61 protein-coding genes (1 of these 61 cut by a window edge) are annotated in these 54,862 nt (G+C 65.7%); 23 read left to right on the forward strand and 38 right to left on the reverse strand.

Annotation, left to right across the window (positions count from 1 at the left end):
* Positions 1–211: 211 nt before the first annotated feature.
* Entirely contained in the window at positions 212–433 is a 222-nt protein-coding gene (locus CJ028_RS10575; RefSeq protein WP_276309382.1) for a DDE-type integrase/transposase/recombinase, read from the forward strand.
* Positions 434–461: 28 nt separating this feature from the next.
* Positions 462–755, forward strand: a complete 294-nt coding sequence (locus tag CJ028_RS10580; protein ID WP_105035223.1) for a hypothetical protein — start codon at positions 462–464, stop codon at positions 753–755.
* Between the two features lie 145 nt (positions 756–900).
* Here the strand turns inward: CJ028_RS10580 and CJ028_RS10585 are convergent, their stop codons facing one another.
* From CJ028_RS10585 to CJ028_RS10605, 5 genes are read right to left on the reverse strand one after another with little or no spacing between them, the layout of a single operon-like run.
* Positions 901–1,899 (reverse strand): ABC transporter substrate-binding protein, encoded by a 999-nt coding sequence (locus tag CJ028_RS10585; RefSeq protein WP_105035224.1) that lies wholly within the window; start codon positions 1,897–1,899, stop codon positions 901–903.
* Positions 1,896–2,759, reverse strand: a complete 864-nt coding sequence (locus CJ028_RS10590) for an ABC transporter permease (RefSeq protein ID WP_105035225.1) — start codon at positions 2,757–2,759, stop codon at positions 1,896–1,898. Before CJ028_RS10590 ends, CJ028_RS10585 begins: the two co-directional genes overlap by 4 nt.
* Positions 2,756–3,544, reverse strand: a complete 789-nt coding sequence (locus tag CJ028_RS10595; protein WP_105035226.1) for an ABC transporter ATP-binding protein — start codon at positions 3,542–3,544, stop codon at positions 2,756–2,758. Before CJ028_RS10595 ends, CJ028_RS10590 begins: the two co-directional genes overlap by 4 nt.
* A gap of 32 nt (positions 3,545–3,576) precedes the next feature.
* Positions 3,577–4,413, reverse strand: coding sequence for an NAD-dependent epimerase/dehydratase family protein (locus CJ028_RS10600; protein WP_105035227.1), 837 nt, complete (start codon positions 4,411–4,413; stop codon positions 3,577–3,579).
* A complete protein-coding gene (locus CJ028_RS10605) occupies positions 4,410–5,663 on the reverse strand; it encodes an FAD-dependent oxidoreductase (protein ID WP_105035228.1) in 1,254 nt (417 codons plus the stop codon). Before CJ028_RS10605 ends, CJ028_RS10600 begins: the two co-directional genes overlap by 4 nt.
* Before the next feature lie 122 nt (positions 5,664–5,785).
* Between CJ028_RS10605 and CJ028_RS10610 the strand changes: the two genes are divergently transcribed.
* The gene (locus CJ028_RS10610) at positions 5,786–6,682 is read left to right on the forward strand and encodes a LysR family transcriptional regulator (protein WP_105035229.1); all 897 of its coding nucleotides are present in this window, start codon (positions 5,786–5,788) and stop codon (positions 6,680–6,682) included.
* 4 nt (positions 6,683–6,686) lie between these two features.
* On the opposite strand, the gene CJ028_RS10615 is transcribed toward CJ028_RS10610, so the two are convergent.
* From CJ028_RS10615 to CJ028_RS10640, 7 genes are all read right to left on the reverse strand, one after another.
* Complete coding sequence (locus CJ028_RS10615; RefSeq protein WP_105035230.1) at positions 6,687–6,905, reverse strand: hypothetical protein; 219 nt, start codon at positions 6,903–6,905, stop codon at positions 6,687–6,689.
* A gap of 74 nt (positions 6,906–6,979) precedes the next feature.
* A complete protein-coding gene (locus CJ028_RS10620; RefSeq protein ID WP_105035231.1) occupies positions 6,980–8,056 on the reverse strand; it encodes an ABC transporter ATP-binding protein in 1,077 nt (358 codons plus the stop codon).
* 20 nt (positions 8,057–8,076) lie between these two features.
* The gene (locus tag CJ028_RS10625; protein WP_205684003.1) at positions 8,077–9,768 is read right to left on the reverse strand and encodes an ABC transporter permease; all 1,692 of its coding nucleotides are present in this window, start codon (positions 9,766–9,768) and stop codon (positions 8,077–8,079) included.
* Entirely contained in the window at positions 9,752–10,768 is a 1,017-nt protein-coding gene (locus CJ028_RS10630; RefSeq protein ID WP_105035232.1) for an ABC transporter substrate-binding protein, read from the reverse strand. Before CJ028_RS10630 ends, CJ028_RS10625 begins: the two co-directional genes overlap by 17 nt.
* Positions 10,769–10,778: 10 nt before the next feature.
* Entirely contained in the window at positions 10,779–11,585 is an 807-nt protein-coding gene (locus CJ028_RS10635) for a metallophosphoesterase family protein (RefSeq protein ID WP_105035233.1), read from the reverse strand.
* Positions 11,582–11,731 carry a hypothetical protein gene (locus CJ028_RS20960; RefSeq protein ID WP_161498959.1) on the reverse strand — a complete coding sequence of 50 codons (150 nt, stop codon included), beginning with the start codon at positions 11,729–11,731 and terminating at the stop codon, positions 11,582–11,584. The genes CJ028_RS10635 and CJ028_RS20960 overlap by 4 nt, the downstream gene beginning before the upstream one ends.
* A 142-nt stretch (positions 11,732–11,873) precedes the next feature.
* Positions 11,874–12,716: a MurR/RpiR family transcriptional regulator gene (locus CJ028_RS10640; protein WP_105035234.1), complete on the reverse strand. Its 843-nt coding sequence runs from the start codon at positions 12,714–12,716 to the stop codon at positions 11,874–11,876.
* A 149-nt stretch (positions 12,717–12,865) separates the two neighbouring features.
* Between CJ028_RS10640 and CJ028_RS10645 the strand changes: the two genes are divergently transcribed.
* Complete coding sequence (locus tag CJ028_RS10645) at positions 12,866–13,636, forward strand: hypothetical protein (protein ID WP_105035235.1); 771 nt, start codon at positions 12,866–12,868, stop codon at positions 13,634–13,636.
* Here the strand turns inward: CJ028_RS10645 and CJ028_RS10650 are convergent.
* Positions 13,629–14,648: a heparan-alpha-glucosaminide N-acetyltransferase domain-containing protein gene (locus tag CJ028_RS10650; RefSeq protein ID WP_105035236.1), complete on the reverse strand. Its 1,020-nt coding sequence runs from the start codon at positions 14,646–14,648 to the stop codon at positions 13,629–13,631. The two genes, CJ028_RS10645 and CJ028_RS10650, sit on opposite strands and share 8 nt — an antisense overlap.
* Positions 14,649–14,897: 249 nt before the next feature.
* Here CJ028_RS10650 and CJ028_RS10655 point away from each other — a divergent pair, with 249 nt between their 5' ends.
* A complete protein-coding gene (locus CJ028_RS10655; protein ID WP_105035237.1) occupies positions 14,898–15,242 on the forward strand; it encodes an HPF/RaiA family ribosome-associated protein in 345 nt (114 codons plus the stop codon).
* Between the two features lie 99 nt (positions 15,243–15,341).
* On the opposite strand, the gene CJ028_RS10660 is transcribed toward CJ028_RS10655, so the two are convergent.
* The 4 genes from CJ028_RS10660 to CJ028_RS10675 all read right to left on the reverse strand — a co-directional run bounded on the left by CJ028_RS10660 (position 15,342) and on the right by CJ028_RS10675 (position 18,454).
* Positions 15,342–16,562, reverse strand: a complete 1,221-nt coding sequence (locus tag CJ028_RS10660; protein ID WP_105035238.1) for a Dyp-type peroxidase — start codon at positions 16,560–16,562, stop codon at positions 15,342–15,344.
* On the reverse strand, positions 16,562–17,086 hold the full coding sequence (locus CJ028_RS10665) for a copper chaperone PCu(A)C (RefSeq protein ID WP_105035239.1): 525 nt from the start codon (positions 17,084–17,086) through the stop codon (positions 16,562–16,564). The genes CJ028_RS10660 and CJ028_RS10665 overlap by 1 nt, the downstream gene beginning before the upstream one ends.
* A gap of 7 nt (positions 17,087–17,093) precedes the next feature.
* Positions 17,094–17,708 carry a copper resistance CopC family protein gene (locus CJ028_RS10670; RefSeq protein WP_105035240.1) on the reverse strand — a complete coding sequence of 205 codons (615 nt, stop codon included), beginning with the start codon at positions 17,706–17,708 and terminating at the stop codon, positions 17,094–17,096.
* A gap of 152 nt (positions 17,709–17,860) precedes the next feature.
* Positions 17,861–18,454 (reverse strand): hypothetical protein, encoded by a 594-nt coding sequence (locus CJ028_RS10675; RefSeq protein WP_105035241.1) that lies wholly within the window; start codon positions 18,452–18,454, stop codon positions 17,861–17,863.
* 195 nt (positions 18,455–18,649) lie between these two features.
* On the opposite strand from CJ028_RS10675, the gene CJ028_RS10680 reads away from it, so the two are divergent.
* The 3 genes from CJ028_RS10680 to CJ028_RS10690 all read left to right on the forward strand — a co-directional run bounded on the left by CJ028_RS10680 (position 18,650) and on the right by CJ028_RS10690 (position 22,281).
* Positions 18,650–21,007, forward strand: coding sequence for a trehalase-like domain-containing protein (locus tag CJ028_RS10680; RefSeq protein ID WP_105035242.1), 2,358 nt, complete (start codon positions 18,650–18,652; stop codon positions 21,005–21,007).
* A gap of 90 nt (positions 21,008–21,097) precedes the next feature.
* Positions 21,098–21,751 (forward strand): TetR/AcrR family transcriptional regulator, encoded by a 654-nt coding sequence (locus CJ028_RS10685; protein ID WP_105035243.1) that lies wholly within the window; start codon positions 21,098–21,100, stop codon positions 21,749–21,751.
* An 11-nt stretch (positions 21,752–21,762) separates the two neighbouring features.
* Complete coding sequence (locus tag CJ028_RS10690; RefSeq protein ID WP_092107039.1) at positions 21,763–22,281, forward strand: CarD family transcriptional regulator; 519 nt, start codon at positions 21,763–21,765, stop codon at positions 22,279–22,281.
* Between the two features lie 171 nt (positions 22,282–22,452).
* Here the strand turns inward: CJ028_RS10690 and CJ028_RS10695 are convergent, their stop codons facing one another.
* Positions 22,453–23,730: a hypothetical protein gene (locus CJ028_RS10695; RefSeq protein ID WP_105035244.1), complete on the reverse strand. Its 1,278-nt coding sequence runs from the start codon at positions 23,728–23,730 to the stop codon at positions 22,453–22,455.
* A 416-nt stretch (positions 23,731–24,146) separates the two neighbouring features.
* Here CJ028_RS10695 and CJ028_RS10700 point away from each other — a divergent pair, with 416 nt between their 5' ends.
* On the forward strand, positions 24,147–30,602 hold the full coding sequence (locus tag CJ028_RS10700; protein WP_105035245.1) for a DUF2339 domain-containing protein: 6,456 nt from the start codon (positions 24,147–24,149) through the stop codon (positions 30,600–30,602).
* An 87-nt stretch (positions 30,603–30,689) separates the two neighbouring features.
* Here CJ028_RS10700 and CJ028_RS10705 read toward each other — a convergent pair whose 3' ends face one another.
* The 10 genes from CJ028_RS10705 to CJ028_RS10750 form a co-directional block, all read right to left on the reverse strand.
* Positions 30,690–31,748 (reverse strand): YihY/virulence factor BrkB family protein, encoded by a 1,059-nt coding sequence (locus tag CJ028_RS10705; RefSeq protein WP_105035246.1) that lies wholly within the window; start codon positions 31,746–31,748, stop codon positions 30,690–30,692.
* An 83-nt stretch (positions 31,749–31,831) separates the two neighbouring features.
* On the reverse strand, positions 31,832–32,455 hold the full coding sequence (locus CJ028_RS10710; RefSeq protein ID WP_105035247.1) for a DUF3618 domain-containing protein: 624 nt from the start codon (positions 32,453–32,455) through the stop codon (positions 31,832–31,834).
* Positions 32,452–32,868: a phage holin family protein gene (locus CJ028_RS10715; protein ID WP_105035248.1), complete on the reverse strand. Its 417-nt coding sequence runs from the start codon at positions 32,866–32,868 to the stop codon at positions 32,452–32,454. The genes CJ028_RS10710 and CJ028_RS10715 overlap by 4 nt, the downstream gene beginning before the upstream one ends.
* Complete coding sequence (locus tag CJ028_RS10720; protein WP_129590464.1) at positions 32,865–33,641, reverse strand: hypothetical protein; 777 nt, start codon at positions 33,639–33,641, stop codon at positions 32,865–32,867. The genes CJ028_RS10715 and CJ028_RS10720 overlap by 4 nt, the downstream gene beginning before the upstream one ends.
* Before the next feature lie 75 nt (positions 33,642–33,716).
* Complete coding sequence (locus tag CJ028_RS10725; RefSeq protein WP_105035250.1) at positions 33,717–33,890, reverse strand: CsbD family protein; 174 nt, start codon at positions 33,888–33,890, stop codon at positions 33,717–33,719.
* On the reverse strand, positions 33,887–34,576 hold the full coding sequence (locus CJ028_RS10730) for a hypothetical protein (RefSeq protein ID WP_105035251.1): 690 nt from the start codon (positions 34,574–34,576) through the stop codon (positions 33,887–33,889). The genes CJ028_RS10725 and CJ028_RS10730 overlap by 4 nt, the downstream gene beginning before the upstream one ends.
* Complete coding sequence (locus CJ028_RS10735; RefSeq protein ID WP_105035252.1) at positions 34,573–35,157, reverse strand: DUF6286 domain-containing protein; 585 nt, start codon at positions 35,155–35,157, stop codon at positions 34,573–34,575. Before CJ028_RS10735 ends, CJ028_RS10730 begins: the two co-directional genes overlap by 4 nt.
* On the reverse strand, positions 35,154–35,600 hold the full coding sequence (locus tag CJ028_RS10740) for a hypothetical protein (RefSeq protein ID WP_129590465.1): 447 nt from the start codon (positions 35,598–35,600) through the stop codon (positions 35,154–35,156). The genes CJ028_RS10735 and CJ028_RS10740 overlap by 4 nt, the downstream gene beginning before the upstream one ends.
* Positions 35,601–35,602: 2 nt before the next feature.
* Positions 35,603–35,797 (reverse strand): DUF2273 domain-containing protein, encoded by a 195-nt coding sequence (locus CJ028_RS10745; RefSeq protein ID WP_105035254.1) that lies wholly within the window; start codon positions 35,795–35,797, stop codon positions 35,603–35,605.
* Positions 35,794–36,276 carry an Asp23/Gls24 family envelope stress response protein gene (locus CJ028_RS10750; RefSeq protein ID WP_105035255.1) on the reverse strand — a complete coding sequence of 161 codons (483 nt, stop codon included), beginning with the start codon at positions 36,274–36,276 and terminating at the stop codon, positions 35,794–35,796. Before CJ028_RS10750 ends, CJ028_RS10745 begins: the two co-directional genes overlap by 4 nt.
* 187 nt (positions 36,277–36,463) lie before the next feature.
* On the opposite strand from CJ028_RS10750, the gene CJ028_RS10755 reads away from it, so the two are divergent.
* From CJ028_RS10755 to CJ028_RS10765, 3 genes are read left to right on the forward strand one after another with little or no spacing between them, the layout of a single operon-like run.
* The gene (locus CJ028_RS10755; RefSeq protein ID WP_105035313.1) at positions 36,464–36,982 is read left to right on the forward strand and encodes an RNA polymerase sigma factor; all 519 of its coding nucleotides are present in this window, start codon (positions 36,464–36,466) and stop codon (positions 36,980–36,982) included.
* Positions 36,979–37,626 carry an Asp23/Gls24 family envelope stress response protein gene (locus CJ028_RS10760; protein WP_129590466.1) on the forward strand — a complete coding sequence of 216 codons (648 nt, stop codon included), beginning with the start codon at positions 36,979–36,981 and terminating at the stop codon, positions 37,624–37,626. Before CJ028_RS10755 ends, CJ028_RS10760 begins: the two co-directional genes overlap by 4 nt.
* Entirely contained in the window at positions 37,626–37,955 is a 330-nt protein-coding gene (locus tag CJ028_RS10765) for a hypothetical protein (RefSeq protein WP_105035257.1), read from the forward strand. Before CJ028_RS10760 ends, CJ028_RS10765 begins: the two co-directional genes overlap by 1 nt.
* A gap of 4 nt (positions 37,956–37,959) precedes the next feature.
* On the opposite strand, the gene CJ028_RS21385 is transcribed toward CJ028_RS10765, so the two are convergent.
* Positions 37,960–38,316 (reverse strand): hypothetical protein, encoded by a 357-nt coding sequence (locus CJ028_RS21385; RefSeq protein ID WP_240607196.1) that lies wholly within the window; start codon positions 38,314–38,316, stop codon positions 37,960–37,962.
* A gap of 113 nt (positions 38,317–38,429) precedes the next feature.
* Here CJ028_RS21385 and CJ028_RS21390 point away from each other — a divergent pair, with 113 nt between their 5' ends.
* Positions 38,430–38,576 (forward strand): hypothetical protein, encoded by a 147-nt coding sequence (locus CJ028_RS21390; RefSeq protein WP_240607197.1) that lies wholly within the window; start codon positions 38,430–38,432, stop codon positions 38,574–38,576.
* 7 nt (positions 38,577–38,583) lie between these two features.
* Here the strand turns inward: CJ028_RS21390 and CJ028_RS10775 are convergent, their stop codons facing one another.
* Positions 38,584–39,069 (reverse strand): Lrp/AsnC family transcriptional regulator, encoded by a 486-nt coding sequence (locus CJ028_RS10775; RefSeq protein WP_105035258.1) that lies wholly within the window; start codon positions 39,067–39,069, stop codon positions 38,584–38,586.
* Positions 39,070–39,216: 147 nt separating this feature from the next.
* Here CJ028_RS10775 and ald point away from each other — a divergent pair, with 147 nt between their 5' ends.
* The gene (gene ald / locus CJ028_RS10780; protein ID WP_105035259.1) at positions 39,217–40,332 is read left to right on the forward strand and encodes an alanine dehydrogenase; all 1,116 of its coding nucleotides are present in this window, start codon (positions 39,217–39,219) and stop codon (positions 40,330–40,332) included.
* A 59-nt stretch (positions 40,333–40,391) separates the two neighbouring features.
* Here the strand turns inward: ald and CJ028_RS10785 are convergent, their stop codons facing one another.
* Positions 40,392–40,994, reverse strand: a complete 603-nt coding sequence (locus tag CJ028_RS10785; protein ID WP_105035260.1) for an NAD(P)-dependent oxidoreductase — start codon at positions 40,992–40,994, stop codon at positions 40,392–40,394.
* 87 nt (positions 40,995–41,081) lie between these two features.
* On the opposite strand from CJ028_RS10785, the gene CJ028_RS10790 reads away from it, so the two are divergent.
* Positions 41,082–41,450 (forward strand): winged helix-turn-helix transcriptional regulator, encoded by a 369-nt coding sequence (locus CJ028_RS10790; protein ID WP_105035261.1) that lies wholly within the window; start codon positions 41,082–41,084, stop codon positions 41,448–41,450.
* A 54-nt stretch (positions 41,451–41,504) separates the two neighbouring features.
* Here CJ028_RS10790 and CJ028_RS10795 read toward each other — a convergent pair whose 3' ends face one another.
* Positions 41,505–41,945, reverse strand: a complete 441-nt coding sequence (locus CJ028_RS10795) for a MarR family winged helix-turn-helix transcriptional regulator (protein ID WP_105035262.1) — start codon at positions 41,943–41,945, stop codon at positions 41,505–41,507.
* A 58-nt stretch (positions 41,946–42,003) separates the two neighbouring features.
* Between CJ028_RS10795 and CJ028_RS10800 the strand changes: the two genes are divergently transcribed.
* The 6 genes from CJ028_RS10800 (at position 42,004) to CJ028_RS10825 (ending at position 47,981) form a co-directional block, all read left to right on the forward strand.
* Entirely contained in the window at positions 42,004–42,246 is a 243-nt protein-coding gene (locus tag CJ028_RS10800; protein ID WP_105035314.1) for a hypothetical protein, read from the forward strand.
* 37 nt (positions 42,247–42,283) lie between these two features.
* Positions 42,284–44,008 (forward strand): aldehyde dehydrogenase family protein, encoded by a 1,725-nt coding sequence (locus tag CJ028_RS10805; RefSeq protein WP_105035263.1) that lies wholly within the window; start codon positions 42,284–42,286, stop codon positions 44,006–44,008.
* 61 nt (positions 44,009–44,069) lie between these two features.
* Positions 44,070–45,356: an ATP-binding protein gene (locus CJ028_RS10810; RefSeq protein WP_105035264.1), complete on the forward strand. Its 1,287-nt coding sequence runs from the start codon at positions 44,070–44,072 to the stop codon at positions 45,354–45,356.
* Between the two features lie 165 nt (positions 45,357–45,521).
* Entirely contained in the window at positions 45,522–46,592 is a 1,071-nt protein-coding gene (locus CJ028_RS10815) for an ATP-binding cassette domain-containing protein (RefSeq protein ID WP_105035315.1), read from the forward strand.
* Positions 46,593–46,723: 131 nt separating this feature from the next.
* On the forward strand, positions 46,724–47,551 hold the full coding sequence (locus tag CJ028_RS10820) for an ABC transporter permease (protein ID WP_439099038.1): 828 nt from the start codon (positions 46,724–46,726) through the stop codon (positions 47,549–47,551).
* A gap of 31 nt (positions 47,552–47,582) precedes the next feature.
* A complete protein-coding gene (locus CJ028_RS10825; protein ID WP_105035266.1) occupies positions 47,583–47,981 on the forward strand; it encodes a VOC family protein in 399 nt (132 codons plus the stop codon).
* A gap of 4 nt (positions 47,982–47,985) precedes the next feature.
* Here CJ028_RS10825 and CJ028_RS10830 read toward each other — a convergent pair whose 3' ends face one another.
* Positions 47,986–48,843 (reverse strand): LysR family substrate-binding domain-containing protein, encoded by an 858-nt coding sequence (locus tag CJ028_RS10830; protein ID WP_161498960.1) that lies wholly within the window; start codon positions 48,841–48,843, stop codon positions 47,986–47,988.
* A 73-nt stretch (positions 48,844–48,916) separates the two neighbouring features.
* Between CJ028_RS10830 and CJ028_RS10835 the strand changes: the two genes are divergently transcribed.
* The gene (locus CJ028_RS10835) at positions 48,917–49,357 is read left to right on the forward strand and encodes a DUF5997 family protein (protein ID WP_105035316.1); all 441 of its coding nucleotides are present in this window, start codon (positions 48,917–48,919) and stop codon (positions 49,355–49,357) included.
* 181 nt (positions 49,358–49,538) lie between these two features.
* Here CJ028_RS10835 and CJ028_RS10840 read toward each other — a convergent pair whose 3' ends face one another.
* Positions 49,539–50,201: an alpha/beta hydrolase gene (locus tag CJ028_RS10840; RefSeq protein WP_105035268.1), complete on the reverse strand. Its 663-nt coding sequence runs from the start codon at positions 50,199–50,201 to the stop codon at positions 49,539–49,541.
* 106 nt (positions 50,202–50,307) lie between these two features.
* On the opposite strand from CJ028_RS10840, the gene CJ028_RS10845 reads away from it, so the two are divergent.
* Positions 50,308–50,892, forward strand: coding sequence for an NUDIX hydrolase family protein (locus CJ028_RS10845; RefSeq protein ID WP_105035269.1), 585 nt, complete (start codon positions 50,308–50,310; stop codon positions 50,890–50,892).
* 50 nt (positions 50,893–50,942) lie between these two features.
* On the opposite strand, the gene CJ028_RS10850 is transcribed toward CJ028_RS10845, so the two are convergent.
* The 4 genes from CJ028_RS10850 to CJ028_RS10865 form a co-directional block, all read right to left on the reverse strand.
* Positions 50,943–51,938 carry a nucleoside hydrolase gene (locus CJ028_RS10850; RefSeq protein ID WP_105035270.1) on the reverse strand — a complete coding sequence of 332 codons (996 nt, stop codon included), beginning with the start codon at positions 51,936–51,938 and terminating at the stop codon, positions 50,943–50,945.
* 100 nt (positions 51,939–52,038) lie between these two features.
* Entirely contained in the window at positions 52,039–52,530 is a 492-nt protein-coding gene (locus tag CJ028_RS10855; protein WP_105035271.1) for a GNAT family N-acetyltransferase, read from the reverse strand.
* Positions 52,531–52,626: 96 nt separating this feature from the next.
* On the reverse strand, positions 52,627–54,198 hold the full coding sequence (locus tag CJ028_RS10860) for a DEAD/DEAH box helicase (RefSeq protein WP_240607198.1): 1,572 nt from the start codon (positions 54,196–54,198) through the stop codon (positions 52,627–52,629).
* Between the two features lie 256 nt (positions 54,199–54,454).
* Positions 54,455–54,862: the 3' portion of a DUF1684 domain-containing protein gene (locus tag CJ028_RS10865; protein ID WP_105035317.1), read on the reverse strand. The gene runs 231 nt beyond the window's last position; only the last 408 of its 639 coding nucleotides appear in the window; its start codon lies off the right edge, out of view; the stop codon is at positions 54,455–54,457.

Here is a 54,862-nt window from a genome sequence, read left to right on the forward strand (position 1 = left end):
CCCACCGACGCCATTCTTGCGTTCCTGGCCGCGCTGTGATTATGCCGACTTTTTTGCCCCAGCCACCGCCCGCAGACTGGCATCGGAGACCAACATCGGCATAATCACAATGTCGGCATAACACGACTTATGCCGACGTCGGCATAAGTGCTGGGACATTACCGACCTCCGCACACCGTGGCGTTGAAAGGCGTTCAAGGCCTACTCGATCATCGATATCTGGTCACGCAAAATCGTCGGCTTCCGGGTTGAGGAGCGGGAGAGCGACCATCTCGCGGTGGACATGTTTGAGACCGCGTTCCGCGAGCACGGCATCCCGAAGTTCGTCCACGCCGACTCCGGCCCGTCGATGCGCTCCGATGCGGTGGCCGACCTCCTCAGCGGACTGAACGTCACCAAGACCCCACAGCCGGCCCTACGTATCAAACGATAATCCGTACTCAGAATCTGAGTTCCGCACGATGAAATACCGACCGAATTACCCGGGTATGTTCGAGAACCTTGAGGCCGCACGTGAACATTTGGACGAGTACGTGCCTTGGTATAACACCAGCCACAAACACTCCGGAATTGCGTTGTTCTCGCCGCAGCAGGTCCACGACGGCTCTTGGCGACAGGTCCATCGCAAGCGCGACCTCACTTTGCAGAAGTACCACAGCAAGCATCCGGACCGATTCCGCGAGAGACCAACAACACCGGCACCGGCCGGCGTCGTCGGGATCAATCACACCTCACACGCAATCAAAACAAACTAACCCAAGTGACTCCACACAGCTTGACATCGCGCGCCGCTACGGTAACGGGCGTAGCGGCTGCCCATATCGGGCGCGCTCATGCGGCCCAGGCCCCATCAGACAGCCCGGGGCGCCCGATCGGGCTGGGCGACCCCGGGGAAGGCGTCTAGGAGTTCTGTGCGAACGTGGCGTCCACGTAGTCGGACTCGGGAATCGCGTCGGTGTAGACGATCGCCCCGAGTTCCATCCACATGCGTTCCATCGCGGCGAGCTGCTCCGGCAGCGGCGCGAGATCCGGCAGCCAGCGGTACAGCGGTACCGCCGCCACCTGCTCGGCGGTCTGGCCGGTTGCGGCACCGATAATGCCGAGGTTCTCGTCGGTGTACCGGTCATCGCCCTGCAGGTCCTGCGCGCCACGGGTCAGTGCGGTGAAGAACTTCTGCGCGAGATCCGATCCGGCGAAGTCGCCGCCGTAGATGACCCCGGTACCGGATGTCCCGGTGGGCGTGGTCCACAGGCTCACCGCGGTTCCGTCTTCAACGGGCATGTTCCAGAACGGTGCCGACGCGAATGCAGCGTCGATGCTGCCGTTGGCCAGTGCGGTGGGCATGTCGGGGTTACCAAGGGTGACCAGTTCCACATCGGTGATCGAGAGTCCGGCTTCTTCGAGCGCCATCCCCACGTAGAATGCGCCGGTTCCGCCGGCGCCGCCGGCGACCGCGACCTTGCGTCCTTCGAGGTCGGCGACGTCCGTGATGGTGCCGTCATCGACGAGCTTCTTGGCGGCGATGAGTGCCGAGGGCGGTTCCTCTTCGTCTCCGGCCGAGACGCCCATGGAGCCGACAACCTTCACGTCGAGGCCGGTTTCGACCGCGCTGAACAGGCCGGCCGAGAAGCCGGAGACGACGACGTCGAGCTTGCCGCTCGCGGCGAGCGGAACGGCATCCTGCCCCGACTTGATCGCCTCGAGCTTCAGCTCGATGCCCTCGTCTTCAAAATAGCCCTTGGCATCAGCAACATAGAGTGGCGAGAAGATGGCGAGCTGAACGTGACCCACGTTCACCGTTTGCAGTTCGCCCGACGCGGCGGGGGCATCCGCTGCTGCGCAGCCCGACAAAGCCAGCCCGACCAGCGACACCGCTGCGACGATTTTCAGTTTCTTCACTTTTTCGATTCCTTTTTCTTGGGGCTGTTCGAGTGACGCCATGGCAGGAGCACCCGTTCCAGCACGATAATGAGCCCGGTGACGAGCGCGCCGATGACCGAGACGACGATCAGACCAACGAACATCGTGGCCGGCTGAAACAGCTGCCACGAGTTCCAGATGAGGTAGCCGAGGCCATTGTTGGAGGCCACGAATTCCACCGCGGTGACGACGATCACCGACATGCCGGCGGCGACGCGCAGCCCGGTCATGATGGCCGGTGCGGCGGCGGGCAGCAGCACGTTCACAAACAAGCGGATGCCGGTGGCCTTGTAGGCGCGCGCCGATTCCAGAATGCGAGCATCGATCTGCATGATGCCGGCCAGGGTGTTGATCTGCACGACGAAGAACACCGAGATGGCCACGGCGAGAATCTTCGGCGTTTCGGTGAGGCCGAAGATGAGCAGCAGCAGCGGCAGGATGGCGATCTTCGGCAGCGCGTACAGCGCGGTGAAGGTGGGGCTGAGGGCCGCGCGAATCGGCCGCACGACACCCATGATGAGCCCGGCGAACACACCGAGAATGGAGCCGGCGATGAAGCCGAAGGCGAGGCGACCGACCGTGGCCCAGATGTGCACGAAGAGGGAACCGTCCGCCACCATCTCCGCGCCACGTTCGCCGATCGCACTGGGCGGACTGAACAGGCGTGCGTCGAGCACTCCCGTGGCGGCGGCGAGTTCCCACAGGCCGAGCAGCACGATCGGCGTGAGAATGGCCAGGCCGAGGTCGCGGGCGCGCAGCCGCTGTTCCCGTTTGAATTCCTGATCGATCGCCTGGTCGAGCTCGGTGACGCGGCGGGCAACGCCCTCAGCGACGGTCATTTGAAGCTCATCGAGGCTTGAACTTCATCGCGCAGCGATTCCCAAATGTCCTGTTTCATTCGTGCAAACTCCGGGCTCGCTTCCATGGCGACGCTGCGCGGGCGACCGAACGGTACGTCGATGATCTCTTTTACTCGACCCGGCCGGGCCGACATCACGACGATCTGGTCGCCGAGCAGCAGTGCTTCTTCAATCGAATGGGTGACGAGCACCACGGTTTTACGTTCAACCTCCCACAGCCGCACGAGCTGTTCCTGCATCAGGATGCGGGTTTGGGCGTCGAGAGCACCGAGCGGCTCGTCCATCAGCAGTGACGGGGATCCGGTCGCGAATGCCCGAGCGATGGCGATGCGCTGGCGCATCCCGCCGGAGAGCTGGTGCGGGTAGGCGTCTTCAAAGCCGGTCAGGCCGACCTCGGCGATCCAGTTGCGGGCTTCGCTCTCGCGTTCCCTTTTCGACACCGACGCCATCTTCTGGCCGAACGCCACATTCTCGAGCACGTTGAACCAGGGAAAGACTCCGTGTTCCTGAAAAACGAAGGCCGAGCGCGGCACCCGGGTCTGCTCGAAGTTGATCTGCACATCACCCGAGGTAGCCGTCTCGAGATCACCCAGAATGCGCAACAGGGTGGACTTGCCGCATCCGCTTGGCCCGACAATGCAGGTGAACGAGCCCTTTTTCAGGTGGAGGTTGATATCACTCAGGGCGTGCACCTGCCCGGCACCACCGAAGACTTTGGAGAGGTGGCGTACGACAAAGGCATCTGTGCCCGCGGTGTCGGTCATTGCTGTTCCTGTCTGTGTGACGAATCCCGAGGTTAGGAGCGTGGAGAATGGCCGCCGAAGCGTGGTGGTTGCGGCGAGCTGAAAATGCCGCCGATGTAGGCGCGATCCCAGTCGGAAGCCAGGAGCGACGGGTCTGTGTCACTGGCAGCGAACATCCGTTCGGCGAAACGTTCTGAATCATCCTCGGGCCTAAAGCCTATTGCAGCGCCGCCCTCGGCGCTGAGATACCCCCGGGTGTTCGCCGAAACACCCCAAATGGTGCGAAAACCCGGGCTGGAAACCTGCAGACAGGCGTCGAACAGGCGCACAGCGTCGGCCGGGGAAAGCCAAGTGCTAAGCGTGCGTTCACCGGTCGGTTCGGCGAAACGGGATGCGATCCGCAGGCAGATCACATCGAGCCCGAACCGGTCGTGATACAGGCTGCCGAGCGCTTCGACGGCAGCTTTCGAGACACCGTAGAAGGTGTTCGGGCGAACCCGCACGTCGTCGGGCACGAGCGAGCCGTCGGTGGGCACCGGCACGAAACCAACAGAGTGGATGCTGCTGGCCAGCACGACCCGCCTGATTCCGAGATGCTCGGCCACCTCCAGAACCGCTTGAGTGCCATCGATATTCGCCCGCAGGATGTCGGCCCACTCGGCCTCCAGCGGAATTCCGGCCAGGTGAATGACGGCGTCGCAGCCGCGCAGCGCCGCCAGCAGCGCGGCGCGGTCGTTGACCTGGCACTCCACAAACTCGCAGCCGAACGATTCCACGGGCGCACGCTGGTCGATGCCCACGATCGTATGGCCGCGGGCCAGCAGCCCCGGAATAATATCGGCCGCGAGCGACCCGGCCGCTCCGGTGAGTCCGATTCGTCGAAGGGTCATGAGATCAGGGCTCCTTGTTCGTCGAGCAGAGTGCGGGTGCGGGCGTAATCGTGGGCATTGCCGGCGGCATACACGGCGGCGGCGACTCCGCAGGCATGCCCGGTTGCAAACGAGGTGCCCATCACTCGCAACGAGGCGTAGGCGCGGTTGTCGCTGCTCACCAGACGGCCGCCGGCCCACAGGTTCTCCGTGGTATCGGAACAGATGGCCCCGTACGGCACGTGATACCACCCCTTGTCGGCAATGCCGCCGTACTCGGTGACGCCGACGGTGACGTGTTCCTCCATCGGCCAGCCGCCCCTGGCGATCGGGTCGAGCGCGTTCTTTCGACCGGTCGACACGTCATCGGCGCTCACCGACTGTCGGCCGCGCAGCCGGCGGGTCTCCCGGATGCCCAGTTGCGGTCCGGTCGACGCGAGAAAACTGTTTTCCCAGCCGGCCAGCGACTGCTGGAACGCGGCGAGGTACTGCCAGCTCAGGCGACGTGACTGCACCTCGGCGGCGGTGAGGTCCGTCACGTCGAGGGCGTCGCCGTGGTGGTCGGCGATGAGCAGCATGATCTCCCGGGAGAGCGGCATGCGCACGGCGATGCCGTTCGAACGCACCAGAGGCATCTCGGAACGGGGGCGGTAGGCATCCACTGCCCTGGTCATTCCGGCCATCGAGAGGTCGGCGTCTTCGCTCACCGCGCCGACCCGCATCACGAGCGTGCTGGCTTGCCGTTCGGCGGGAACCGACACGATTGCGCCCGCGCCAGCCGCGGCGATGAGGGCGCCGTCGCCGCTGCAGTCCACGAAGGCGCGGCCGGTGATAGTTTCGATGCCGCCGCGGTGCACGACGTCGACCGAGCTGATGGCGCCGTCGATCACCGTCGCCGAAATTAGCTGGCTGTGCAGCAGCAGGCGCACGCCGGCGGCGGTGATGAGATCGTCGTAGACGCTCTTGGTGGTTTCCAGATCGAGCAGCACGATGGTGTTGCCCGTCTCCGGCATCGTCTGCGTTTGATAAATATCGCGGCGGCGCAGCTGGTCGAGCACCTGCTGGCCAACGCCGGCCACGACCTGGTTCTTGTTCTGGTCGAAGAATCCGCACAGCGCGAGCACCGAACTGGTCGTCGCAGCACCGCCGAGAAAACCGTACTTTTCAACCAGACACACGGATGCCCCGGCGTGGGCTGCCCCGACGGCCGCCGCAATCCCCGCGGATCCGCCGCCGATGACGACCACATCGAATTGGGTTTCACCTGTCAATCGAATACACCAGCACCTTCACGTTCACGTCGTTGTGACGGAAGTTGCCGCCGGTCCCAGTCTGATCGAACGCTCACTATAGGTAAAATGCCTAGAAAGCTCGGGTGCGATACCCTGAGGTTATGGAGCTGCGCCACCTCACCTACTTTGCCAAGGTCGCCGAGCTCGGCTCGGTGAGCCGGGCTGCCACAGCGCTGAATATCACGCAGCCCGCCCTCAGCCGCCAGATCAAAGATCTGGAGCGCTCGCTCGGCTACATTCTGTTCGATCGCGGCCCACGCGGGGTAACCCTGACGGCCGCCGGCTCCGGACTATTTCGACACTGTGAGACCGTGTTCGCGCAGGTTGATCGCATTCCCGAGGTGTTGCGCACGGCCGCCCAGAACCGCCAGATGCTGCACGTCGGCGTGCCGCAGGGCCTGCCGTACGACTGGTTTCTGGCCCTGCTGCTGGCCGTCGATGCTGAGGTTCCCACCATTGCGTTGACCCTGCACGAGGCTACGACCGACGAGCAGTGGCAGATGTTGCAGAGCAAGCTCGTCGACGTTGCGCTGATTCACCGCGAGGCGCCAGAGGCCGGCGGGTCGATGCTGCTCATGAAACAGGCCATCGGAGTGGCCGTCGTGGCAGAGTCGCCGCTTGCGGGCGTGGGCGAAGTGGGCTTTGCCGAACTCGACGGCCTCTCGGTGATGGCACACGCGGTTGGCGAAATCGCCGCAGAGGAGATTCGACTGCGTGCCGCAGCGGCGGCGGCCGGTGTCTCGATGCAGTGGGTATTCCGCCGGTTCAGTGAACACAGCGGGCTGATCGCGGTGACCGCCAAAGTGGATGCCGTGCTGCTCACCCAGGCGTCGGCCGCCCGTCACCTGCCGGACTGGGTGTGGATTCCGGTGCGGGCTGAAAGCGACCCGAGCTTTGACCTGGCCATTCGCACCTGGGCCACCTGGAACGAACCATCCACCGCGCACGTTCGGGCACTGCTCTCGGTTATGCGCGCGGAGGCGCGCCCGTTCGGATAGGGCGTCAGGTGGGTTCTTCCTCGTTGGCGACCGTCTCGATCCAGTCGACGTCGTCGTCCGACAGGTAGACGCCGGATTGCTCGCTCTCACTATCGGTGGCGACCTCGCCGCCGGCCCTGGTGATCTCGGCCACGAGTTCCGGCGGCACGGCGTCGCCGTTGTTCTGCATCAGCCACTCCCGCGTCGACGGAGTCAGCTTGGGCCACCACAGCTCGATATCCATAGGCCGCAGTCTGCCACGACAGCCGCTGCTGCGCGAGAGCTGGCGGGCATCCGCTCCTGGGTGTCCGCGCGCGGTTAGCCCGGGGCGGGTTCCCGCACGGCTAGGGACCCACTCGGGTAGAACAGGGCACGTCCGATGGTGACGGTCATCCGTTCGCCGACGAGCGGTCGGCGACCGGTCACGCGGCAGCGCACCGGCACGCCGGCCCAATTCACGATTACATCATTGCCGCTGCGACCAAACAGTGAGGAGGTGACGACGGCCGCGCCATCGACGTCGGCGTGGAGCCGCACGTCCTCCGGAAGAACGGCGAGGGTTCCGGCCTTGCCGGCCCCCGACCGCGTGTCCAGCACGTCGTATCCGACCGCGCAGGGATGGCCGGAGGCCTGGAAACCGGCCGACTTTATCGTGCCCTCGAAGAGAGTTGCGTCGGCCATGAACCGGGCGACGAGAGCGCTTGCTGGGTGTGACACCAGTTCGGGCGGTGACGCGATCTGCTGGATGCGCCCCTGGTCGAGCACGACCACCCGATCGGCGAGGGCGAGCGCTTCATCACGGTCATGCGTGACATGCACCACGGTCAACCCGATGGATCGGGTCAGTGACTGCAGTTCCAGGCGCAAAGCATCGCGAAGGGGTTCGTCGAGAGCTGAGAGCGCTTCGTCGAGCAGCAATACCTGCGGGTCGCCGACCAGCGCTCGGGCGAGCGCCACCCTTTGGCGTTGGCCTCCGGAAAGGGTTGTCGGATTTCGGGCGGCGAAACCTTCCAACCCGACCAGCTTCATGACCGCGGCGACCCGGTCCTGGCGCTCGGCCCTGGGTACCTTCGCGAGCTTCAGCGGGTATTCGATGTTTCGGCCAACGTTCCAGTGCGGCCACACCGCGTGCTGTTGAAAAACCATGCCGAGCTGTCGCCGTTCCGGCGGAACGTTGGTCACGGCATCCGCCACGACAGAGTCGCCGATGCGGATCAGACCCGTCGTCGGAGCCAGAAAGCCGGCGATCGTGCGGAGTAGGGTTGTCTTGCCCGAACCGGACGGCCCGACGAGGGCGACGAATTCACCGTCAGCGATGCGCAGGTCGACGGAGTCGAGACCGACGGTGCCGTTGGGATAGGTCAAGCCGACCGAGTGCAGATCTACGGATGACATGGTGCGCCCTTTCTTTGGGACTAGCGACGGGATTGCCGAGCAGTGAGCCCGAGACCAGCGAGGCCGAGCACGGTGACGACGAGGGAGAGAGCGGATGCGGCGTTGTACGAACCGGCCTGCTGCAGATTGAAGATGGTCACGCCGAGGGTCTGGGCCCCTGGTGCCAGCAGCAACACGGAAATTGTCAGCTCCCGAACAGCCGTCAAAACCACCAGTGTGCCGCCGGCAATCGCGGCAGGAATGGCCATGCGCCAGGAGATATCCAGAAGAGCGCGCAGTCGGCTCGCCCCCGACGCACGCGCGGCTTCCTCCGCAGCCAGCGGCGTCGAGCGCAGCGGCGCACTCACCGACTGCACGACGAGGGCGATAAATGCCATGACGTAGGCGCACAGAATCAGCCACGGAGTATTAAACAGTCCAATTCGTGGGGCGATAATGAGCCAACTCACGGCGATGACGAGCCCCGGCAGTGCCTGCGGCAACATGGCTACCGCGCGCAGCATCCCGTTCGAGCGTGCCCGAGTTCGCGTCACGAGGGTGCCGATGGCGAGACCGAGAACCGTGCAGATCACGCCCGCAAACACCGACAGCATGACGGAGTTGCCGGCTCCCGCGAGAGCGCTGGGCGAAGTCGTCGCTCGCTTCAGGTTGTCGAGTGTCAGGTTCTGCCAGGTCAGCGGAATGCCCGGTGCCGGCAGCAGTGCTTGGCTGACCAACGCCAGCAGGGGGAGCACAGTCAGCGCCAGCAAACCGCCCCAGGTGATCGCCGTCGTGGCCACTCTCCAGCGCCCGAGTTGCAGAAGCTGTGTTGGTGAAGCGGATGCGTCCAACTCCCAGTTGCTGCGCGCGGCGAGAACATCCACAATCATCGCAACCACCGCGCCGAGCATCAGTATGGCACCGACGGTCGCGACCACCTGAAGCGGATCAGCCACGGTTCCGGACTGGATGTACCGATACACGAGGGTGGACAGAGTCACGTAGCGTTCGGGCAGCCCGATGATCGCTGGAATACCAAAATCAGCCAGATTCGAGACGGCGATCAGGGTGAAGGCCGACAGAAAGGCCGGGCGCAGCAATGGCACAGTGATGTGACGCACAGCACGACCGGCCGAGGCCCCGCCGATACGGGCGGCCTGCTCCAGATCAGAGGGCACACGCCGCAGGGCCGCCGCGATGATGATGTAGGCGACCGGATAGGAATGCACGGTGAGGAGAAAGACGACACCGTCGCCGCCGTAAATGTTCCACAGGGGGGAGCCGAACCAGTGGGTCCACAGCGCGTTGACCGGGGCTGCCGGGCCGATGATTCCGATCCAGGCGATTGCTCCCACAAACGGCGGGACGAGTAGCGGGGAAAGGGCGAACAACCGAAGTACCCGCCGGCCCGGCAGGTCGCTGCGATCGAGCAGCAGGGCGATGGCGGTGCCGATGACGACGGCGAATAGAGCTGACACGGAGGCGGAAACGACGCTGTTCAGTCCGGCCTGCGCGACATCGCCGGTCAGGAGCAAGGGAAGTCGGTTTTGGCTGAACGCCAGCACGAGGAGAGCGCCGAGGGGCAGCAGGATGACGGCGGTGACCACGCACCACAATGCCACCCGTACCGCGTCGACGCCGTCCACCCGCACGCCCCGAGACGGTCGGGCAGCGCGACGGGCCCGGTCGATTTCGACCGGGCCCTGGTGGAGCAATTTACTGGAAGAGCTCATTGAATCGGGCGACCGCTGCAGCCTGGATCTCGCTGATGACCGTGAGGTCGGGAGTGATGATCGTGATGTCGTCCATCGACGGCGCTCCATCCGGGGTGCCGACGTCGCTGCGCACCGGCAGGTACGACTGGCTGACGGCCAGCGTCTGGCCGGCTTCGCTCACTAGAAAGTCAACGAACGCTTCGGACGCGGCCTGTTCGTCGGTGCTCGCGAAGATGCCGACCGGCTGGGAGACGTACGGCACGCCCTCACTCGGGTAGACGAGGTCGATGGGGGAACCGGCGGACTTCAGCTCGCGGGCCAGGTAATCCACGACGATACCGACCGAGCTGGTTCCGGATGCGACGGCCTGGGAAACCGGCCCGTTGCTTTCCGCAATGATCGGCTGGTTGGCGGCGAGTTCCTGCAACCAGGTGTCACCGAGCTCGGCGGAATCCGACCAGACGGCGGCGTTGTATGCTGCGGCGCCGGAAACGTCGGGGTTGGGCATGGTGATCGTGCCGGCATAGCTCGCGTCGGTGAGGTCCTGCCAGGACGTGGGGGGAGCCGTCACGAGGTTGGTGTTGTACGCGATCACGGTGGGAATGATGCGGGTACCAACGTAGAAGCCGTCGGGATCGACGACGTCCTGGTCGAGGGACTCAACGTCGGCGGGCGAATAGGCGAGGAGAAGGTCATCCGTTTTATACCGTTCGAACGTTCCGGCGTCGGCGGCGAGAAGGATGTCGGCCTGCACGTCGCCGCTGACGCGTTCGGATTCGATGCGGGCGGTGAGATCGCCGGTGCCGGCGCGGAACACCTCGACGGTGATTTCGGGGTGGTCGACGTTGAACGCGCTGACGACAGCGTCGATCTTCTCCTGCGGCTCCGAGGTGTACAGGGTGATGGTCGCCTCGTTGGCGATCGCGGTCGATGCGTCAGCGGCGGCGCCGCATCCGGTGAGAGCGATCCCGATCAGGGCGAATGCGGCGACGGGAGCGAGAGATTTTCTCAAGGACATGTCTTTTCCTTTAGTCGATTGCTGTGGCGTACTGCGGGGCGGGAGAGGTGAAGAGTGGGGAGTCTGGATACAGGCTGACCGGGGCCGTGCTGACGAGCCCGTCGGTGAGCTGCACGAGCGAGAACATAGCCAGGTTGTGGCCGCTGACCGAGTCTGGTCCGGCGTTCATGACCTGGTGGTAGGCCAATGACGGTCCCACGGAGACCGGTATTCCGGCGACGGTGGCCGACATGGGGTGATGGTAATGGCCAGCGAGAACGATGCGAACGTCGGAATCGGCGATGGCTTCGGCGAAATCCGACGCGTCGCGGAGCCCGGTGCGCGAGAGCGTGGGTAGCGGCGACGCAACCGGAGGGTGGTGCAGGGCGATAATCGTTCCTGACCCGCTCGGCGTCTCCAGTTCGCCTTTCAGCCAGCGCAGCTGCTTCGCCCCGAGTGCGCCGCCGCTGGAATCGAGCAGCAGGAAGCGTGCCTCACCGATCGTGACGCTGCGGTAATGGCCACCCTCGTGACCGGCGAGAGCGCGAGCATCCGTTGGAGAATCGTGATTGCCGAGCACGGTGAGCACGGGCGCCCCGACTCGATCGCCGAGGCGCTGCAGGGCACGTTTTACCTCGGGGTAAACGCCGGAGTGTCCCCGCTCGGCGAGGTCGCCCGTCACCAGCACGACTTCGGGTGTCATTCCCGCCGACAGAACGTAGTCGCCGACTTGGCGCACCCGGGCCAGACCGTCGATCTGCCCATAGAGGAGATTGCCCTGGGTGGCATGGATGTCGCTCAGGTGCAGGATGCTGAAGACCCCTGACTCGTGGCTCACCGCCGCACCGCCCCGGAATCGGCCAGACGAGTATTCAATTGGGCGAGCTGCGCGTCGGTCAGGCCGTCGAGCGCGGCGCTGCGAAACACTCCGGCGGGGCCAGACCTGCGCACGTTAGACGCTCCGTCGAGAGTGACGTTCGCCATAGTCCGATGCCCTCCCTTCACCATTTCACGGAGCGTGAAACGGGGTTACAAGGGTCAAACTAGAGCGGTCAACTAAACGGGAGGCAAACGGCAGACGCAGGCTGGGAAGACAGAAGACAGACGTCCCGCGCCGCAGACAGGGTCAGTGTTCCTCCTCCAGCGTGTCGACGACGACGTTACGCATGGTGATGGAGTTCGTGCGGCTGCGCGCGAACAGCTCGGCGTGCAGGGTGTGCAGCACGAGCTGATGGCTCAAGCGGCTCAGGTAGGGGTCGATGACATGGGCCCGCGAGAGCGGGCTGGTTACGAGTACGATGTCGGCGATCTGGGTCAGCGGCGACCGACCGAAACTGGTGACGGCAATGATGGTCGCGCCGCCCTCCTTGGCCGCCCGGCAGGCGTGCAGGGTATGCGTGTTGGCTCCGGAGTAGCTCACCGTGAGGCAAACGTCACCGATGCTGAGCGAGGTGGCAGCGAATTGCTGGGCCAGGACATCGCTGGGAGCTTCTACTGACCGGCCCACCGTCGCAAACCGCATGGCGGCATCCTGAAGCGGAGGGGCTGAAAATCCGGATCCGACCAGCACCAGCCGATTTGCTGAGAGAAGGGCTGTGACCGCCGCCTCCACGCAGACCAGGTCGAGACTTTCGCGGCCTAGAGCGATTGCGTCCGCCGCGTCGATGAAGATTTGATCGAGGGCATGCCGGTGGGGCGACGGGGCGAGCGGAGCCGATCGCGCTACCTCCAGTCGAAGGTGCTGAAAGCCGCGAAACCCCATCGATTGGCAGGCTCGACTCACCGTAGCCGTTGAGGTGCCGGCCGCCTGCGCCAGCTCCGCAGTCGACCAGTCGACCACTGTGACCGGAGCCGCCAGAACCGCCTCGGCAACGCGGCGTTCGCTCGGCCCGAGCAGCAGCAAGGAAGCGCGAAGTCGGGTGAGGACGAGGCTCGTACCCGGTTCACAGTCAGGTACGTCGGAATTCATCGATGTCTCTTTCGTCAGCTGCGCTTGCCGAGAGTGTAGCGAGGTCGGGTTAAGGAGAAACACGCGGGTGCGTGCTGGCAGGGCGCGGGCAGCGGATGCGACGCCCCTGACCGGCGATGACGCTCGCTTCCGGTCGGTAAACTTTGGCTATGTCAGACCAGCACTTCGAGCAGGATGAAACCCTGCGCCTGCCGACCGTTCAGTTTCGCGTTGTTCTTGATCTCGGCCCCCGGCTCGCCGCGGCGATCATCCTGCCGACGGAGCTGGCGCATCCCGATCTGTTCGCCGACCGCGACGATGAAGGTGGGGCGCTCAACCTGTCGATCGACTACGATAGTGGCCAGCTGCACGTGCTGCTCGACGAAGCCGGTCCGAGTTTTCACTTTCACGGCACGATCGACCCGATGGAGAGTCCGTGGCCGGCCGATCAGACCCAGATTCTGCTGGAATGGGCGCTCATTTTGGTGCAGGAGGTCGACGCCCTCGACGAGCTGCTCGATTCGATCTATGAGGCCGCCGAGTGGTTTGAACAGGGGTTCACCCTCTATGTTCCGGAGACCGAGCCGACCCAGCTCGAACTGATCGAGGTCGGCATCATCGGCGAGCTGCTGACCCTGCCCTGGCTCGGCTCCGGGCGGGTCGACCACGAGCACATCGACGGTGACAACCATCCGATCGCCCTGCTCTGGAACGTGAACAACGACGACCCCGACGTTCCGATCGCCCGCGCCTGGCTGGACCCGCTCACCGGCGAGCCGCGCACCGCGGCGGAGTCCGGCGTGGACTGGAATGCCGTCGCTATGGGCGAAGAAGAGGTGCTGCAGTGGCTCATCGGCATCTATACGAACCACCACGTGGCCCCGACGCCCGAGGCGCAAATCATGCGCGCGGCGCTCGAACGTATGGGTGGCCTCAGCTGAGCTCGTTCTTGCGCCGCGCGCGGGTCAGCAGGGCGAGCAGACGTTCAAGGGGACCCTTACCCAGAAACTGCCGCCACAGACCCGCGCCGAGAAAGGTGAGCAGCAGCATCCCGACCAGCAACGGCCAGCCGGGATAGTCGATCTCGGTGCCGCCGGCGATCACCGCCAGGGCGATAATCTGCACCGTGTAGACGGTGAGCGCCATCGAGCCGGTTGCAGCGATCGGCCAGAAGATGCCGCGTCGGGTACGTGCCAGGGCGCCACGCTCCACGGCCGTGAGCCAGAGCAGCGCACCGATCAGCAGAACGGCGAACCCGCCGGAGCCGATCACTTCGGCGATCGATCCGGAATGGGCGTCGGCGCTGATGCCGGGAACAACGATAGCCGCGCCGTAGCCGGCGATCGTCGCCGAGGCACCGACCCCGACCAGCGCCACCTGGGTTTTCGGCCGGGCCAGGTTGGAGCGCGCGATGATGAGGCCCGCGATCAGGAACGGCATCCAGATGAGCACCGGGTAGGCGCCGTTCAGAAAGAAGTAGTCGACGAAGGAGCTGATCGGCGGCGCGCCGGCATCCACTTCACCCTGCGCGGCGCCGAGCAACGGCGTGCCGACCAGGAAGATGACGCCGATCAGGCCGAGCAGCCACCGGGGCAGAAAAAGCATCGGAATGAGCAGTAGGAACATGAGGGCGTAGAAGTGCAGGATGACGGCCACGCCGCTGTGCAGGCTTGACAGCAGCACGCCGAGCAAAAAGAGGAACAACGCGCGCACCAGGATGCCGATGACGCGCTCGGAACGCTGGCCGCGCGGGAGCGCCCGCTGCGAGCCGGTCAGGATGCCCAGCGATACCCCGGCGAGGGTAGCGAACAGAATTGACGAACGCCCGTCAACGAGCAGTTCGGCGTCGCTCCCGCGCGGGACGGCGTGGGCCACGAACATGCCGATGATCGCGAGGCCGCGGGCCACGTCGATGGCGACGACCCGTTCACTCGAGTCCGGCCTGATCTGCATGCACACAGGCTACGGGGTCACGTGTGGGGTCGTACTTTCGGTCAGTGCGCCCGCCGCGTCGAGAACCAGCATCCTGGTCAGGCGAAGTCGAATCAGAAGGCGTCATCGTGGCTGACCACGATCGGAGCTCCCCGGTAGCAGAGCCGGGCATCGACGCGCTCAGCAATTCTGGCGAGCGGAAGCCGCGGCCGGCCAGGGCCCGGATCAGGGAGCGGTAACCTGAAGACGTAAGCAATTAGAGGAGTGATTATGCAGGTCATCGTCAATACCGACAGCAACATCGACGGCACCGAGCGGGTTGCCGGAGCGCTGGAAACCATCGTCGAAGAGTCCCTTGCGCGCTACGACGAACGCCTCACCCGGGTTGAGGTTCATCTCTCCGATGGCAGCGCCGGCCGCAGCAGCACCGACGATATCAAGTGCACCCTCGAGGCTCGCCCGGCCGGCGGAACTCCGGTCGTCGTCACCGAGAACGCCAATGCCGTTGAGGAAGCGCTCACCGGGGCCCTGCACAAGATGAAGAACCTGCTCGAAACTCACTTCGGCAAGCTGGATGCCCGCAAGGGCAACCTCCCGATGGGTGAAACCGTCTAACCAGTTTTGCGAACGGATGTCGGCGGCTCAAGCCACGGCATCCGTTCACGGACCTCGGTGGGGACGCGCGGTTGGGCATTGGTGCCGAAAACCGCGGCGTCAGAACAACGTGTCGCCGATGTAACCGCCAGCGGCGCAGCCCGGCGGAATGGCGAAGACGGCCGAGCCGATCGGCGTGACCCATACGTTGAGCAGGTCGAGGGCGTCGATGCGGCGCTGAATCGGCACGAACTGGGCGTCGACATCCGCTTGAAAAGAGGCGAAGAGCAGGCCGGAATTGGACACGCTCGTGCCGGTGGGAGCATCGTCGTAGTTGTAGCCGCGACGTAGGATGCGCTCGTCGGGGTTCTCGCTGCGGGCACGGCGCAGGTGCGAGAACTCGGGAATCACCGGAAAACCGCTGGTGGTCTTCGCGGCGAAATCCGGAGCATCCGTTTCCTGGACGCCGGTGAGCGGGGCGCCGTTACTCAGGGTTCGACCAACGGATGCCTCCCGCCCGGCTCGGTCAAGCTGGTCCCACTTGTCGAGATCCATCGCAATGCGCCGCAGCACGAACCCGGTGCCGCCGAGCATCCAGCCGGGGTTGTCGGCGGCGCCCCAGACCAACCGCTCGAAGTCGGGAGTGCCCGGCACGAAGTTGACGGTGCCGTCGACCTGGCCGAACAGGTTGCGCATGGTCGTGCCGGGCTTGACCGATCCGGGCGACCGCCGAAAACCGGTCTGCACCCAGCGCACGCTCGCGAAGGAACGGATGTCCTTCAGCAGCATGCGGGTGGCGTGCGCGACGGTGAGAGCGTCGTCGGCGGCAATCTGCAACAGCAGATCCCCGTCGCCCCAAGCCGGGTCGAGTCGGTCGACCTCAAACGCCGGCAACGGCCGCAGCCAGCTGGGGACGGTGCCGCCGGCCGCGGCGACGAGGCCGACACCGAAGCCGAAGGTGACCGTGAGGCGAGCGGGCACAATAGAGAGTTCCGGCTCGGAATCGGCCAAGGCCGGCCCGCCCTGGCTGAGCCGCGCGGCATCGCTCGTGAGTATTTTCATGAGCCGCCGCAGGGCCGAGGCGTCGGTTCCCGGAAATAGGTCGAGTGCGATCATGGTCGCATTGCTCTGCGGCACGGTCTCGATTCCGGCCTGGTGCACACCGTAAAACGGCACGGTCTGCTTGCTGATGAGCGGTTCCGCGACCATCGTGGGACGCGCGCGCGTGGCCAGGTTGATCCCGACCGCGCCAGCGGCGCCGATCCCGGCCGCGGCGCCTCCGAGGAGGAGGTGCCGCCGGCTGAGACGACGACCAGCGGATGCCTGCTGATCGCCGGACATTACTGGGCGGTCTCTTCGTAGCTCTCGTTCGCGCCGGAGTAGTCCTTGGCCGGGGCCGTGAAGTCCACGGTCGACCCGTCGGAGAGGGTGAGCGTGAACGTTGAATCCACGCCCGCGACGAGCGGCGCGGTCAGGCCCCTGAGCATGAGGTGATTGGCGCCCGGTGCCAGTTCGTAGGTTCCATTGGCAGGAACGATGAAACCGCCCTCGATCTGTTGCATGACCATGGCTCCCGAGTCGTCTTCGACCGTCTCGTGCAGCTCGATCGTGGTCGCGGCCGACGATTCGGCCGAGACCACGGTGATGTCGGTGTCACTCTCGTTCTTCAGGGTGGCGAACGCGGCGCTCATTCCCATCTCGGCGCTCTTGATCCACGGGTCGGCGATGGTGAGGCTCTCGGCCTCGGGGGCCGCGGCGGCGGGTGCGGGGCTGTCGGTGGTTGCGGCGGGTGCGGCGCAGCCGGAAAGGGCGAGCAGAGCCAGGGCGGCGACGATAACAAGGCGAGGTGCGGTGCTGAGTGTCATGGTTGTGTCATTTCTCTAAGGGTGAGAGTGCGTTGTGGAGCGAATGCTGGGTGCGGCGCCGAATAAACGCGCGCACGCCGAGAAAGATCCCGAGTCCGATGACGGCGCCAATGAGCGCGGTGACGCCGAGCGGCATTCCGTCTTCGGACGGTGTGGACGCGACCACGCTCGAATCGATCGGTGTAATGAAAACGGGCGCTGCGGCATCCGTTGTGGGCGCCGCAGCGCTCGCGTCGCCGACACTGAAGTCGAACGTGCCCGAAATGGGATGCCCGTCGGCCGAGACCACCCGCCAGCGCACCTGGTATGCGCCATCGGGCAGGGCGGGGTCGACGGCCACGGTGGCGGTCGGCCCGTCGAGGGCGGGTTCGCCGGTGCCCCAGTCGGTGCCCGCGGAATCAACCACGAGCATGATCGCGCCGAGCTGCATGATGTCATCGGTGAACCGCATCGACACTGCAGCCGGTGCCAGGTCGACGTGTTCGGTGTCGGACGGCACAGTCGCGAGCACCGAGTCGTGCGCGCTCGCGGCCGGTGCGGCGCTGCCGATCGCGAACGCTGCGGCGAGAGTGAGGGCGCCGAGACCGGCGAGGAGCCGGTTTCGGGCATGGAAATGGAGCATGCGGTACCTCCGAGGGAGTTCGCGAGAAAGATGGATGCGTCGTGGCACATGTTTGGGCTCGGGGCACTGGTTCACACCAGTGCCGACTTCTTAAACCAGTGCCGCGAGCGGATGCGCGGGCGCGCGGATACCGTGAGCGAGAGCTGCCGGGCTTAGAAGCCGGCGAGCGGCGGGCCGCGGTGTCGCATCGGCGACAGCAACACTGCCAGGTCTAACGGCACGAATTCACGGTGCACAGCGGCGCGCATGCGAGCGACCCGGCGCGGAGGCAGCACGATGCACAGCGCAATGACCACGGCCACGAGCGCGGTGCGCGCCAGCTCGACCACGGCCCAGAAGGTGCGCTCGCCGCGGCGCAGTGCCACGATCGTCACGATCGCTGCCAGGGCGTGGGCGACCCACATCCACCCCATCGCCGGTGAGACCGGAGAAGCGGATGCCGCCCCCACGATCACCGTCGTCGCCCCGTGGTGCCCGGCCATCGTCATGGAGCCGGCCGTTCCGCCGAGCCCGAACACGAGGTGGAACAGCACCTGGCTGAACCCCACCGACACGCTGAGTTTCACGAGGGACAGCTTCTTGCCCGCCAGAGCGATGCTGACCATGCCCGCAAAGGCGAGAGCGATGGAGGCGCTGACCGGCGCGGGCGCCTGGCCGCCGGCGGCCACGTGCGAGAGAGCGGCGACGAGCACGGCCACGACGGCGGTCAGCCAGCCGCGAGCGAACCGCGACCACCTCGTTGCCATGTCACCCACCCGACGAAAAGTTGTCAACCGAAAGTGCGGTCGTGGCTTCAGGCTAGTGGGTCGCGGGGCGGTGCGATTCTGACAACAGCCCGCCAGAAGGTGCCTCAGCCGCTTGGGCAGCCTGCGGCAAATGGTAACGTCGCCTAGGTCTAGCAACTGGTTTGACGGTCGACGCCCTTCTGCAAGGAATCTCTAATGCCCCAACGATTGAATCTTTCCAAGAACCTTCCACGCACGTTGACGGGGCTGTCAAGCGAAATAGTGCAGGACCTGCAGCAGCTTGCCCGCACGCCCTCGCTGCTGGTGGCCTGCAACTACGGCGGCACGCTCTCGCACCATGTCGCCTCCGACGTGCCGTCGGTGTTGCTGGCCGAGTCGGCGACCGCCCTGCGCGCCCTCGCCGCCCTGCCCAACACCCACACCGCCGTCATGTCGGGCCGCCCGCTGCGCGACCTCGCTGCGGATTCCCGCTTGCCCCGCGAGGTGCACCTGGTCGGGTCGAACGGTGCCGAGTTCGACTCGGAGTTCTTTGATGCGCACGAGCCCTCCGATGAGTCCCAGGATTCCGGTGTGGCCCTCGACCGCCTGCGCACCCGTCTCGGAGTGAGCGCCGCTCTGTTCGCCGGCGATGCCGCGAGCGACGAACTGGCGATGAACACCCTGCACGGCCCCGACCTTGGTATTCGCATCGGCGACGACGAATCAGTCGCCGCGCACCGCATCAGCGGCCCCGAAAAGCTCGCCCAGATTCTGGCTCTGCTGTTCGAACTGCGCAAGGACTGGCTGTTCGGCCAGCACGTTGTGGCCATCGAACGCCACTCCATGCTGGGCGACGGCACGTCGACCGCCCTCGTCACGCCGGAAGCGCGCATCTGCTGGATGACGCATCCGCTGCCCGATTCCGGCTCGCTGTTCGCGAGCATCCTCGGCAGTGAAGAGGCCGGACACTTCTCGATCGAACCGGTCAAGAAGAGCCGCGTGCTCGGCCAGCGGTACGTCGACAACACCATGGTCGTCGAAACCCGCTGGGCCGACGTGACCGTCACCGATTACATCGAGCCGTCGCCGCTCGGCATCACCAATCTCGTGCGCAAGCTCACCGGCTCTGGGCTCGCCCGCATCGTCTTCGCGCCGCGCCCCGACTATGCCGTCGCCTACTTCAACATGCACGCTGCCGACGGCGTGGTGACCATCACTGGTACCCCCGACCCGATCGTACTGACGGCCGCCGGCGTCGACTTCACCGTCACGAGCGACGGCCGCAACGAGACGGCCACTGCCGTCGTTGATCTCTCGCAGGGTGCGATCATGCTCAACCTGCGCTGCGGCGACACTGCGCCTTACGCAGCGGATGCCGCCGGCGAGGCCGCCCGTCGCGGCGCGGTCATGAACGACTCCCGTTCCTGGGTGAATTCACTGTCGCTGCCGAGCGTGAAGCCTTCGCTGGTGAGCCGCTCGGCCCTCGTGCTACGGGCCCTCTGTTACGAACCGACCGGAGCCGTGCTCGCCGCCTCGACGACCTCGCTGCCCGAAGGAATCGGAGGCACCCGCAACTGGGACTACCGCTACTGCTGGCTGCGTGACGGCTCAATGACCGTCAAAGCGCTCGTCGACCTCGGATCGACCGACGAGGCCGACGGGTTTCTGCGCTGGCTGGCCGGGGTCGTGGCGGACAGTCCAGGCGCGCAGTGGCTGCATCCGCTCTATTCGGTCACCGGCTCATCACTATCGACCGAGGCGAGCCTCGAATCGCTGCCCGGCTACGCGGGATCCCGCCCGGTACGTATCGGAAACGCCGCCGACAACCAGGTGCAGATCGACGTGTTCGGACCGGTTGCCGAGCTCATCGACACGCTGAGCGCCCGGCAGGGAACGCTCTCGGACTTTCAGTGGTATCTGCTGACCGAGATGGTCGACGCCGTTACCAGCCGCTGGCAGGAGCCCGACCACGGCATCTGGGAGGCCCGGCGCTCGCCGCGCCACCACACCTACACGAAGACGATGTGCTGGGTGACCGTTGACCGGGCCATGCGCACCGCCGAGCGGCACGGACGTGCAGTCGGCGCCGGCTGGGTGGAACTTGCCGCCACGATTCGCGACGAAGTTCTGCGCGAAGGCTGGAGCGAGGAAGCCCAGTCATACACGGTGGCCTACGACAGCGGCGACCTCGATGCCGCCGTGCTGCACATCGGCCTGTCGGGCCTGCTTGACGTGAACGATGAGCGCTTTCAGCTGACCGTGAGTGCGGTGGAGCGCGAGCTGCGCGTTGGACCGACGGTGTTCCGCTACCGCTACGACGACGGCCTGCCCGGGCTTGAGGGTGGCTTTCACATCTGCACGACCTGGCTGATCGAGGCCTACGTGCTCACCGGGCGCCTTGACGAGGCCGAAGCGCTGTTCAACCAGCTGATCGCCTTGGCCGGTCCCACCGGGCTGCTCTCCGAAGAGTTCGACCCGGCCACCGAAACTCACCTGGGTAATCACCCGCAGGCCTACTCGCACCTCGGCTTCATCCGTTGCGCCCAATTGCTTGACGAGTACCGCGCGCGCTAAAAAGTTGGCTGACTCGCGGGTATTCCGCGAGTCAGCCGTGAAATTGTTGCCAGTCTCGGACACTTGTCCGAAAAGTGTTAGTATAGTCAAATGACTTCGTTGACTGCCCCTGCCCTGCAGGCGGCAGTGCAGCCAGACGAGTCAAAACACGACCCGCGTGCCGAGCGCACCCGGCAGCTTATTCTCACGGCCATCCGCACGCTGATCGCCCAGCCGGCGGCATCCGTTTCGGTGGCCGAGATCGTGCGCCTGGCCGGGATCAGCCGCAGCTCCTTCTACGCGCACTTCGCCAGTCTCGACGTGCTCGCCGCCGAACTGCTGCAGGCGCAGTTCGCCGACATCGGTTCGGCCGGTCTTGATCTGCCGCGGCCGCGCACCGGAGAGAACGCCTCCCGCCTCGGCTACGCCCGACTCGTCGCGCACATGGTCGAGAACTTTCCGCTTTACGCGAGCGTGCTCGAACTGCCGCTGACCCGCAGCGCGCACGACCAGATCATCGAGGCCTACGCCACCCGCATGCTCGAGTCCGTGCTCGTCTTCGACGACGCCGTGAATGCCGAACTGGTCACGACCTACGTCGCCGGCGGAGCGCTCACCCTGATCGGCGCCTGGATGCGCGGTCACCTCGATATCTCCGACGACGAACTCGTCGACCAGCTCGTGGCCCTACTGCCCGGCTGGCTACTCGAACCCGAAACTTCACGCGCAACGCCCGTTCGCGTTGCATCACCCACACAACACTGAAGGCGCATTCTATGAAGATTGAAATCGGCGAAACCCTGGTCTACCCGCACCACGGAGCGGTCACCATCACGGCCCTCGCGACCCGCACCATCAAGGGCGTCGAGAAGCAGTTCATGACCCTCAACGTGCACACCAGCGCGCTGACCATTCAGCTGCCGGTCGACAACGTCGAGCTCGTCGGCGTGCGCGACGTCATCGATGCCGCTGGCGTCAGTGCCGTGTACGAGATTCTGCAGAACGCTTTCACCGAGGAGCCGGGCAACTGGTCGCGCCGCTACAAGGCCAACCAGGAGAAAATGGCCAGCGGCAGCGTCTACCGGGTCAGTGAGGTCGTGCGCGACCTGTGGCGCCGCGATCAAGACAAAGGTGTCTCCGCCGGCGAAAAGCGGATGCTCGAAAAGGCCCGCCAGATCCTCGTCTCCGAACTCGCTCTGGCCCAAGGTCTGACCGACCAGGAAGCCGGCGACCTGCTGCTCATCGAGATTCAGAACTATGTAGTCAGCGACGAGCCCGTCGAGGTCGCCGTCTAGCCCAACCGCTGCGATCGGCCCCGTCCGCGTACGTTTTCTTGCTGCGCGGGAGGTGCGCCGTTGCGCGGGACGCGCAACTGCCGCGCACTGGCGCAGCTCCCGCGCGACGCGCAGCGCTAGAGTTCTGGCCAGACCTGAATTCCCGCGCACTGGCGCAGCTCCCGCGAAGCGCTACACCAGCGCGGCGCAGAGCAGCAGTGCGGGCCAGGAAGTGACGAGCACGGCCGCCAGGTAGATCAGGTTGCGACGCGTCAGCGTGATGCTGTCGATGCCGTACCGGGCACTCAGCAGCATGGTGAGCCCGGTGACCGGGCCGACCGCGGTCGAGACTCCCCAGCCGATGCACGCGGCCAACACGAACAGGGTGGGGTCGGGCGACAGCGGCTGCACGAGCGCCGCGACGATCGCGACCGACACCACCGGGTGCACACCGGCCATCGCGCACAGAATCATCGCGAGCATCATGGCCCAAGCCACGGGCACAGTGAACCCCGCCACCGGCAGCTGCAGGTCGAACAGGGGAAACAGCATCCGCAGGCCGACGGCGAGTACCCCGGCGGAGGCGAACAGCGTGACCTCACCGCGCAGCTGCGGCAGGTCGTGCCGGGCATGCCGGGCCAGCGCGCGCAGGGCACCACGACCGTTCATGATCAGCAGGCCGATGAGGGTGACGCCGAGGCCGGCGAGTAGCACGATACGCGGAACCGGAACCGTGGGAACCAACTGGTGCGCCAGTACCACCACGGCAACGAGGGCCAGCGGCACGCGAATGAGCTCCCAGCTCAGCGTGTACCCGGTATAGGCCGGCAGCTCGCGGCCCCACAGATGAAAAATGTCCCAGACGCTCAAGCTGATGGTGACGAGCGCGAGGGCCAGTCCCACGAGCACCAGTACGAGGGAATTCGCGCCGGGAACGAGCGTGGTGGCGGCCGCGGCGGCCGCCCAGAACGGCGACCAGTACGCGGCGGTCGAGTAGGCCCGGGAGATCAGCGCCGCATCGGCCAGCCGCAGACTCGACCGGCCGCGCAGGTGGTCGCCGACAATGCCGACCGCACCGATGTTGATGATCGCGCCGAGCGCGTGCGTGGCCAGGGCGGTGCGCACCACGGCGAGTCGGCCGTGCAGCCGGGTGCGTGTGATCGGCGATGTCGGTGTGACCAGTCGCAGAAACGACACCGCGGCGAGCATACCGATCAGGTCCTGGTTGACCAGGAACAGGTCGCGGCCCACAATCTGCCCACCCAGAACCAGGCCGACCACAACGGATGCGATACCCACACCGATCAGCACCCCCGCAATGATGCGCTGGGTGCGGTTGATCAGCATCAGCCCGACCGCCGCGGCAGCGATGGTGAACCCGCCGGCGACGAGCGTCGCATCGGGCACCGCCACCGAGAGCCCCACGGTCAGGATGATGCTGCTGAGGAGCAGCGCGTAGAGCAGTCGCACTCGTGCCCCCTGAATCTTTGACTGTGTCTCCGGTCGGACACATCCTCCTATCCAACCAGCCCGAGGACACTTTCACGGCGCGCAGGAGCTGCGCCGCTGCGCGGGAGGCGTACGTTCGTAGCCATAGTGGTCGTGAGACATCGTCGTGACGAATTCGGCCCGTCTCGCCCGGCAGCGCGAAGTCCGCGTATTGGCGCAGCCCCAGCGCAGCGGGCCGGCGACAGCATCATGATATAGAACCCATAATTGGGGTATATCAAGTGGAACGCAGGCTCGCTAATGTACAACCAGCGATACTTTTCGCCCGCGGTCTGTCACGCACCCTGTCACAACGACGAATTCCTCTGCACCGACATCCGTCGTCACAGACCTCCACAGAAGCCCTGATCAGGCTGAGTACCTCAGATAGGTTCCACATGAGTGCGTCCTTTTCCTTATCAATTCGCACCCGCGCAGCCCGCAGCCTCTCTCCTGCCAATCTGGCCCGATCCGCCGTGCTGGCGTTACTGGCAATCGTCGCGGCACCGCTACTGGCCATGGTCGGTGTGCTGCTATTCGGACTGGCCGCCGGTGCGAGCCTGGCCACGACCCCCACCGGCGCCCTCGTGCATGCCGTCGGCATCAACGTCATCCTCTACGGTTCCGCGGGGCTGGCGGTGCTGATCGGGGTGCTCGCCATCGCCCTGCTGCACTCCGGAGCCCACATCGGCCAGAACCGGCCACTCCGACGCGCCCTCGGCGGAGCATTCGCGACACTGCCACGCTTGCTCGGAGCGCTCGCGTTGCTCGTCATCAACGTTCTCATCACGCTGCTCGCGTGGGCTCCGATCACCGCGGGGGCGCTCGTGCTGGCCGTCGTTCTCTACGTGCGCTACCGACGCGGCACACCTGGGGCTGTCGGCGAGCAGGCCCGCACCTCGCCCGGTGTGCGGCGTGCCCTGGTCTGGGCGATTCCCTTCCTCCCGCTGCTGGTAGCCCTGACCGCCATCGTCGCCCTGTTCCCGGCCAGCCTCGCTCGGCCGCGTTCGGTTCGGGGGCTACTTCGCTCGGCGATCAACCGGGTGCGCCGGCAGACGCGCTCCCTGCTGCTGCTCGTGCTGTTCGTCGCACCCGTGTCGGCCGCGCTCACCTGGTCCGGAACCACGGTCGCCGCCATCGTGCAGGCCGGCGCGACCGAGGCCACGTCGGCAGGATTCATAGCGGGTACCCTCCTGCTCGCCCTCACCCTGGCCATCCTGCTGATCTTCACCGGTGTCGCCATTGCCGTACTGAGTCCGCCCAGCCCCACCGACCGAACGGATGCCACAGTCAGCGCCGCGCGCGTCGGCCTGCGTTCCCGCTACGCCGACTTCCTGCGCCGGGCCACGCCGGCCATGCGGCGTACCGCAATGGTCACGGTGCTGGCGCTGTGCTCGACTCTCGTGGCGACGCCCGCGTTCGCCGTGCAGGGCGGCACGGTCACGGAGATGACCGTCTACGAGATGAACCCGGGACAGGCCCGCATCGGCAATGACCTGACCTTCAACATCGTCATGACGTCAAACGGCACTCCGGTCAGCGTCACCGGCAGCATCGAGGTCTACAGCGGATCCACCCTGCTGACCACGGTCGACACCGCCACCGACAACCTGACCTGGGTGGTCGTACCTACGGACGGTTTCGCACTCGGCACCGTGCCGCTTCGCTTCAGCTACCTGCCGACCGGCTCATACGAGCCGTCCGAGGATTCGCTCACGGTTGACTTCGGCAAGGCAATGACGAGCCTGTACATCATGGCCACGCCCGCGTGGAACGAGACGATCACGTGGGGAGAAGGCCACTCGATCGTCGCCACCGTGACCGGTGAAGTGGACGGCCCACGTACCCTGATCGTGCGGGATGGGGTCTATCTCGACAGCCCGATCGCGGCATCCGCTGATTTCACCATCACGAACGGCGACGCTACAATCACCCTAGACCTGACCCGGAAACTCGGCTTTGGCGCGCACACCTATCGGGCCGAAGTGCTCGGTACCGACACGAGCGCGGCGGCCGCCACCGACGAGTACACGATCAACATCGATCGCGCTCCCACGACGGTGGCCCTGACCACCACCTTCGCCACGGTGGGCAGTCCCGTCACCCTGACCGCTACGGCCAGCTCGTCCGCCGCGAACGCGGGGGTCGTTGCCGGGCAGATGAAGTTCTACGTCAACGGCAACGACCTGGGCACTGTTGCGGTCGACTCCACCGGGCAGGCGAGCATCCGCTACACCCCGACGACGGTCGCCGACTTCGTCGTTCGGGCCGATTATTCGCAGGTTGCCGCGCCGTATACCCATCTCTGGTCATCGAGCGGCAACGTCACCGCCGAGGTCACCCATGCCAACGCACCGTGGCCGACGTCGCACTGGTCTGGCGATCTCTCGCTCGAGGACACCTGGTTGGAAATCAGCTACGCGGCCGCGGCCGGGCTGCCCGCGCCGTCGGGCTGGGTGCAGATCGTCGATTCCCGCTACGTACCCGTGGGGCGGGGGTATCTGGTCGACGGCACCCTCAGAATGAAGATTGCCGCCGTCAGTGGTCAGATTTATTATCACGCGCAGTATGAGGGTGACGCGCTCTACCTGGCCCGGCAGACCTACCTGCCCGACCTGGTCGTGGCCGCCTATGTACCGGTTCTCGCGGTGACCCTACCGGTTGAACCGCGAATCGGCATGACCCTTTCGATGGGCGTAGCGCTGTCCAATGTGCCGTTCGACCTGGTCGAGACGGTCACCGTGTACGACTATTTCGGTGGCCGCGCGTCTCTCGGCACGATCGCGTTGAACGGCGCTGGCACCGGATCGCTGGACTGGTCCACGCTGGTGGCGGGCGATCATCCGCTCGTGGTGGAGGTCACCTACACGAAGACGAGCGGCCTGGCGCCGACCGTCTCGGAGAGCCTGATCACCACAGTGCTGCCCGCCGAAGTGCCCGATCTGCGCATCACCACAACTACCACCACGGACTCGTTGAGCGCCGGGGCGCCAGTGAACCTCGTCGTCACCGCGCACACCCTCGCCTCGGGAACGCCGGGACTCGCCGCCGGCACCGAAGCAGTTATCGTGGATGCCGCTGGCCGCGGTCTCGGAACCGTCACGCTGGTTGCGCATGCCGATGGGCTCGTCGGCTCGCTCACGGTGTCGACGCTGCGCGGCGGACTCGCCCAGTTGCATGCCCGAGCGGTCTACGGCCCGCTCGACCAGACGGTGAACGGCCCGGTCTTCGACCTGACCCTGGCTGCTCCGACCACCTATCTCTCGGTCAGTGCTACCTCGGTCACGGCTGGCAGCCTGGCTACTCTCACCGTGACGGCGGCCGTTCCGTTCGGACTTCCCGGCGAATCCACCCATCTTGTTGCCACAGTGTCCGTCGACGATGTCGATTATCCGGTCAGTCTGTGGCGTTCCAACGGCACGGATGCCTTCACCGGCACCGTCGACGTGCCCACGGCCTCGGCCGGATGGCTGGCCGTCACCGCAATGACGACCGGCGACGGCATCGACACCGGGCCGGCAACCGTCTCGACGACGTTCTACGTGGACAAGCGGTCGACCTCCGTCCGCCTCCTGCCGATCAGCAACGCCGTTGTTAGCGAACCCCTCACCGTGACTCCCGTCATGGGCCTCGTGACGAGCAGCATACTGAACGTCGGAACGGTCAGCGTGACGCTGTCGCCGTCCGGCGCAATCTGCGTTGCTGCACCCAACGCACCGTGCACCTTCCCAGCCTGGGCCGTGCGCGCGGGGGCAAACGTCGCCGTCGCCCAGTATTCCGGTGACGACCAGTACTTGCCCGCGGAATCATGGAACGTTGACTTTGACGCTGCCGCGCGGTATAGCATCCTGACGACCAGCTACGACCCGCTGCCGGAACACTGGATTGAGGGTGAACCGGTTACGGTGAACTGGGCGGTGGCGACTTCGGGCGCGCCGGCCTCCGGCATCGTTGAAGCCACTATCGGCAGCAACTGGTGCACTGGCCCGGCACTGGCCGGAAGCTGCGTCATCGCCGTTCCGGATCGCTCCTGGGGAGGGATGGATGCCGCTCAGACCTACACGGTGACCTTTCTGCCCTCCGACGATGCCCCGGGCCGGAAGCAGACCGGCAGCACCGTAACGCGCGCCTGCGTCTCGGTTGAGGTCTACCGGGCCACCCTCGATCTGAGCGAGGCGACGGCGTGCCACCGCGGCGACTTGCACGGAGTACTGACGGGCAGCATCGTCACGATGACGGCCGATGCTCCGGCCATGAACTACGTGCGGGCCGGCTGGAGTTTCACTGGCGCTCAATGGGGCGGTACGACGAAGTATCGGGGCCTGACCGACGGCGCGCCGGTGCAGGTACTGGGTGTGCTTCGGGCGGAGCCATTCTATGAGTACTCTCCCCGATGTTTTACGCTGACCCTGAACCCTGTCGTGGTGAACCCCCACTACCCGGGCGAGTTGGTGTCGTTGACCGAGCCAAACTGCGTCAGCCCCGACGGCGCCACGTACGACGAACGCCGGCAGCAGGAGCAGGGCGAACCGCGTTACGCCGCGGGCACGGTGGTTGAGCTCACTACTAATCACACTACTCAGAATCGTGGGGCGACCGCGTACGACCGCCCAGTCCTCGAAGTTGTGCAATTCGCGGGGGCCGAGCGGGAGGTGGCAAACCCGCGCTACGCCCACGTGGTCATGGACCAGGACCGCTCAGTCACGGCCACATTCAAGGTGCGGGACTGCATCCCCGTTTCGCTCGTCAGCAGCCTCGGCGGCACGGTGACCGTGCAATCCTCCGAGCGGCCCGACAGCACCCTGTACTTCTTGCCTATTACCGGAGAGTGCACGACGGCGTCGGGGGAGGCTGGGTACGTACCGGGCACGCAGCTCACCCTCAAGGCCGTCGCCGACACCGGTATGGGTGTGGCCGCGTTCTCCGAGGCCGACAATCACTGCTCGTGGGAGGCATCCGGTGCCTGCGCCGAGTTTGATCCCACCTTCGCCGTGCGTGCGGTCGGAAGTATTCCAAAGAATGCGGTCTCACGGCTGCAGGTAGTGACGGTTCTGGCGGCGGCTCGATACGGAGCGATCTTCAGCGAAGTTCGGTGTGTAGCGGTCACCACGACGACCTCCTCACCGATCGGACTGTCGTATTCCAGGGGGAACCCGAGCGAAGTCGTCGACTCGACGAGTCTGATTCTCACGCCCGGGTCCAGGGATGGGCAGCATGACTGTGGCGGAAACAGATCGACGTCGTCACAATCGACGCTGGGCGCGTACTCCCTGACGACGCACCTGGATTGGTTGGTCGCTACGGGGTCTCTCGAGGTCAGCACGAAATATGCAGCGATTTCGTTCGAAAAAGGATACAACGAAGACGCGACGACGGTGTGGAGTACCAGTACCGATTCGGGGGTACTGCGGGCTGGCACAGCGGGTACCGGTTCTGGGCCGCTCCTTGACCTGACCGCGGTGGGTTCCGAACTCACTATCGCCGCCAACTGGTACTCCAGCTCGTGTCGAGTGCCCGTGCAGCTTCCTCAGGGCGGGTCCGTACGCCTGGCGAGCGAATCGTTGGAGCCATCCTGCCCCGTCGGCAAGTGGACCAACGAGCACTCCGGCCTGATCACTGCGGATCCCGCGCTCAATGCACCAAACCTCGTTCCGTTCTTCTCGGTGGAAACCTACGAGGGGCAGGGTTATGACCTGGAACCGGCGCCGGACGGTCGTTCGTATTCTCGCGGATACCTCTGGGTGCCCGACATGAACCTGATGCGACACTACTCGCCCCGGTTGGAGTATTGCGCTCCGTTGAATCTGGACGTGCTGGTGCAGAACGACGTCGGGACGGGAAGCACGATGCCGGCGTCGGGCGTGCACGCATACATCGCTGACAACGGCGGCTGCCCGCCCGATTGGGCCCGTCCGGGTCGAACGGTCGGGATCGGACTCACCAACTCGGGGAACTACGCCTACTCGCTGGTCAACGGAACGGCTTCCACCGGGGCATCCGTGTCGCTGAACGCCCAGGGTGACATCACAGCCCGGGTCGGTCTGCCTCTGCAGCTGCGCTCGATCTGCTACTCGGTGGCGACGACGGACAGCGTGTCATTTACGACGCCGGGAAATTGCCCGGGTGGTGCCAGCAACCGCTTCTTGCGCGGTTCGGTGGTTCAGATCGAGCTCGAACTTCAGCAGGGGTCGGAATTTCGCGGCTGGAGAGACGTGGCGCAGAGCCGGGGAACGACCGCATGGGTGATCGTCTCCGAAGATCGCGCACCGTGGGCCGATATTTATCGCCCCAGCGACCTCGAAATTTTGGGAAATGTCGCGAGTAACCTGGCGCAGCGCGCGCTGAGCGCCATCGTGTCGCTTGTGACAGGTGTGCTCCTAGCAGAAATGTATGTCGTACAGGTGATGGCGCTTGCCATGCAGGGGGTGTCCACGGCCCTGCACGCGATGGGAGTGGAAGGCAGGGTGCTGGACGGCTTTGACGAGGGTGTCGGTATTATCACCAGTCAGATCCAGATGGTGAGCATGCTGTCGACGTGTATGCAGTCTTGGTCGAGCGGTGACGGGATTGCTGAACTCCCGATCGACGACGATTTCCTGGCCGATGGAGCGGACATGGCAAGCGGTGAGATCACCGATCAGATTTCTGAAAGATTGGAGAATGCCCTCAGGAATAGTGGCCGCAGCGGGGCGGCTTCCATGATGGGTGCGATCGGTCATGGTCAGGACATGGCGAACATTTTCGGTTCAAACATGGATATGTTGGGCCGCGGCGCTGCGGTCGGCTGGAACAGCATCGCCGACGATGTCGGCGGCTGCATGGTCAACGGTATGGAGACGGCCGGTTGGATGTGAGGTTCGGGCCCAGGCCCAAACCGCGGGACCAGTTTATAAACTGGGCCCGCGGACGGGGCCTGGGCCCCGTCCAGCGTGGGGGCGGCGTTAGGGCTGGCGGTCGGCGTTGGCCTTGCGGATGCGGCGGCCGTCGGCGACGGTCTGCATCTCCTTCAGGGCGGCCTTCTGGCTCTTCTTCGTGCCGCGCGGCGGCAGCTGGATGTTCTGTTCGGCGGCGATCCCCGCCTGCAGCTGGCGCCCACGTTCGAGTTCGGCATCGAACTCGGCCCCGAACAGCAGTGCGAGGTTGGTCAGCCACAGCCAGAGCAGAAAGATCACGATCCCGGCCAACGAGCCGTAGGTCTTGGCATAGTTCGAGAACGTCGTGACATAAAAGCCGAAGCCGAGCGAGGCGACGACGATCGCCACCAGGGCGACGATCGCCCCCAGGCTCAGCCAGCGAAACTTCGGCTGCCGCACGTTCGGCGTGAAGTAATACAGCACCGCGATCAACAGCACGACGGTCGCCGCGAGCACCGGCCACTTGGCAATGGACCAGACCACCTGCACGGTCTGGCCGATGCCGAGGGCCGCGCCCACGGCATCCGTGACGGGACCGGAAATGGCCAGGATCAACACGGCGACGAGCAGCAGAGCGATGCTGATCACGGTCACGAGCAGCTGGGTGGGCTTGAGTTTGAGAAAAGTGCGACCCTCATCGATTTCGTAGATGCGGTTCATGGCCCGGCTGAAGGCACCCACATAACCGGATGCCGACCAGATCGCGACCGCGATCCCCGCCACCAGGGCGAACCCGGCCGTCGGCGACGTGCTGAACTGTTCGATCGGTCCGCGAATGACGTCGAGGGCGTCGCCGGGGGCGACCGAAGCGAGAATCGTCAGCAGAGTATCGGCCGACTGCTTCCCCTGCCCGAACACGCCGAGCAGGGAAACCAGGGCGATCAGCGCCGGAAACAGCGACAGTACGGCGTAGTAGGTGAGCGAGGCCGCAATATCGGTGCACTGGTCGGTGCCGAATTCGCTCAGCGTGCGCTTGAGAACGTACTTCCACGAGGTCTTGGTGACCTCGGTCGGGGAGTCAGGCTTGCGGTCGTCGTCGGGCGCGGGCGCGTCGGCGAGCTCCTGGCTCTGGCCGTGGTCAACCATGGGGTCTCCTTCGGTCGGAAGAGGTCGGGGGTCGCGATTGCGCAGGACGATCACGACCCCCGGCGGTGGAAATCTACCGCGATTTAGTAGAGGTCGGTGTTGCTTTTGTGCTTCGCCGTTGCGGCGTCATCGTGTGCCGCGTCGCCGACGGTGTCTTTGGCTGACACAGCCTCGTCCTTCACGTCGTTGGCTGCCCCCTGCGCGGCTGCCTTGACCTCGTCGACGGCGCCTTCGGCACTGTCCTTCACGGCGGCGACGGCCTCCTGCGCGGGCTCACGCAGGCTATCGGCCAGTTGCTTGGCGGCATCCGTCGCCTCCGAAATGAACGGCTGGGCTGCTTCTTTCAGCGAGCTCGCCAGTTGCTTCTCCTTGTCGCTGGCCGGAACCAGTGACGCAGCCAGCCAGCCGATACCGAAGGAGATGAGTCCGACGGCGAGGGGGTTGCCTTTGGTGGTGTTCGCGGCGTGGTGCGGCAGCTCACCCATGGTGTCGGTCGCCGAAGACACTGCGTCGCCGGTGTGTGAGGCCGCGCCCATGACGCGTTCTGACACGGAACCGAGGGCAGACTTCACCTTGTCGGTCTGACGCTGCATGATCTTGGCGGGAGTCACCTTATCGGCAAGCGCGTCGACGTCGCCGCCGAGCTCGCGCCGGGTGCGCTCGATCTCAGCCCGGATCTGGTCGGGGGTTCGGTCGGTGTCGGTCATCGGTTCTCCTCGTTTCTTTTCAATGTGTCAGGAATTTTCTTCAGGGAATCAACGGTGCGCGGCACACCCTTGACGGCTTGCAGTTCCTTGCGGCCGATCAGGAACAGTACGAGCCCGATGAGCGCCCAGATAGCGGCCACGATCAGCCCGGACCAGCCATTGCCGACCAGGTAGCCGAGGCCCCACCAGAGGGCGATCGACAAAAACAGAACGGCCATGATGGCGGCGTAGCCGGCGCCGCCCAGCATGCCAGCGCCTTTACCGGCCCGGGTGGCCGATTGGCGAAGCTCGGCCTTGGCCAGTTCGAGTTCCTGACGCATGAGCGTGGAGAGATCACGCGTGACTTCCCCCAGCAGATCTCCCAGCGAGGTCTCCGCTGCCTTGCGCTCTGAGGGAGTATGCAGGTCGGTCATCGCTCCGGAACCGCCAGGTCGGGGTCGTCGCCGAGCAGACCGGGCTGCTCAGCGAAACCTGTGCGGTAGCTGGTGTCGGTGAGCCCGACAACGCCGGCTTGGCTGACCGAGCCACTGGGCCCCGACAGACCCACGGCGGGGTCAGAAACGCCGGTATACCGGGGCGTGATGGTGGGGTGGTCGGTGCCCTCATTCGTTCCGTCATCGGCCGAGTCGGCAGCGACCGAGCGCGTCAACCGGCCGGCCAGAATGCCTGCCAGGGCGGCTAGCGCGATGAACGTGCCGGGTTTGCGGCGGGCATAGGAGCGAACCTCGTCGAGGAGCGACCCTGGGTCGCGGTCGTCGAGCCAGGTGGCGACGTTTCCGGTGCGAGAAGCGGCCTGGCGCACGAGGTCGGTTGCGACGCCATCCGCGTCGGACGCGGTGGCCATCTGGGTCAGTTCGTCGCTGATAGAGCGCAGGCCCTCGGCAACTTTGGCCTGCTGTTCGCCGGCCTGCTCTGTAAGTTGGCTGCGGGCATCCGTTAGTAGATCCTTCGCCTGCTTCTTGGTCTCGGCGGCGACTTTTCCTACTTCATTTTTCGTGACGTCGGCGACCTCACCGGCTGCGTGCGCGGCAGTGTCACCCAGGTTCGCGGCTTGATCGACTGCGACGTTCGCGGTGTGCGAAGCGGCGTCCTTGGCGGGTGATGACGTATCCGCGTCGAACGGGGAATCGTCGTCGGCGGGTGCCGACGAGGTTGCGTAGAAGTTGGACATTGTGCTTCTTTTCATGGCGTGATTCGGCCGGAGGGCCAGGGGAATGACGGTGCGCGGCCGGCGTCAGCGCCCGCCGCGCACCGGGTGGGGCTAGTCCTTGAAGACGTCCTTGACGTCTTCGCCGACCTTCTTGGCGCTAGCCGCCTTCTGGTCGGCACGGCCTTCAGCGACTTTGGAGTCATCGTTGGTGGCCTTGCCGACGGCCTCGGTGGTCTTGCCCTTGAGGTCCTGCGCGGCGTTCTTGATCTTGTCGCTTGCACTCATGGTGTTCTCTCTTTCGTGTGGTGTTTCCTGGGACCGTTCGGCACGGGCGCGCTGAACGAAGAATGGGCATTCGATTTGCTTGAGCGGATGCGAGTGCTTCGGCTTGTGCGCACCCGAAAGCCGCCGCTGATCTGCAGCAGGGCGGGGATGCGCCGGCCGAGCAGTTCGTCGAGGGCGGTGAGGGACTGTTCGACAATGCGCACGACGTCGGTCGGGGAAGTACCGCGGCGACAGATGACCGAGACCTTGAGCACGGCCTCCCGCGCAACCCGGTAGGTCGACACGCGGGTCGACAGAAACTCGGGGTGCTCGCCGAACGCCTGTTGCAGCGCCTGCCCGGCGACGGCGGAATCAACCTGGGTTACGCCCCAGTTTGTGGTCTGCTCACTGATCAGTCGGCCGGAGTGGCCACCGCCCTGCCGGAGAATGAAACTGAGCAGCACCCCCACGGTTGCCACCAGCAGAGCGAGGGCGACGATCCAGAGCCAGCTGTGCGTACTCGTTCCCAGCGGCGTGGCCTGGAGCCAGCCCGCGACCGTGGTGCGGGTGGTATCGAAAACCGAGCTCCAGACATCCCGCAGAGCGGCTTGCGATGAGAGCAGACCGAGCAGAACAGCCACTGCGAGCAGCAGCAGGCCGACCAGGACCAGAACGGTGCGGTTGAGCGCTCGGTTGGTGTTGTTCATGCTCCGACCTTTCCGCCGGAGGCCACCACGACCCGCGTCTGTAACGCCGGGCGCAGCTGCAAGCCGTCGAGCTGGTCACGCACAGCCGTGAGTACCGTGTCGCGGTGCACGGCCTGGCCCGAGATCGGCACCAGGTGCACCGTGGTGAGGCGGCGAGAGATGCTCACCCGGGTGTTGTCCGGATCGATCCCGCCCGTGCGAGCGGCGCGCCTCGCGAGAGCAGATGCGATCACCTCGTCATCGACGATGGTCACCGCGCGCTCGGAGACCATCACATGCCTGGCCCTGCGTCCGGGCGAGAGCGCCAGGACCAGCAGGACGATGCCGCCCAGCGCGCAGCCGACGGCGATTCCGACGAGCAGTGACAGGGGCGCGGTCGACGCAGCCGCTATGCCGTCCACCAGATCGGCCGGTGCGCTCAGTAGCGCCGGCTGATCGATCAGCCGCAGCACGATCTCAGTACCCAACCACCCACACAGCAGGATGACCACGATCGCCACTGCGATCGCTGCAGCGGACCGCGGTGAGTGTAGCTCGCGGCGGCTGATGCGCCCGTACGTTGCCGACGTGGAAGCGGTCATCGCACACGCCGTTCCCTGGTGACATCCACTCCGGTTAGATGCACGGTGACCGTGCCGATGTCCGCGCCGGTGAGTTCGCCGACGCGGCGTCGGATGTCGGTCTGCGACTGGGCCGATCGAGCCAGAATAGTCCCCCCGGTGCGGGCGATGAGGGCCGGTTCGCTCGTGACGCGCTGTAGGGAAACGACACGAATCGAGGTGCTGACCGTAAGCGCGAGCCTGCCGTGGTCATCGCCGAGCTCGACGCCGACCTGGTTCGCGGCCACGCCGAGCGACTCCGCGGTGACCATGGAGACGATCTGGCGAAGCGCCCGCGGCACAATGCGGGTGCGGCCACGGGCTGCGCGGGGCGCTGCTGCCGGAGCTTGGGCATCCGCTGGTTCCGCGGCCGTTTCACCCGGGGTATCGCCGCCGAGAAACCAACCAGGGGAATCGGCCGTCACGCTCACGATGATGAGCGCTTTCCCTGAAAGGCTCCGATCAGTGAACTCACGTCGAGACGGCCGTCAACCACTCGGCCTACGAGCGCGCCGACCAGCATGGCCAGGCCGACGAACAGGAACGCCCAGAACCCCAGAACCACCCAGGTCAGCGCCAGGATCGCGCCAACCAGCATTCCGGTACGGGTCGCGGTAGTCATCGGAGTGCGGCTTTGGTCGGCTCAGCCTCGGTGTTGTCGTCGCTCGGCAGGTGAATGTCAACGATGGTCACGTTCACCTCGGTGACCTCCAGCCCGACGAGATCTTCGATGGCGCGAATGACATTCGAGCGGATGTCGTCGGCCACCTGCTGCAACTGCACTGGGTAGTCCGCAACGATGGTGACGTCCACGGCCACCTGCGTCTCGCCGACCTCGACGGAGACGCCCTGGCTCACATCAGTGTTGTTCATCGCCTCGCGAATGGCGCCGAGGGCGCGAGCGGCTCCGCCACCGAGGGCGTGCACCCCGGCGACCTCGCGGGCGGCGAGGCCGGCGACCTTGGCCACGACGCCGTCGTTGATGACGGTCTTTCCCGTGCCGGTGAGCGGCTCGCCGGCCAGCGCGGTGCCGATCGGGGCGCGGCTGCGTGGGGACTTGTTTGAGGAAGCTGCGGTGCCGTTGGTATCGCTGAGGTCCATCTGAATGACTCCTTAGTGCCTAACCGTTTGGTGAGGCTAAACGCGGATTGTTACCTGTAAGACGAAAGCTGTGGCATATTCGTCACGCAAAGATGAGAAATCTTTACCTACGCGTGCACGAGGAGGAGATGTGCCTGGCACTGTGCCTGAGCAGGTCGCGTCGCCGCTCGATACTGCGGCCGACCAGATGCTCGCCGAACGTGCCGCCGACGGTGACCTGCGTGCCTTCGAGGTACTCGTACGCCGATACGGTCCGCTCATGAGGGTTCAGGCAACGCGCGTCCTCGGCTCCAATGACGAGACAGATGACGTCGTACAGGAGTCATTCATCACGGCGTGGCAGCAACTCGGCACGCTCGACGACCCCAGCGCTGTGAAGAGCTGGCTCATGCGTATCGTCAGCCGCAAGAGTATTGATCGCGTGCGCGCTCGCCGCGAGCACGCCAATATCGACGATACGGATGCCCCAGCACCGGAAAGCCGCGCGCCGCACGCTCTCGCCGAAACGCTGTCCCAGACCGAGGCGCTCTCCCGAGTGCTGGCCGGCCTCCCCGAGGACCAAAGACGTTGCTGGACCCTGCGCGAAATCGCCGAGTACAGCTACGGTGATATTGCCGCCGAGTTGGACCTGCCCCTCTCAACCGTACGTGGACTTCTGGCCCGCGCCCGCAAAACCCTGCTTCGAGAGATGGAGGAATGGCGATGACCGAACTGACGCCGGCCGATCGGCGCTTCGCCGCTTTCGACCTGGAAGACACCGAGCGGGAACGGACCGACCTGAATGGCCACACCATCGAGCAACTCAGCGAATACCTCGATCGCGGCCAGATGCCCGCCGACCCGAGTATCGACGATTCGCCGGAATGCGAGATCGCCCTGCGCAGTCTCGGGCGCCTGCGCCTGGCCCAGCAGTCGCTGCTCGAGCGAGACCTCGAACGCGAATCCCTGCGTGATGACAGCTGGGTGGCGTCAATTCTCAGCAACATCACGCTGGAAGCGCATGCGGGCCGGGAAATACCGCTCACCCACCCCGCACCCACCGCGAGACTGGTAGTGACAGAGGGCGCCGTGCGCGGCATCCTGCGAGAAACCGGCGACCGCATGCAGAACGTTGTGGTCGGACGGTGTGTGCTGGTCGGCGATGTCGGCGTCTCCGGAATGCCGATCACGATTCTGGTCGACGTCACCGTATTCCCCGGCGAGAATATACCGCTGCTGGCCGATGATTTACGTCAAGCGATGTATTCCGCGCTGGGCAAACACACCGAGCTGGTGGTAGCGGCCATTGATATCACGGTGAGCGATCTGCAGGCCGTGCCCGACGCATCCGCTCGAGCACAGGAGAACTGATGACCGAGGTCCTTCCCTCCACCGATCAGCTGGATGCCGTGGTGCGTCAGGTTCCCGGTGTGGACGCGTTGTATCCCGCCGGATCGATCGTGTCCACCGTGCTCAGCGCCACCGTGCACGCTGTGACGCATCCTGGCCAGGCGGCGCCGATGGTGCTCATCGAGAAGCAGGCCGACGGAGTGCGGGTCACGGTCAGAATCGGCATCGGTGCGACCGAGTCTTCGACCGAGGTCAGCGGGCGAGTGCACGATGCCATTGCCGCGCACGTGGGGCAGAGCGGCACAGTGCCGGTCGCGCAGATCGCCGTGATCGTGGCCCGGATTGGTTGAGCGTCTAGCCGATCGTGGCCAGCCATGCTAACTTGCCCCGATGAAGCAGAGAGAGATGTTCCTTCAAGCGGATGCCGCGTTGCGCTGTGTCGTCGACCAGATCACACCCGCGCAGCTCGACCTGCCGGCACCGGCCGAGTGGTCGCGCAAGAAGAACCCGACGCTCCGTGACATTCTGGCCTCGCACGCCGAGGACGAAGCCTGGTTGCCCGCGGTGCTGGAAGGCCGCACGATCGAGGAGGTCGGCGACACCTACCAAGGCGATCTCCTCGGGGACGATCCGATCGGCAATTACGACCGCCTCAACGAGTTGACGACCAAAGTGGTCACGGGCAACCTCGACCCCGACAAGGTCGTGCACCTGAGCTACGGAGATTACCCCTCGGCGAAGCTCTGCAGCACACCGCCCTGTACCGGGCGTTCCAGGCCTGGAGCATCGCCAAGCACATCGGTCTCGACTACTCGCTGCCCGACGTGCTGGTCGAGAACCTCTGGGAACAGATCGCGCCCGACATCGAAATGTGGCGCGGCTTCAGTGTTTTTCCGCCCGAAGTGGCGGTACCCGAGACCGCAAATCGCGAGGTGCAGCTGCTCGGCAAGGTCGGCTACTGGCGCGAATAGCCCGGCGCTACTCCGGCGCGACCCCGTTGTAGAAGTGCTCGAACACCATGCTCGTTCTGGTGGACGCCACGGCGGGGTTGGCTGAGAGGTTCTCCAGCACGAAATCGCGCACATCGTCGGTGTCCCGGGCTGACAGATGAATGATGAAGTCTTCTGACCCGCCGAGAAAGAACAACTGCACGACGCGGGGCATCACCCGGATCGAATCGCGAAACGCCGGAATGTGGGTGCGGGCGCCGGCCCGAATGCTCACGCTGATCAGCGCCTGCAGGCCCAGGCCGATCGATTTCGGGTCGACCATTGCAGTGAAGCCCGTGACAATTCCGCGGCTGACCAGCGAACGCACTCGGGAGACGCAGGTGGATTCGGCGATGCCGGCAGCGCTGGCCAGGCGGCTGTTGGTGGTGCGGGAATCGGCCTGCAGCGCTGCGACCAGAACACGGTCGACCTCGTCGAGGGTCTCGATGACCCGAATTCTCTTCGTTTCTGCCATCGCATATCTCCAATTGGCCGCATATTTCGTGGAATATTCTTGAAGTCTGGCAGATTCTACTGATTTTACCTAGCGGAAACGAATCAATAGCAGTCTTACCTCTATCAAAGCCGAGTCGTTCGGCAGTAACCCCGAGACGGAGCACTTATGTTGGTCGGCATTCCCACTGAGATCAAGAACAACGAGAACCGCGTTGCGATCACCCCGGCCGGCGTCAACGAGCTCACCCGGCGCGGCCATGACGTCATCATCGAGAAGGGCGCCGGGCTGGGCTCGAGCATCACCGATGATGCTTTTCGCCTCGCCGGGGCATCCATTGTCGACACCGCCGCCGAAGTCTGGGCCGCGGCCGAACTACTCCTGAAGGTCAAGGAGCCCATTGCCAGCGAATACCCGCTAATGCGTCAGGGACAGGTGCTGTTCACCTACCTGCACCTCGCGGCCTCCGCTGAGTGCACCGACGCGCTGATCACGTCGGGAACAACGGCGATCGCCTACGAGACCGTGCAGCTGATGGATCGCAGTCTGCCGCTGCTCTCGCCGATGAGCGAGGTCGCCGGCCGCCTCTCGGTGCAGGTCGGCGCATACCACCTGCTGAGCGCCAATGGCGGCAGCGGAATTCTGCTCGGCGGCGTTCCCGGAACCCCCAAGGCCAAGGTCGTCGTGATCGGCGGCGGTGTCGCCGGTGAGCACGCCGCGGCCAACGCCCTGGGCATGGGCGCCGACGTGACCATCATCGACCTGTCGCTGGCCCGCCTCCGCCAGCTCGAAGCCCGCTTCAATGGCGAGATCCAGACGCGCGCGTCGACCCAGTACGAGATCGCCGAGCAGGTGCGGGAGGCCGACCTCGTGATCGGCTCCGTGCTCATTCCGGGCGCGCAGGCCCCGAAGCTCGTCACCGACGCCATGGTCGCGTCGATGAAGCCGGGCTCCGTGCTGGTCGACATCGCGATCGACCAGGGCGGCTGCTTCGAGGGCTCGCACGCCACCACCCACGACAACCCCACCTTCGCCGTGCACGACAGTGTTTACTACTGCGTCGCCAACATGCCGGGCGCCGTGCCGGCCACATCGACCCGGGCGCTGACCAACGCCACCCTGCCCTACGTCGTCGCCCTGGCCCAGAAGGGCTGGAAGAAGGCCATCGCCGAAGACGCCGCCCTGGCCAAGGGACTGAACGTGCACAACGGACGCATCACCAACGCGCACGTCGCGTCGGCTTTCCACGCCGAACTGCTGAGCGTCGCCGACGCGATCGCCTGAGGCGTCGCGCGGGGCAGCATTCGCTTCGAGCGGATGCCGGCCCCGCGCGACGCACTCGCTTAGTGCGCGACGGTGAAGCGACGGCGTTCGTGGGCCGGGGTTTCCAGCTCGTCAAGGGCCGCCACGGCGAAGTCTTGGGTCGAGATCTCGCTGCCGGCGGGGGAGTCGAGGCCGAGAACGTAGTGGCCGGTGCGGTCGCCGGGTGCGATCTCCGGCGCCGGGGCCAGCATGGTCCAGTCAAGGTCGGTCGACGCCCGATAGAGGTCGAGCACGGTGCTGAATGTGGAGGCTTCAGCGTGATACTCCGCGGGGAATCCCGGCGTGTCCTTGAGTTGCACGCCGTCGACGCTGAGAGCTCCGGCACCACCCACCACCAGGAGTCGCGAGGTTGACGGCGCAGCGATGATGGCTCGGTGCATGGCAACGAAGGAATCGTGCGGCTCGCCCGTGCGGTCCGGGGCGACCGACAGCACAACGATGTCGTGCTCGCCGGCGATCGCGGTGTAGCCGGCCGTGTCGCACAAGTCGGCTGCCAGGGCCGTGGCGCCGTTGACGGCGGTTCCGCTGCGCGAGATGGCGGTAACAGAGTGTCCGCGGTGCAGGGCTTCCGCGGTGATCTGGCTGCCGACCATGCCGGTGGCCCCGTAGATTGCGATTTTCATGGGCATCCGTTTCTGTGGCTTGGGGAGTGTGAACACTTTGACAGTATCAATCAGATACCGAGTACCTCAACGTCATATACTCACCTCATGGATACCGACTTTGATGTTCTCAAGGTGGACTGCCCGTCGCGGGTGGTACTGCAGCGGATCGGTGACAAGTGGGCGCCGTTGGTGTTCCAGGCGCTCAAGGGTGGCCCGTTGCGGTTCTCGCGGGTGCGCAGCACCATTCAGGGCGTGACGCCCAAGGTTCTCACCCAGACCCTGCGCACCCTCGAGCGTGACGGATTGGTGCGCCGCACCGTGTTCGCCGAGATTCCACCGCGGGTTGAGTACGAGCTGACCCCACTGGGGTTGACCCTGTTGGCGCCGCTCGACGCCGTGCGCACTTGGGCCGAGGGTAACGCCGCGCAGATTCTCGCCGCCCGCGACGATTACGACGAGCGCCAGGCCGGCTGACTCCTGACCCGAGTCAAGCAGATGCCGCCCGCCGGCGTGGACCACGCTCGCTCATCAGGAGGTTGCGGCGATTACCTGATGCAGAGCATCGCGCAGGGTGACCAGATCGTCGAGGGGCAGGTGGAGCGCTTCGACGACACGCGACGGGATGGTTTCGGCAACCGCGCGCAGGGCTGCGCCTTGAGCGGTCAGGGTGATGTCGAGCGTGCGTTCGTCGGCCTCGCGGCGTCGCCGACGCACATAGCCGGTGGCTTCAAGTCGTTTGAGCAGGGGAGAGAGGGTGGCCGACTCGAGGCAGAGGGTCTGGCCGAGGCCTTTGAGCGTGCGTGGACTCTCGTCCCAGAGGGAGAGCATGACCAGGTACTGGGGGTGGGTGAGCCCGAGCGGCTCCAGAATGGGCCGATACAGGGCGATGACATTGCGCGAGGCGATGGACAGGGCGAAGCAGACCTGGTTGTCGAGTGCGAGGGGGTTCTCGAGTGTTGACGATGTCATGGGGGTGTTCCGTTTCATCCGCTTGTCCGTCGTGCATTTAGTTAGTACACTAACAGTTATGACACACGGTAGGGAATCCCACCCGCGCAGCAAGGGACCTGGCGGACTAACGGCCTGGCTCAATGGTCGACTGTTTCCCATTCTGGGACCCCCGCCGGTCGGCCTGAGCGGGTCAGATCTGCTGCCGCCAGCGCCCGCGCCGGTGCGCTCCTGCCCGGTTTGTGCTCAGCCAATGGATCAGCACGACATTGACCGCTCGGGTGAGCGCACCCAGTTGCACTGCCCGGTCGCCGTGCCCTAGTCCTCGCACTAGGCTGGGCGGCGATCACGGGAGATTAATGGCCACGACGGTAAATCGCACAGAGTCTGATGGCGCCGACCCCGGCCGGGCTGGGGTCGGCCGGGTCGGACTTGACCTCGCCATCGCCGAGCTTGCCCTGGGAAGCGAACGATGGGCGGCGACTACCCTCGGTGCGCGAGCCGACCTTCTCGCCCGCACCGCAGCATCCGTTGCCGCGGCGTCGGCAGGCTGGGTGGCTGCGGCGGCCAGTGCCAAGGGGCTCGACCCCGCATCGTCGCTGATCGGTGAGGAATGGCTGACCGGGCCCTACGGGGTACTCACCGCGCTCTCAGCGCTGGGCCGCACCGTTCGGTCGCTCGACCGAGGACGCAGCCCGCTCGCCCGCCAGCGGTTCGGGCGCGCGCCGGGCGGTCGCGTCACGGTTCCCGTACTGCCGCACAGTGCTTGGGACGGGCTGCTTCTACACGGGTTCACTGCCCGGGCGTGGCTCCGACCCGGCGTCTCGGCGACGCAGGCTCGTGCCCAGGCCGGTCTGGGCCAACTCACGCCGACAGCATCCAACGGCGTCGGCCTCGTGCTCGGCGCCGGCAATATCTCCTCGATCGCACCGCTCGACGTGCTCTACGAGCTGATCGCGCACAATCGCGTCTCGATTCTCAAGCTCAACCCCACCTTCGACGGCCTGCTGCCGGTGTATCGGGCGGCGCTCGCCCCACTCATCGACGCGGGACTGCTGCGCATCGTCACCGGCGGCGCCGAGGTGGGCGCCTACCTCGCCCACCACCCTGGCATCAGCCACGTGCACATCACCGGCAGTGCGGCCACGCACGACATGATCGTGTTCGGCGGCTCTGATTCTCCCCGCCTCGGTAAACCGATCAGCAGTGAGCTCGGCGGAGTCTCGCCGATCATCGTACTGCCCGGCCGGTGGAGCGCCCAGGACCTCCGATACCAGGCCGAACACGTCGCCACCATGCGGCTGCACAACGGCGGTTACAACTGCATCGCCGGCCAGGTTCTTGTGCTCAGCTCCGCCTGGCCGCAAAAGGCCGCATTCCTCGACGCGGTCGCCGCCGCTCTCGGGGACACGCCGGCGCGACCGGCTTGGTACCCCGGCAGCGACAAGCGGATGCGCGCGGCCCGTGCCGCCTATCCGGCCGCGCAGCCGATTCCCGGTGGGCGACTGCTCGTTGCGGCGTCTGCGGCATCCGCTTCAACCGAAGATATGCTCACCACGGAATACTTCGCGCCGGTGCTCGGCGTCGTCGAACTTCCCGGCTCCGGTCAGGACTTTCTCGACTTGGCGGTGGAGACCGTCAACGGCGAGTGCCTGGGTACTCTCGGTGCCAACATTCTCGGGCTGCCGGCCACCATCCGGCGGCTCGGGCCGGGATTCGAGCAGGCCGTCACGCGCCTACGCTACGGAACGATCGCGATCAATGCCTGGACCGGTGTGGGCTTTCTGTCGGCGGCGGCACCGTGGGGCGCTTTTCCCGGGCATACCCTCGAGAACGTGCAGAGCGGCATCGGCGTGGTGCACAACGCCCTGCTCCTCGACGACGTTGAGCGCACGGTCGTGCGGGGACCGTTTCGGCCGTTTCCGCGCTCGGTGCTGCATGGTGAGTGGGCTCTGCTGCCCAAGCCGCCGTGGTTCTTATCGGCCCGAAGCGGCACGCTGACCGCCCGCCTGCTGACCGACTTCGCCGCGCAACCATCAGTCCGCAAGCTGCTGCGCATCCTCGCCGCCGCCTTTCGCGCCTGAGCGGGTGCAATAGATTGGCAGCACCCCCAATGACGGGAGATCCACTGATGCGAGGTTCACGATGACTGGCTGGCGACTGCGCGATTTTCACTCTGACGACCTGGACGGCATTCTGCGGTTGTGGGAGGAGATCAAAGCGTCAGACACCGAACCGGTCTACGGCCTGTCCGAGGTGCTTGCCTCCTGCCAGAAGGATCATGCCGTCGTGGCGGTGCACGGCGATGAGGTCGTCGGAGCCGCCGTTGGCCGGGCCGCCCATGCCCAGGGCTGGATCGTTTTTCTCGCCACCGCCGAAAAGTGGCAGAGCCAAGGAATCGGCACGGCCATGCTCGCCGCTCTCGAGGCCCGCATGGCCCCGCACGGCATGACCAAACTCTCAGCGCTCATGCCCGAATCCGAGACCAAGGTCGATGCTTTTCTCAATCGCGGATTCGAGGTCAAGAAGAACCTGCGGTACTTCGAACGGCACATTCCGGTGCAGCGCGAGGAGCTTAAGCTGCTCGGCGAACTTGGCGGCCGCGTGCTGCCGCGCGACCTCTGGCAGAAGGTCGGCGGTATGGCACGCGAGAAGGAACTGCTCGAACGCCGGTTGGTCATGCCCCTGGCCAAACCCGAACTCGCCGAGCAATACGGGGTTTCGCCGCCCAAGGCCGTCGTGCTTTTCGGCCCTCCCGGCACCGGAAAGACCACGTTCGCGAAGGCGATCGCTTCCCGCCTGGAATGGTCGTTCATCGAGGTCTTCCCGTCGCGCCTCGCGGCCGACCCTCAGGGGCTGGCGGGTGCGCTCCGCGAGACCTTTCTGAAGATTTCCGAGCTCGAACACGCGGTCGTGTTCATCGACGAGGTCGAGGAGATCGCCGCCCAGCGCTCGGGCGAACCGCCGTCGGCCATGCAGGGCGTCACCAACGAGCTGCTCAAGATCATTCCGGCCTTCCGCGAACAGCCCGGACGCCTGCTGGTCTGCGCGACCAACTTCATTCGCGCGCTCGACTCCGCCTTTCTCCGGCACGGCCGCTTCGACTATGTCGTGCCGATCGGCCTGCCGGATATCGCCGCCCGCCAGGCCATCTGGGAACGGTACATTCCAGAAGCGGTGTCTGACGAGGTCGACTTGGCCGTTCTCGTCGAGAAGAGCGACGGGTTCTCGCCGGCCGACGTGGAGTACGCGGCCCATCGGGCCTCGCAGCACGCGCTCGAGAAGGCGCTCTACCGTTCCGGCGACGGGCCCGTCATCAACGGCCCGAGCACCGACGACTATGCCCTGGCGATTTCCGAAACCCGCCGTACCGTGTCCGATGAGGTCGCGGCCGAGTTCCTCGAAGACATCGAGCGGCTCGCCCGGCTGTAGCGAAGCGGATGTCCGGGCCCACCTTATGACCGCGGGCCCAGTTTCTAAGCTGGGCCCGGGGACGGGGCCCGGGCCCCGTCCGAGTTGGAATCTGCGGTTGTTGAAGTTGGGGGGGCGTTACTAGCATGGGATCGAACCTGATTGCCCCACCCGATACCGCAAGGAATCCCCGTGATCATTGAGGCCCAGGGCCTGACCAAGACCTACCAATCCAAAAGCGGGCCGGTGCACGCGCTCGCCGGGCTCGACCTACAGGTTCCACGCGGCACGGTCAAAGCACTGCTCGGCCCCAACGGCGCGGGAAAAACCACCGTCGTGAAGATGCTGACGACACTGATTCGACCGGATGCCGGCACCGCTGTCATCGACGGAATCGACGTCGTACGCCACCCCAAATCGGTGCGCCGCATCATCGGAGTGTCCGGCCAGTACGCCGCCGTCGACGAGAACCTCACCGGATTCGAGAACCTGGAGATGGTCGGTCGCTTGTACCATCTGGGCGGCGCGGCCGCCCGCCAACGGGCGAAGGAGCTCATCGACCTGTTCGAGCTCACCGCTGCCGGCAATCGGCCGGTCAAGGGGTTTTCCGGCGGTATGCGGCGGCGCATTGACCTCGCCGGAGCGCTCGTGATCAACCCCAAGGTGCTTTTTCTCGACGAGCCGACGACCGGGCTCGACCCCCGCAGTCGGATCGCCCTGTGGGACGTCATCAAGCGCCTCGTCGCCGACGGCACGACCGTGCTGCTCACCACGCAATACCTGGAAGAGGCCGACCAGCTCGCCGACGACATCGTCGTCATCGACGACGGCCGGGTCATCGCCGGGGGGACCTCGGACCAGCTCAAGGCGCAGATCGGCGGGCACCGCGTGGTCGTGGCGCTGGTCGATGCCGCCGACGGCGCTGCCGCTCGCGACATTCTCGCCCGACACGGATCGGGGCAACCCTCGGTCTCGACCGACGGTCGCGGGGCCGAGGTCGCCGTCACGGACGGCCCGACCGCGTTGCAGAACATGCTCGCCGACCTGCGCGCCGCCCAGATCAGCCTGCACGATGCTGGCATGCGCCGGCCCACCCTCGATGATGTGTTCCTCAAGCTCACCGGGCACAAAGCCGATCTGGATGCGACCGATGACGACGATGCCAGCGGGCCCAAGCTCTCGAAACGGGCGCAGGCCAAGCGCGCGCAGGCGCGCGCGGCGGATGCCGACGCGACCGATTTGGAGAAGGTGACATGAGCCCCCGACACTCGGCCGCACCGCCAGAGCCAACCACGCCAGAGTCAACCACGCCAGAGCCAACCACGCCAGAGCAGACATCGCCCCAGCAGGGCAGAGATGAGCCGGTCCTCGCGCGGGGCGAATCTCGCGTGGGGACCTTGCCCCCGCTACCCACCTGGAACCCGTTCTCGCTGTGGTACTCCGACGGCTGGACGGTAACCAAACGCAACCTGATCAAGATCAAGCGGTCGCCCGACATGCTCGTCTTCGCCGTGATCCAGCCGATCATGTTCGTTCTGCTCTTCAGCCAGGTGTACGGCGGCGCCATTGCGGTGGAGGGCAGTGACTACACGCAGTTCCTGATGGCCGGCATCTTCGCCCAGACCGTCGTGTTTGGTGCGACGTTCTCGGGTGCTGCCATGGCGCTCGACCTCAAGGAAGGCATTATCGACCGCTTTCGGAGCTTGCCGATGAACGCATCCGCTGTGCTGATCGGTCGAACGAATGGCGACCTCGTGCTGAACACCATCTCCATGATCATCATGATGGCGACCGGCCTGGCGGTTGGCTGGCGGGTCAACACCTCGCCGGCCGAATTTTTGGCCGGAGTGGGGCTGCTGCTGCTGTTCGGCTACGCGTTCAGCTGGGTGATGGCGCTGCTCGGTATGAGCGTGAAAAGCCCAGAGGTCATCAACAATGCGTCGTTCCTTATCCTCTTCCCGCTGACCTTCGTGTCGAACGCCTTCGTGCCGAGCGAGACCCTGCCGACCCCGTTGCGTGTCTTTGCCGAGTGGAACCCGGTGTCTTCGCTCGTGCAGGCCGTGCGGCAGCTGTTCGGCAACCTTGGCACCGCGCCGGTACCCGATATCTGGACCATGCAAAACCCGATCCTGACCGTACTCATCGGCATCACCGTAATGCTTCTGGTGTTCGTGCCGCTGTGCATTCGCAAGTTCGCCTCGATCAGCTCCCGCTGACCGATAAAAGTTCCCCCTGAAGGAGTCACTCATGCCCCAGACCGAGCACAACGTGGGAATCGTTGCCGGCTTCAGCGGATTCGCGGTTTCCGACCTCGATGCCGCGCGCACTTTCTATGCCGAAACCCTTGGCCTCGAGGTTACGGTCGAGGAGATGGGCCTATTGAGCATCGCCCTGCCGGGGGGCGGGATGGTCATCGCCTACCCGAAGCCGGACTTCGTACCCGCGACCTACACAATTCTTAATTTCGCGGTCATCGACCTCGATGCGACCGTCGACGAACTCACCGAGCGCGGCGTGGAGTTTCTGCGCTACGACGGCTTTGAGCAGAACGACAAGGGCATCGCCGGCGGCGGCGGGCAAGGGCCCGACATCGCCTGGTTCACCGACCCCGCCGGCAACATTCTGTCGGTGCTGAAGAACCCGTAGTTTCTCAGTGCCCGCGGCCCTTGCCCTTGTTGGGGTTCTTGGTCGGGCGGGTGCGGCCGGGTGAGGTCTCGGTTCTTTTACGCACGGCGGGTTTGGCCTTGGCTGCCGCGACCCGAATGGCCTTGGCCGCGGCCTTGGCCTTATCGGTCTTCTTGGGTTTACGCGGCGGCTTTTCCGGGCGGCCATCACTGCGTACCGCGGGCTGGCCTCCGTCTGCGACAAGGGCGGCGGCGTCGGCCGCAGCGGCGGCACCGGCATCCGTTCGCGAACTCTTCTTGGAGCGTCCGCGAACGATGCCGATGAATTCCTCGATCTCGTCTGTCGTCTCGCGGGTGATCCAGGCCAGGGCGATCTGGGTGTCGGCGACCCCGGTTACCGGGCGGGAAATGACGTCTTTACGGCCATACAGCCGGGCGATCGAGTGCGGCACGATGATGATGCCGACGCCGGCAGCGACCTGCTCCATGGTTTCGTCGAGGTCTCGCATCTGCGGCAGGGCTCGTCGGGTACCGGCACGCACCTCATCGGCGAGGTCACGCCACTCCGGCACGTCGTCGGGATTCTGCAAGAGGTGTTCGCCGGCCAGGTCGGCCAGTAGCACGGTCTCGGCTTGCTCGATTTCGTGGTCCTTCGACGCCACGACGACCGGAATCTCGTGGTACAGGTTGATGACGCTCAGGTTGGTGTCGTCGATCGGCAGGCGCACAAGGCTCAGCTCGGCCCGGCCGTCGTGCAGCACCGCGATCTGCTCCGCGGTCTCGGTGCGAAACACGGTGAGGGGGACGTCGGCTCGGCGGTCATTCCAGATGCGGGTCCACTTGGTGGGGGTCACACCGGCGACGAAGGCGAGGGAAAAGCTCACCGGTATCCTTTCTCGGGGAGTTGAGCGTGCGATTTGCCCAAACGAGGGCCCTCTCAGGCTATACGCTTGAACAATGAGTTCCGAGAAGAAGCCCCAGACCATGAAGCCCGCCACGGCGGCACAGAAACTCGGGATTCTGCTTGACGCGGCACCGGCCGAGTTTCAGACCGAATTTGTCAGCCGTACCGAGCTCGCCGAGCTCATGGCCAACCCGCCGGAGTGGCTCACGCTGCTTCGCGCCAACGGCCCGCACCCGCGCCAGGTTGTCGCTGCCAAGCTCGGCGTCTCGATCTCCGGACTGGCCCGCAGCGAGATCACCGACCCGTTGACCACCGCAGAGATCGCCGCCCTGTTGCAGCAGCCGCCGGCCTGGCTCGTGCTGGAACGTTCTACCCAGGCTGGCGTGCGCGCCGACCAGATCGCCGTGAAAGACCGCGACGCCCAGCGCGCGGCCAAGAAGGCGCACGTCGAACGTCAGGCTTCGCAGGAGCAGGCCAAGCGCGACCGCTCGTAGGTCTTCCTGACGGCCAATAGGTGGCCATTGTCTCAAGCATTTCACGCAGGGCGCGGGAGTTGCGCCGCTGCGTGGGAGGCGCTACTCGCGCGCACTGGCGCAGCTCCCGCGCGACGGCACGCCGAGATCACCCGAAGGGGCAGTGGATGCTACGCTGCGGCATCCGCTTGGCTGACGTTGACTAGGCGGTCGGTTCGGCCCTGACTTCGATGTACTGGGCGCGCAGAAAGTTGACCACGTCGCCGAGTTCGGCCTGCGAGATCGAGTGGGGAAGTCCCTCGTAGATGCGCTCGGTGAGTGTGCTGTGGCCCGGCAGCCAGGCCTGGGTGCGTTCGATCGCGCTAGGCGGGATCACGCCGTCGGCGGTACCACGCCCCCAAAATACCGGAAGCGGCTGTTCGGCCAGCTCGGCGTCGCTGAAATGCGGGCTGGTCGCGATGAATCCGGAGAGGTTCACCGCGAAACTGAACCGGTCGGGCGCAGCGCGGAGCAGCTCGAGCGCCATGGCGCCGCCCTGCGAGAAGCCGAGCAGGCCGATCGTCGGCGGCTGCTGCGGCAGGGCGTCGAGCCAGTCGAGCACGGCGTTGACCGCGGCAGTGACGGTGGCCGGGTCGGGTCTGCCCGGTTCACTGATCGGAAACCAGGCCCAGCCGTCGGTGACCGGCAGCGGCGCGCGCAGGGCCGCAATCACCGGTTCCAGCGGCAGGTGCGGGGCCAGGGAGAACAGGTCCCCTTCGTGCGAGCCGTAGCCGTGCATGATGATCAACAACGGGCGGTCGGCCTGATCGGCGCCCGTCGCCGACCAGAGTACGGCCGAGTTGTCGATGGGTGTGCTGGTGGTCATGGGGTCCTCCCGAGGTTGCGGCGCCGCGTTCTTCCATATTGTCATTGCCGTGCCCGTATCGCTGCCGAGGTGCGCGGCCGGGGCCGGTGTAGGACAGAATGGCACTATGAGCGTGCGAACCCCTGACCCAGACCCGGACTGGACGCCAAAGCCCCCGGAAGGAGCCCCGAACACGAATCCGGGCTGGCTGAAAGACGTCGAACTCGCCGAGATTCGCCGCCGACTCCCGATTTTGTACATCGAAGCAGTGCCCGTGCGGGTAGATGGCCTCGGCCAGGTCGTCGAGGTCGGAGTTTTGTTACGCGCTCGCCCCACCGGTGAGATGACGCGCACCCTGGTCTCGGGCCGCGTACTCTATGGCGAAACCCTGCGCGACGCGCTGTTCCGCCACCTCGAGAAAGACCTCGGGCCGATGGCTTTTCCGCAGCTGCCGGCCAGCCCGGTACCGTTCACGGTCGCCGAATACTTTCCGATGCCGGGCATCACCGCCTACACGGATGACCGCCAGCACGCGGTCTCACTGGCCTACGTCGTTCCCGTCTCCGGAACCTGCGACCCCCGCCAGGACGCTCTCGAAATCACCTGGATGACGCCGGCCGAGGCCGCATCGCCGGGTGTCTCGGCCGAGATGGAAGGCGGCCGCGGAACCCTGTTGCGCGCAGCCCTCGCCTCCGTGGGGCAACTGTACTGACCCGGTGAGCGGATGCCGCGCCGGCGGGCCGCAGCATCCGCTTGACGCGGCTATTGCTTCGGCGACAGCGCCGAACCGAGGCCGAGCGTGTCGAGGAATAGATTCACGTAGCGGTCGACGTCGACGTCGAGGGCCACCTCGGCGACCTCCCACTCGCCGACCAGGCCGTGCACGATGTCCTCGCCCGGATGCGTGCGCTTGTCGACCAGCGTCTGACCCCGGCCGTAGCCGGAGAGCTGCACGCGCAACGGCAGCATCGCCGTCTCCAATGCGCCAGGGTCCACCAGGGCGCACAGGGCGCCGGCGTCGCCGATCAGGCCGGTGTAGTCGGCGTTGCGACCCGAACCGAGCGCAATCCTGTTGCCGAGTAGCTGACCGACAATGTGGGCGAGGTCGGAGTCGCTGTGCATGAGTGCACTGGCCACCTGCTCCGGAACCGCCACTTGGTTGAACACGTCAAGGCCGTACATGAAGGTGGGCACGCCGGAGTCGAGCACGATGGCCGCAGCTTCCGGGTCGTGCCAGACATTGAATTCGGCGACGGCGGTAGCATTGCCGACCACGGTGGATCCGCCCATGAAAACGATGCGCTCGATGTTATTCACGACGTCGGGGTATTGGCGAAGCAACAACGCGAGGTTGGTTTGCGGCGCCAGCCCCACCAGGGTGACCGGGTGCGGGCTGGCTTGGATCAGCCTGTGCATGAGCTCGATCGAATTGATCGTCTCCGCCTGGCGGTCGGTCGAAGGAAGCTGCAGCGTGCCGAGGCCGCTTTCGCCGTGCACGTGCGCGGCCGATCGGGCCGGTTCGAGCAGGGGGCGCCGGGCTCCGGCGGCGACCGGAATGTACGGGGCATCCGCTACGTCGAGAATACGCAGGGTGTTTTCGACGACGCGCTCAAGGGAGGCGTTGCCGGCCACGCAGCTGATGCCGAGCACGTTGATACCCGGGTGTGCGAGCGCAAACAGAATGGCCAAGGCGTCGTCGACCCCGGTATCAACATCGAGGATGACGGGGATCGCCTCAGGGGCCGCGGAATGAGTCATCCGCTCACCCTATTGCTTCGAATATGCCCAAAAACCCCGTTAGGGGCTTTTGGGCTGCAATCAGGCACTGTTCGGCCAACTTTGCACGTGTGAGCGGGCCCTAGCGAACCAGTCGTACCTCGTGCAGCTTCTCGCCGAGCACCTCCTCATTGCGCTCGAGGCCGTCCGCGACGTAGCCGTTGCGGGCGTAGAAGGCGTGCGCTCGGGGGTTGTCGGCGGCGACCCACAGCGACGAGACACCGGGGTCGACCACGGAATCGAACAGCTGCTGGCCGACACCCGAGCCGTGGTTCGCCTCCAGCAGGTACATGAAAAATAACTCGTGCGGGGTGGGCTGGTCAGCGTCGCGCGTCGGTCCGCTGCCGGCGAAGCCCACGATCTCGCCATCGACGAGCACTACGTTCTGGCGGTACTCCGCGCCCTGAGTTGTGAAGCGGCGCCAGAGGGCCGCGAGGCGCTGGGGCCGTAGCTGGGACAGGGCGGCCTGGCTGAGCAGGTGATCGTAGGTTTCATGCCAACAGGCGGCGTGTACGCGGCCCAGGCTTTCGGCATCCGCTTCTTCAACGCGTCGAACGACAACTGTGGTGTTCATGATTCGACACTAACCGTGTTTGCGGGTGGTCCCGAACACACCAACGGGCCGGCCTCGTGAGAGACCGGCCCGAATCATAAAGCGGATGCTGTGCGCTTAGCCCTGCGAACGGCGCGGAGCCGAACGGCCGGCGCCGCCAGAGCTCGGTCCGCGAACGAGCCCGCCGACCTGGAGGCTGCCGACACGGGCGCCGCCGGAACGGCCGGCGGCCGAACCGGAGCGCGGTGCGCTGGAGGACGCACCGGCCGGACGACCGCTACGCTCACGACGCGCGCCACCGGCCGAAGCTGAGTCGCGGCTCGCGCCACGGCCACCGTCATTACGGTCGGTGCGAGCGCCGTCACGGCTTCCGCCGGAGCGGCTGGCGCTACCCTCTGAACGGCCGCCGCGGCCCCCGTCGCCGTCACGGCTCGGGCGACCGGTGCCCTGTGAACGGCCACCCTGCGACTGGCGCTGCTGCTGCGGCGCCTCGACGCGGGGTGCCGGCTTGACGTAAGCGGCCACGTCGCCGACGAGGGCGTCCACGGCGGGCGAGGCCGCATCGACGCGCTGCGGGGTCACCTTGATGGCGGCCTTGCGCAGCAATGCATCGGTGTCCCGCTTCTGCTCTGGCAGTACGACGGTGACGACGTCACCGGCGCTGCCGGCCCGGGCGGTGCGGCCAGAGCGGTGCAGATACGCCTTGTGCTCGGCCGGCGGGTCGACGTGAATGACGAGTTCGATGTCGTCGACGTGCACGCCGCGGGCGGCGACATCCGTAGCGACGAGAACCTTGACGGTGCCGGCGCTGAAGGCGGCGAGGTTGCGGTCACGGGCCACCTGGGAGAGGTTTCCATGCAGGTCGACGGAGGGAATGCCGGCGTCGGTGAGGCTCTTGGCGAGCTTCTTGGCCTGGTGCTTGGTGCGCATGAAGAGGATGCGACGGCCGGAGCCGCTCGCGAGCTTCTGTACGAGTTCCTTCTTCGCGTCGACGCCGGAGACCTCGAACACGTGGTGGGTCATGGCCGAGACAAAGCTGTTGGCCTCGTCGACCGAGTGCATCACCGGGTCGTGCAGAAAGCGCTTGACGATCTTGTCAACGCCGTTGTCGAGCGTGGCGGAGAACAGCATGCGCTGGCCGTTGCCTGGCGTCTTGTCGAGGATGCGGGTGACGACGGGCAGAAAGCCCAGGTCGGCCATGTGGTCGGCCTCGTCGAGCACGGTGATCTCGATCGTGTCGAGGTTCACGAAGCCCTGCTTCATGAGGTCCTCGAGGCGGCCGGGGCAGGCCACGACGATGTCGACGCCGGCCTTGAGCGCGGCGACCTGACGGCCCTGCGAGACACCGCCGAAGATGGTGGTGGTGTTGAGGCCGTAGGCCTCGGCGAGCGGGGTGATGGCGTTGGTGATCTGCGTGGCGAGCTCGCGGGTCGGCGCGAGGATCAGGCCGAGCGGGCGGCCAGGGCGACGCTTGCCGCCGGCGAGGTCGCCGCCGAGGCGGGACACCATCGGTATAGAGAAGGCCAGGGTCTTGCCCGAGCCGGTCTTGCCGCGGCCGAGCACGTCGCGGCCGTTCAGGGTGTCCGGAAGGGTGTCGACCTGGATGGGGAACGCGGTGTCGATTCCCTGACCGGAGAGAACCTTGACCAGGGGAGCCGGCACGCCGAGCGTATTGAAAGTTGTAGACAAAGTGGTGCCTTTCGGGGCATCAGTCTCCTCGCCCGTTCGACTTACCGCGCAGCGATGAGCAAACCAGGAGGATTCACATGGCGAAGGTGCCGAGGGGCACATCCGTTCGCCGTAAGAATGTTTCATTCGAAAAATCAGGTCAGCCCTGGTGGACCGCCGGATAAAGAAGAGGGCGTTCTACGACGCAGCAAGCGCAACTACGCACTCGCAAGTACCCCCAGTCTAGCGGATGCTGTCAAATCGCACTCGCTGGCCGCTAGGAGTGGTCGCCGTGGTAGAGCTCGCCGACGGGCACCTCGACGTTGATGATGTTGCCGCTCTGCGGCAGCGGGCAGGCCCACATCGGGTCGTACGCGCAGGAGGGGTTGTAGGCGAAGTTGAAGTCGAGGATGAGGCTGTCGTCGCCCAGGCCCGGGCCGAGGTCCGCGCCCTTGATGGTGTCGAGCAGGTAGCGTCCCCCGCCATAGGTGCCGTCGTTCTTGCCGGCCAGGGCGTCTTTCAGCGGCAGGAACAGTCCGCCGCCGTAGCTGGCGAGCCGCCACACGTCGAGCGACCCGAGGTACGGCAGCCGCACAGTTCCCACGAGGTCGAAGAGTACCGTGCCGTCGGTCCCGGTTTCCACGTTCAGGCGATAGGGCTGCTCGGCCCGGTGTACCGCGGCCTC

It is taken from the genome of Cryobacterium aureum (assembly GCF_002954245.1).
GTDB classification, from domain to species: Bacteria; Actinomycetota; Actinomycetes; order Actinomycetales; family Microbacteriaceae; genus Cryobacterium; species Cryobacterium aureum.

Coding starts and splice junctions, on each gene's coding strand:
- CJ028_RS10580 (WP_105035223.1), top strand. CDS start 462: ATGAAATACCGACCGAATTACCCGGGTATGTTCGAGAACCTTGAGGCC.
- CJ028_RS10590 (WP_105035225.1), bottom strand. CDS start 2,759: ATGACCGTCGCTGAGGGCGTTGCCCGCCGCGTCACCGAGCTCGACCAG.
- CJ028_RS10595 (WP_105035226.1), bottom strand. CDS start 3,544: ATGACCGACACCGCGGGCACAGATGCCTTTGTCGTACGCCACCTCTCC.
- CJ028_RS10600 (WP_105035227.1), bottom strand. CDS start 4,413: ATGACCCTTCGACGAATCGGACTCACCGGAGCGGCCGGGTCGCTCGCG.
- CJ028_RS10610 (WP_105035229.1), top strand. CDS start 5,786: ATGGAGCTGCGCCACCTCACCTACTTTGCCAAGGTCGCCGAGCTCGGC.
- CJ028_RS10615 (WP_105035230.1), bottom strand. CDS start 6,905: ATGGATATCGAGCTGTGGTGGCCCAAGCTGACTCCGTCGACGCGGGAG.
- CJ028_RS10620 (WP_105035231.1), bottom strand. CDS start 8,056: ATGTCATCCGTAGATCTGCACTCGGTCGGCTTGACCTATCCCAACGGC.
- CJ028_RS10625 (WP_205684003.1), bottom strand. CDS start 9,768: ATGAGCTCTTCCAGTAAATTGCTCCACCAGGGCCCGGTCGAAATCGAC.
- CJ028_RS10630 (WP_105035232.1), bottom strand. CDS start 10,768: ATGTCCTTGAGAAAATCTCTCGCTCCCGTCGCCGCATTCGCCCTGATC.
- CJ028_RS20960 (WP_161498959.1), bottom strand. CDS start 11,731: ATGGCGAACGTCACTCTCGACGGAGCGTCTAACGTGCGCAGGTCTGGC.
- CJ028_RS10640 (WP_105035234.1), bottom strand. CDS start 12,716: ATGAATTCCGACGTACCTGACTGTGAACCGGGTACGAGCCTCGTCCTC.
- CJ028_RS10645 (WP_105035235.1), top strand. CDS start 12,866: ATGTCAGACCAGCACTTCGAGCAGGATGAAACCCTGCGCCTGCCGACC.
- CJ028_RS10650 (WP_105035236.1), bottom strand. CDS start 14,648: ATGCAGATCAGGCCGGACTCGAGTGAACGGGTCGTCGCCATCGACGTG.
- CJ028_RS10655 (WP_105035237.1), top strand. CDS start 14,898: ATGCAGGTCATCGTCAATACCGACAGCAACATCGACGGCACCGAGCGG.
- CJ028_RS10660 (WP_105035238.1), bottom strand. CDS start 16,562: ATGTCCGGCGATCAGCAGGCATCCGCTGGTCGTCGTCTCAGCCGGCGG.
- CJ028_RS10665 (WP_105035239.1), bottom strand. CDS start 17,086: ATGACACTCAGCACCGCACCTCGCCTTGTTATCGTCGCCGCCCTGGCT.
- CJ028_RS10670 (WP_105035240.1), bottom strand. CDS start 17,708: ATGCTCCATTTCCATGCCCGAAACCGGCTCCTCGCCGGTCTCGGCGCC.
- CJ028_RS10675 (WP_105035241.1), bottom strand. CDS start 18,454: ATGGCAACGAGGTGGTCGCGGTTCGCTCGCGGCTGGCTGACCGCCGTC.
- CJ028_RS10680 (WP_105035242.1), top strand. CDS start 18,650: ATGCCCCAACGATTGAATCTTTCCAAGAACCTTCCACGCACGTTGACG.
- CJ028_RS10685 (WP_105035243.1), top strand. CDS start 21,098: ATGACTTCGTTGACTGCCCCTGCCCTGCAGGCGGCAGTGCAGCCAGAC.
- CJ028_RS10690 (WP_092107039.1), top strand. CDS start 21,763: ATGAAGATTGAAATCGGCGAAACCCTGGTCTACCCGCACCACGGAGCG.
- CJ028_RS10700 (WP_105035245.1), top strand. CDS start 24,147: ATGAGTGCGTCCTTTTCCTTATCAATTCGCACCCGCGCAGCCCGCAGC.
- CJ028_RS10705 (WP_105035246.1), bottom strand. CDS start 31,748: ATGGTTGACCACGGCCAGAGCCAGGAGCTCGCCGACGCGCCCGCGCCC.
- CJ028_RS10710 (WP_105035247.1), bottom strand. CDS start 32,455: ATGACCGACACCGACCGAACCCCCGACCAGATCCGGGCTGAGATCGAG.
- CJ028_RS10715 (WP_105035248.1), bottom strand. CDS start 32,868: ATGACCGACCTGCATACTCCCTCAGAGCGCAAGGCAGCGGAGACCTCG.
- CJ028_RS10720 (WP_129590464.1), bottom strand. CDS start 33,641: ATGAAAAGAAGCACAATGTCCAACTTCTACGCAACCTCGTCGGCACCC.
- CJ028_RS10725 (WP_105035250.1), bottom strand. CDS start 33,890: ATGAGTGCAAGCGACAAGATCAAGAACGCCGCGCAGGACCTCAAGGGC.
- CJ028_RS10730 (WP_105035251.1), bottom strand. CDS start 34,576: ATGAACAACACCAACCGAGCGCTCAACCGCACCGTTCTGGTCCTGGTC.
- CJ028_RS10735 (WP_105035252.1), bottom strand. CDS start 35,157: ATGACCGCTTCCACGTCGGCAACGTACGGGCGCATCAGCCGCCGCGAG.
- CJ028_RS10745 (WP_105035254.1), bottom strand. CDS start 35,797: ATGACTACCGCGACCCGTACCGGAATGCTGGTTGGCGCGATCCTGGCG.
- CJ028_RS10750 (WP_105035255.1), bottom strand. CDS start 36,276: ATGGACCTCAGCGATACCAACGGCACCGCAGCTTCCTCAAACAAGTCC.
- CJ028_RS10755 (WP_105035313.1), top strand. CDS start 36,464: ATGCTCGCCGAACGTGCCGCCGACGGTGACCTGCGTGCCTTCGAGGTA.
- CJ028_RS10760 (WP_129590466.1), top strand. CDS start 36,979: ATGACCGAACTGACGCCGGCCGATCGGCGCTTCGCCGCTTTCGACCTG.
- CJ028_RS10765 (WP_105035257.1), top strand. CDS start 37,626: ATGACCGAGGTCCTTCCCTCCACCGATCAGCTGGATGCCGTGGTGCGT.
- CJ028_RS10775 (WP_105035258.1), bottom strand. CDS start 39,069: ATGGCAGAAACGAAGAGAATTCGGGTCATCGAGACCCTCGACGAGGTC.
- ald (WP_105035259.1), top strand. CDS start 39,217: ATGTTGGTCGGCATTCCCACTGAGATCAAGAACAACGAGAACCGCGTT.
- CJ028_RS10785 (WP_105035260.1), bottom strand. CDS start 40,994: ATGAAAATCGCAATCTACGGGGCCACCGGCATGGTCGGCAGCCAGATC.
- CJ028_RS10790 (WP_105035261.1), top strand. CDS start 41,082: ATGGATACCGACTTTGATGTTCTCAAGGTGGACTGCCCGTCGCGGGTG.
- CJ028_RS10795 (WP_105035262.1), bottom strand. CDS start 41,945: ATGACATCGTCAACACTCGAGAACCCCCTCGCACTCGACAACCAGGTC.
- CJ028_RS10800 (WP_105035314.1), top strand. CDS start 42,004: ATGACACACGGTAGGGAATCCCACCCGCGCAGCAAGGGACCTGGCGGA.
- CJ028_RS10805 (WP_105035263.1), top strand. CDS start 42,284: ATGGCCACGACGGTAAATCGCACAGAGTCTGATGGCGCCGACCCCGGC.
- CJ028_RS10810 (WP_105035264.1), top strand. CDS start 44,070: ATGACTGGCTGGCGACTGCGCGATTTTCACTCTGACGACCTGGACGGC.
- CJ028_RS10825 (WP_105035266.1), top strand. CDS start 47,583: ATGCCCCAGACCGAGCACAACGTGGGAATCGTTGCCGGCTTCAGCGGA.
- CJ028_RS10835 (WP_105035316.1), top strand. CDS start 48,917: ATGAGTTCCGAGAAGAAGCCCCAGACCATGAAGCCCGCCACGGCGGCA.
- CJ028_RS10840 (WP_105035268.1), bottom strand. CDS start 50,201: ATGACCACCAGCACACCCATCGACAACTCGGCCGTACTCTGGTCGGCG.
- CJ028_RS10845 (WP_105035269.1), top strand. CDS start 50,308: ATGAGCGTGCGAACCCCTGACCCAGACCCGGACTGGACGCCAAAGCCC.
- CJ028_RS10850 (WP_105035270.1), bottom strand. CDS start 51,938: ATGACTCATTCCGCGGCCCCTGAGGCGATCCCCGTCATCCTCGATGTT.
- CJ028_RS10855 (WP_105035271.1), bottom strand. CDS start 52,530: ATGAACACCACAGTTGTCGTTCGACGCGTTGAAGAAGCGGATGCCGAA.